The organism is Collinsella sp. CLA-ER-H11, from assembly GCF_040092445.1.
Taxonomy (GTDB): domain Bacteria; phylum Actinomycetota; class Coriobacteriia; order Coriobacteriales; family Coriobacteriaceae; genus Collinsella.
This window is the reverse complement of sequence record NZ_JBBNLN010000014.1, coordinates 1-41,795: the sequence shown is the minus strand read 5'-3', so window position 1 is coordinate 41,795 and position 41,795 is coordinate 1. Positions and strand designations below refer to the sequence as shown.

32 protein-coding genes are annotated in these 41,795 nt (G+C 58.8%); 28 read left to right on the top strand and 4 right to left on the bottom strand.

Features of this window, described 5'->3' with window-relative positions:
- The first annotated feature begins 253 nt into the window (after nt 1-253).
- Genes coaE through uvrB form a run of 3 tightly spaced genes read left to right on the top strand, consistent with a single transcriptional unit; the run spans nt 254 to nt 3,761 of the window.
- Nucleotides 254-895 carry a dephospho-CoA kinase gene (coaE, locus tag AAAX35_RS08670; protein WP_055286973.1) on the top strand — a complete coding sequence of 214 codons (642 nt, stop codon included), beginning with the start codon at nt 254-256 and terminating at the stop codon, nt 893-895.
- Nucleotides 888-1,469, top strand: coding sequence for a lytic transglycosylase domain-containing protein (locus AAAX35_RS08665; protein WP_117766030.1), 582 nt, complete (start codon nt 888-890; stop codon nt 1,467-1,469). Before coaE ends, AAAX35_RS08665 begins: the two co-directional genes overlap by 8 nt.
- Nucleotides 1,470-1,520: 51 nt before the next feature.
- Nucleotides 1,521-3,761 carry an excinuclease ABC subunit UvrB gene (uvrB, locus tag AAAX35_RS08660; protein WP_138112002.1) on the top strand — a complete coding sequence of 747 codons (2,241 nt, stop codon included), beginning with the start codon at nt 1,521-1,523 and terminating at the stop codon, nt 3,759-3,761.
- 65 nt (nt 3,762-3,826) lie between these two features.
- On the opposite strand, the gene AAAX35_RS08655 is transcribed toward uvrB, so the two are convergent.
- The 4 genes from AAAX35_RS08655 to AAAX35_RS08640 form a co-directional block, all read right to left on the bottom strand.
- Complete coding sequence (locus AAAX35_RS08655) at nt 3,827-5,467, bottom strand: FAD-dependent protein (protein ID WP_138112005.1); 1,641 nt, start codon at nt 5,465-5,467, stop codon at nt 3,827-3,829.
- Between the two features lie 80 nt (nt 5,468-5,547).
- Nucleotides 5,548-6,819: an NAD(P)/FAD-dependent oxidoreductase gene (locus AAAX35_RS08650; RefSeq protein WP_349117339.1), complete on the bottom strand. Its 1,272-nt coding sequence runs from the start codon at nt 6,817-6,819 to the stop codon at nt 5,548-5,550.
- On the bottom strand, nt 6,820-7,650 hold the full coding sequence (locus AAAX35_RS08645; RefSeq protein WP_022094864.1) for an Mrp/NBP35 family ATP-binding protein: 831 nt from the start codon (nt 7,648-7,650) through the stop codon (nt 6,820-6,822).
- Nucleotides 7,651-7,795: 145 nt separating this feature from the next.
- On the bottom strand, nt 7,796-9,949 hold the full coding sequence (locus AAAX35_RS08640) for an LTA synthase family protein (RefSeq protein WP_271761410.1): 2,154 nt from the start codon (nt 9,947-9,949) through the stop codon (nt 7,796-7,798).
- Between the two features lie 193 nt (nt 9,950-10,142).
- On the opposite strand from AAAX35_RS08640, the gene uvrA reads away from it, so the two are divergent.
- From uvrA to AAAX35_RS08515, 25 genes are all read left to right on the top strand, one after another.
- Nucleotides 10,143-13,022 (top strand): excinuclease ABC subunit UvrA, encoded by a 2,880-nt coding sequence (uvrA, locus tag AAAX35_RS08635; protein ID WP_138112013.1) that lies wholly within the window; start codon nt 10,143-10,145, stop codon nt 13,020-13,022.
- 132 nt (nt 13,023-13,154) lie between these two features.
- Nucleotides 13,155-13,655: a Cys-tRNA(Pro) deacylase gene (ybaK, locus tag AAAX35_RS08630; protein ID WP_349117338.1), complete on the top strand. Its 501-nt coding sequence runs from the start codon at nt 13,155-13,157 to the stop codon at nt 13,653-13,655.
- Between the two features lie 105 nt (nt 13,656-13,760).
- Nucleotides 13,761-15,341, top strand: a complete 1,581-nt coding sequence (gene murJ / locus AAAX35_RS08625; RefSeq protein ID WP_138112016.1) for a murein biosynthesis integral membrane protein MurJ — start codon at nt 13,761-13,763, stop codon at nt 15,339-15,341.
- A 6-nt stretch (nt 15,342-15,347) separates the two neighbouring features.
- Nucleotides 15,348-17,288 (top strand): excinuclease ABC subunit UvrC, encoded by a 1,941-nt coding sequence (gene uvrC / locus AAAX35_RS08620; protein WP_349117337.1) that lies wholly within the window; start codon nt 15,348-15,350, stop codon nt 17,286-17,288.
- A 365-nt stretch (nt 17,289-17,653) separates the two neighbouring features.
- Nucleotides 17,654-19,267 (top strand): ABC transporter substrate-binding protein, encoded by a 1,614-nt coding sequence (locus AAAX35_RS08615; protein WP_349117336.1) that lies wholly within the window; start codon nt 17,654-17,656, stop codon nt 19,265-19,267.
- A 157-nt stretch (nt 19,268-19,424) separates the two neighbouring features.
- On the top strand, nt 19,425-20,381 hold the full coding sequence (locus tag AAAX35_RS08610; protein WP_022094871.1) for an ABC transporter permease: 957 nt from the start codon (nt 19,425-19,427) through the stop codon (nt 20,379-20,381).
- A gap of 3 nt (nt 20,382-20,384) precedes the next feature.
- Entirely contained in the window at nt 20,385-22,400 is a 2,016-nt protein-coding gene (locus AAAX35_RS08605; RefSeq protein ID WP_022094872.1) for a dipeptide/oligopeptide/nickel ABC transporter permease/ATP-binding protein, read from the top strand.
- Nucleotides 22,401-23,228, top strand: a complete 828-nt coding sequence (locus AAAX35_RS08600; protein WP_117848735.1) for an ATP-binding cassette domain-containing protein — start codon at nt 22,401-22,403, stop codon at nt 23,226-23,228. It begins immediately after the preceding gene.
- Between the two features lie 80 nt (nt 23,229-23,308).
- Nucleotides 23,309-24,286 carry an acetylxylan esterase gene (locus tag AAAX35_RS08595; RefSeq protein WP_138339845.1) on the top strand — a complete coding sequence of 326 codons (978 nt, stop codon included), beginning with the start codon at nt 23,309-23,311 and terminating at the stop codon, nt 24,284-24,286.
- Nucleotides 24,279-25,130: an acetylxylan esterase gene (locus AAAX35_RS08590; protein ID WP_195239179.1), complete on the top strand. Its 852-nt coding sequence runs from the start codon at nt 24,279-24,281 to the stop codon at nt 25,128-25,130. The genes AAAX35_RS08595 and AAAX35_RS08590 overlap by 8 nt, the downstream gene beginning before the upstream one ends.
- Before the next feature lie 68 nt (nt 25,131-25,198).
- Nucleotides 25,199-26,119 (top strand): dihydrodipicolinate synthase family protein, encoded by a 921-nt coding sequence (locus AAAX35_RS08585; protein ID WP_117746686.1) that lies wholly within the window; start codon nt 25,199-25,201, stop codon nt 26,117-26,119.
- Between the two features lie 171 nt (nt 26,120-26,290).
- Nucleotides 26,291-27,256: an ROK family protein gene (locus AAAX35_RS08580; protein WP_270226818.1), complete on the top strand. Its 966-nt coding sequence runs from the start codon at nt 26,291-26,293 to the stop codon at nt 27,254-27,256.
- 141 nt (nt 27,257-27,397) lie between these two features.
- Nucleotides 27,398-28,084: an N-acetylmannosamine-6-phosphate 2-epimerase gene (locus AAAX35_RS08575; RefSeq protein WP_006236154.1), complete on the top strand. Its 687-nt coding sequence runs from the start codon at nt 27,398-27,400 to the stop codon at nt 28,082-28,084.
- 98 nt (nt 28,085-28,182) lie between these two features.
- Nucleotides 28,183-29,103 (top strand): RNase adapter RapZ, encoded by a 921-nt coding sequence (rapZ, locus tag AAAX35_RS08570; protein WP_022094878.1) that lies wholly within the window; start codon nt 28,183-28,185, stop codon nt 29,101-29,103.
- 6 nt (nt 29,104-29,109) lie between these two features.
- Complete coding sequence (gene whiA, locus AAAX35_RS08565) at nt 29,110-30,039, top strand: DNA-binding protein WhiA (RefSeq protein ID WP_349117335.1); 930 nt, start codon at nt 29,110-29,112, stop codon at nt 30,037-30,039.
- 193 nt (nt 30,040-30,232) lie between these two features.
- Nucleotides 30,233-31,258, top strand: a complete 1,026-nt coding sequence (gap, locus tag AAAX35_RS08560; protein WP_055310510.1) for a type I glyceraldehyde-3-phosphate dehydrogenase — start codon at nt 30,233-30,235, stop codon at nt 31,256-31,258.
- A gap of 140 nt (nt 31,259-31,398) precedes the next feature.
- Nucleotides 31,399-32,589 carry a phosphoglycerate kinase gene (locus AAAX35_RS08555; RefSeq protein ID WP_099431437.1) on the top strand — a complete coding sequence of 397 codons (1,191 nt, stop codon included), beginning with the start codon at nt 31,399-31,401 and terminating at the stop codon, nt 32,587-32,589.
- Nucleotides 32,582-33,349 (top strand): triose-phosphate isomerase, encoded by a 768-nt coding sequence (tpiA, locus tag AAAX35_RS08550; protein ID WP_022094882.1) that lies wholly within the window; start codon nt 32,582-32,584, stop codon nt 33,347-33,349. The genes AAAX35_RS08555 and tpiA overlap by 8 nt, the downstream gene beginning before the upstream one ends.
- Before the next feature lie 5 nt (nt 33,350-33,354).
- Nucleotides 33,355-34,908: a 2,3-bisphosphoglycerate-independent phosphoglycerate mutase gene (gene gpmI / locus AAAX35_RS08545; protein WP_349117334.1), complete on the top strand. Its 1,554-nt coding sequence runs from the start codon at nt 33,355-33,357 to the stop codon at nt 34,906-34,908.
- Nucleotides 34,909-35,073: 165 nt separating this feature from the next.
- Complete coding sequence (secG, locus tag AAAX35_RS08540) at nt 35,074-35,328, top strand: preprotein translocase subunit SecG (RefSeq protein WP_006236144.1); 255 nt, start codon at nt 35,074-35,076, stop codon at nt 35,326-35,328.
- A 291-nt stretch (nt 35,329-35,619) separates the two neighbouring features.
- Nucleotides 35,620-37,296: an ABC transporter substrate-binding protein gene (locus tag AAAX35_RS08535; protein ID WP_349117333.1), complete on the top strand. Its 1,677-nt coding sequence runs from the start codon at nt 35,620-35,622 to the stop codon at nt 37,294-37,296.
- Between the two features lie 156 nt (nt 37,297-37,452).
- Complete coding sequence (locus AAAX35_RS08530) at nt 37,453-38,490, top strand: ABC transporter permease (RefSeq protein ID WP_349117332.1); 1,038 nt, start codon at nt 37,453-37,455, stop codon at nt 38,488-38,490.
- 14 nt (nt 38,491-38,504) lie between these two features.
- Nucleotides 38,505-39,440 (top strand): ABC transporter permease, encoded by a 936-nt coding sequence (locus tag AAAX35_RS08525; RefSeq protein ID WP_349117331.1) that lies wholly within the window; start codon nt 38,505-38,507, stop codon nt 39,438-39,440.
- Between the two features lie 2 nt (nt 39,441-39,442).
- The gene (locus AAAX35_RS08520) at nt 39,443-40,534 is read left to right on the top strand and encodes an ABC transporter ATP-binding protein (RefSeq protein WP_055310514.1); all 1,092 of its coding nucleotides are present in this window, start codon (nt 39,443-39,445) and stop codon (nt 40,532-40,534) included.
- On the top strand, nt 40,535-41,563 hold the full coding sequence (locus tag AAAX35_RS08515) for a dipeptide ABC transporter ATP-binding protein (RefSeq protein WP_006236139.1): 1,029 nt from the start codon (nt 40,535-40,537) through the stop codon (nt 41,561-41,563).
- Nucleotides 41,564-41,795: the final 232 nt, after the last annotated feature.

Genomic DNA, 41,795 nt, shown 5'->3' with positions numbered 1-41,795 from the left:
AAGCCCCATCGCGCCGAGAGTACTGCGGGGTCAGCCCGTGGGAGGCCAGGGCGCCGCTGACCGGTGGACGGCACCGAGCCGTACGCTTGAACTGAGAAGGGGGAGGCCTCGCGGCCTCCCCCTTTTTGCGTTGTATACACGTTGTGCTTTGGGACCTACCTCCCCCGTATGCGCTCTTACTCTTTGGCTGTATTTTGAGTCCTTCTAGTGTATTTGAGCGATAATTACTCGCATTGGCGTTAGGGAGGGCTTGATGTTTACCGTATTTGTCTTGGGCAATATTGCTTCGGGTAAGTCGACGGCCTGCCGCTATTTCGAATCTCGTGGCGCTATGCTTATCGATCTGGATGAGCTTGCAAAATCTCTGTATGTGCCGGGCTCTGATATCGTCAATACTCTCGCGGATGAATTCGGTTGGGACATTTTGGATGAGGAAGGCGGCATTCGCCGCAGTATCCTCGCTTCTCGAGCTTTCGCTTCTCCTGATTCGGTCGCACGGCTCAATGGCATCGTGCATCCTGTTCTGATTGAACAGCTTTCGCTTAGGATTCTCGATCCGGTTTGTTGTACGGTTTCATCTCCTCGTTATCCCTTTGCGGTGGTCGAGGTTTCTGCTCCGACTGGTTTTGAGGATGCATTTGGCTTGGCTGATGAAATTCTGGTCATCAGCGCCCCTTTGTCAGTTCGTCGCGAGCGCGCTATTCAACGTGGCATGGAGCCATCCGATTTCGATGCTCGTTCTGCTTGCCAGCCCGATGAGTCTGCGCTGTGCAATCTCGCTACAACGGTGATTGATAATGCCGCAGGCGATAATTCGCTCTTTGAGCAGCTTGACTCATGGCTTGCATGCCACGGGTTTATAGATACTCCGGATAAGGAGGAGGCCGATGCCTAAGGCACGTTTCTTTACGTGGTATCGCGTGGCGCCACTTGCCGTTGTGTTCGTCTTCGGCCTTATTTCGCTCGTCTACTCGTGTGCCCCTGCCGCTTTCTTTAAGCCGCTGTATCCGATTGACTACGAGGCGTATGTAAAGCAATCCAGTATTTCGCATAATCTGGATCCGTATCTGGTGTGCGCTGTCATTAAGTCGGAATCGAACTGGGATCCCGAGGCCGAGTCGAATCAGGGTGCTCAGGGATTGATGCAGCTGATGCCCGAGACTGCCCAGGATATGATTGCCAAGGGCCTTGTCGATGGTGGGGAGTATTCGGCCGACAACCTTAACGATCCAGCTACGAATATCGAGTTTGGCTGCGCATACCTCTCGTATCTTCTCGCCTATTTCAACGGGTCGACGGATAGTGCCATCGCCGCCTATAACGCCGGTATGGGCAATGTCGACGGATGGGCGCAGCAGAACACGTCACTCCATAATGCGATTACCTTCCCTGAAACTCAGGCTTATCTGATTCGCGTCAATAATGCCTGGGTTCGATATAAGACTCTCTATCCCGATCGGTTCGTATAGGACTAAGCCCACCGCCTGCGTATACTGCAGATGTATGAGTTAGGAGTATCCATGGCGGAATTTGAAGTAGAACGCGTTGGTGGTGAACTTAAGCGCTTTGGCGTTGAGGGCGCTGAGGTGCCGTTTGAAGTCGTTTCCCCCTATGAGCCTGCCGGTTCCCAGCCCAAGGCCATTGAGTCACTTGTGCGGGGCGTGAGGGACGGAGACCGCTATCAGGTTTTGCTGGGTGTGACTGGTTCGGGTAAGACTTTTACGATGGCCAAAACCATTGAGGCCTTGGGTAAGCCGACCCTTGTCATGGCTCCGAATAAAACGCTCGCCGCTCAGCTTGCGAGCGAGCTCAAAGAGTTCTTTCCCAATAACGCTGTGGTCTACTTCGTCTCGTACTACGATTACTATCAGCCCGAGGCGTATGTGCCGCAAAGCGATACATATATCGAGAAAGACTCCTCGATTAACGAAGAGGTCGAGATGCTGCGCCATCAGGCGACCGCGTCACTGCTCTCTCGACGTGATGTGATCGTTGTCGCATCGGTCTCGTGTATCTATGGCATTGGCTCTCCTGAGGACTATGCGGGTCTGGCTCCAAACGTCGACAAGAAGGTGCCGCTCGAGCGCGATGACTTTATCCATGCGCTTATCGACATTCAATATGATCGCAATGACTATGACCTGGCGCGTGGCACGTTCCGCGTGCGCGGCGATGTTGTCGACGTGTATCCGCCTTATGCCGAGCATCCGTTGCGGTTTGAGTTCTTTGGCGATGAGGTCGAGCTGATTGCCGAGATCGATGAGGTCACCGGTGAGATGCTTCGTGAGTATGAGGCCATTCCCGTATGGCCGGCATCGCACTACGTGACCGAGAAGCCGAAGGTCAAGGCGGCTCTGAAATCGATCAGCGAAGAGTGCGAGAAGCGCGTGGCGGAGCTCAAGGCGACCGACAAGTTGCTCGAGGCGCAGCGTCTGCAGCAGCGCACCGATTATGATCTTGAGATGCTCGAGACGATGGGCTTTTGCAACGGCATCGAGAACTACTCGCGTCATCTGGATGGTCGCAAGCCGGGCGAGCCGCCGTTTACCCTAATCGATTACTTTCCCAAAGATATGCTCTGCATCATCGATGAGAGCCATGTGACGGTGCCGCAGATTCGCGGTATGCACGAAGGTGACCGCTCGCGTAAGGTGACACTGGTGGAACACGGTTTTCGCCTGCCCTCGGCGCTCGATAACCGCCCGCTTCGTTTCGATGAGTTTGAGGCAAGGATACCCCAGTTCATCTACGTTTCGGCAACACCGGGCGACTATGAGCTGCGGGTGAGCCAGAACGACGTTGAGCAGATTATTCGTCCGACCGGTCTGCTCGATCCCAAGATCGATGTGCGTCCAGTACGCGGCCAGATTGACGATCTTGAGGACGAGATTCGCGAGCGCGTTGCCCGCAAGGAGCGCGTGCTGGTGACCACGTTGACCAAGCGCATGGCCGAGGACCTGACCGACCATCTACTTGATGCGGGCATTAAGGTCAATTACATGCACTCTGATACGGCGACAATGGACCGTGTCGAGATCCTGCGAACGCTGCGCGAGGGCAAGATCGATGTTCTCGTTGGCATCAACCTGCTTCGCGAGGGCTTGGATCTCCCCGAGGTCTCACTGGTGGCAATTCTCGATGCCGATAAGGAAGGCTTCTTGCGCAACCGCCGCTCACTGATTCAGACGATTGGCCGTGCGGCCCGTAACGCCGATGGCGAAGTCATCATGTATGCGGACGTTGTGACCGATTCGATGAAAGAGGCCATCGAGGAGACGCAGCGCCGCCGCGAGATTCAGATGGCATATAACGAAGAGCATGGCATTGTGCCCAAGACGGTGCGCAAGGCCATCAACGACATCTCAAGTTTTATTGCCGAGGCCGAAAAAACCGTGGGTTCCAAGGGGCGCTCGAAGGGCGACTCTCTTGGTCATGGTGCATTCTATACGCCCGATGAGTCGGGCGAGGGCGGCGTGCCGGAAACGGTGGCACCCGAGCAGACACTTGCGGAGCAGTTGGAAGAACTGCCGCATGACGAGCTTGTGCGGATCGTCGAAACCATGGAAGAGGATATGCGCAACGCTTCTGCCGCCATGGACTTTGAGGAGGCGGCGCGCCTGCGCGATGCCGTCGTTCAGATTCGGGCGATGCTCGAGGGTGCGTCTGAGGACGAGACGATCGAGCGCTTACGTTCGCAGGCCCGCAAGGGTTCCACGTTCGCATCGGGCAGAAAACGCCAGGGTGCACGGTTTAAGAAATAGCGAACAGGCCCCGAGTTCCCTGTCGAGCTCGGGGCCTATGTCTTTTGCGCGCTGGAATTCGTGCGTTAGAGGTCTGCGATCAGGGCTTCAGCACAACGGATGCCGTCGGTGGCCGCGCTCATGATGCCGCCAGCATATCCAGCTCCCTCACCACAAGGGTAGAGGCCCGGGGTCGACACGGCATGGCACGTTCGGTCTCGGGTGACAGTGGCAGGTGAGCTCGAACGAGTCTCCACGCCGGTAAGAACGGCATCGGGGCGGTCGTAGCCTCGTAGCTTTTTTCCGAGTAGGGGAAGTCCCAGGCGGAGCGACTCGACGATATGCTGCGGCAGGGCTTCGTCAATTGCCGTCCAGGTCACACCGAGCGGATAGGTGGGCTTTACCTTTCCGGGCGCCTTGCTGGCGCGTCCTGCGAGGAAATCTCCGACGAGTTGTGCCGGTGCGTTCCAGTTGGAACCGCCTAGGCGATAGGCGGCCGCCTCGCAGGCGCGCTGGAGCTCGATGCCGGCGAGCGGGTCATCGTTGGGAAGGTCCTCAGGCGTGACGTTAACGAGCAGGGCGGCGTTTGCGTTGCGTCCGTCGCGGGCATTGAGGCTGGCGCCGTTGACGCACAGGTGGCCCTGCTCGGAAGAGGCGGCGACAACCTGCCCGCCGGGGCACATGCAAAACGAGAACACGCTGCGGCCGTTGGGAAGATGGGCGACGAGCTTGTAGGGGGCTGCTCCGAGGGCAGGATGTCCTGCCAAGGCTCCATATTGGGCTCGGTCGATGTCGCGCTGCGGATGCTCGATGCGAACGCCCATGGCAAAGGTCTTTTGTGCGAGGGCCACGTTGTGGTCCTTAAGGAGCTCAAAAATATCGCGAGCAGAATGCCCGCAGGCGAGGATGAGGTGCTTTGTCTCGATTGGCTCGTAAGCGGCGTCTTGGGACGATTGGACATCAATACCGGTGATGGCGCCAGACGCGTCGATGTGAATGTCGACGAGCTTTGTTCGATAACGGACGATACCTCCGAGCTGCTCGATGCGCTGGGATATAGCGGTGACAACCGTGGGAAGGATGTCGGAGCCAATGTGCGGCTTGGCATCCCACAGAATATCGCGGGGCGCACCCGCCTCGACGAAGGTTTCGAGGATAAGGCGATGGGCGGGATTTTTTGTTCCCGTATTGAGCTTGCCGTCCGAGAAGGTCCCCGCGCCGCCCAGACCAAACTGGATATTACTCTCGGGGTCGAGGATGCGCTCCTTTAGAAAGAGGTCGATCGCATGCGAGCGGCGAAATGCCGGGTCGCCGCGCTCGATGAGCAAGGGCTTAAGACCTGCTTCGGCGAGCGTTAGCGCGGCGAAAAGGCCAGCGCATCCGGCGCCGACAACGACAGGGCGTTCTTGAGGTGCGTCGGAGACGGGGGTGGGGAATGAAGACCCATCGTCTTTTATCGCGCGTACGCGCGAGCGGTCACGCTCGGAAACGCTGTCGACCGCTTCTCGCTCGAGGTGGGGACTGGTCAGCTCAACACGAAAGCTCAGGATAAAATGGACGTCTCGTTTTTTGCGAGCGTCGATTGACTTGCGGTGGAGCTCGATGGACTTGATCTCGGAGTCTTTGCAACGTAGGACGCGCTTGGCGACTCGCTTGCCAACAATGAGGCAGGCATTTTCATCGCCGGCTTCATCGAGCGACGCGTTGACTTGGGTGATTTCAATCATCGAGGTCTCCTTAGAGGCAAGAAAGAGGCCGTCCGGTATCCCAGACGGCCCGAATGCGTTTTTGATTATAGACTGCGCGGCTACAGGCTGCTTGCAGCGCGAATGCCCGAGAGCCATGCCCACGCAAGGTTAAAGCCTCCGCAATCGGCGTCGATGTCGAGCGCTTCGCCGCAGACGTAAAGCGGGGTGTCGACAACGCTGCGCGCGCGTAGACTGGGTGTTGAGATGCTCTCGACAGATACGCCACCACGCGTGACCTGCGCCGAGCGCTCCTCGGCGGTTCCTTCGACGAGCAACTTAAAATGCTTGAGGATCGAGACCAGGTGGATGACATCGTTGGAGCCTGGATGGCACTGCTCGAACGCTGTGCAGACGACGCGGGAGAGTTGCGGGGCGAGCATGCCGTCGAGCCAACGGGGATCGCGGGGCGAAAAGCCGCCGAGCAGCTTAACGCGCCGGTTAAGCATATCGAGCAACTCGTCTTTAGAGAGGTCGGGGAAAACGTCGAGCAGGATCGTATCGCCGCGCTGGATACGACGGGAGAGGTTGAAGACAGCGACGCCCGAGATCCCGAAGGTTCGAAACAGGACTTCACCGTCTTCGTGCCAGAGCTCATTATGATTGCGGGCGAGCGTCAAGCGGGCGCGGACGTGCAGACCGTCCAACGTCTTGAGTGCCGCCCGATCGCCGACGACCGTTGCCGATACGGGGCAGAGGATGGGGCGCAGCGAAGTGAGGGGGAGGCTAAACGTACCGGCGATACAGGTGGGGTTGCCACCCGTGGCGATAATTACGGCATGTGCCTCCAGGGCCTCGTTCTTGCGAGGGACATCGGCGAGCGCTTTCCGAAGCGAGCGGAGCTCCGATTTTCGGTTGTCATGCTTTTTTGCCTTGAGTGCCCGCGCTGGACGGTCTATTTGGAGTGTCCAGCCTTCGGAAGCTTTGTGCGCCGAGGCAACGTTGGCTCCGCAGATTAAGGTGATACCTAGGCGGTCGCAAACGTTGAGAAGCGCGTCGCGCACCGATTCTGCGCGAAGGGAGCGCGGGTATAGCCGGCCTTCCTCGGAGGTTGTCATGATGCCCAGCGAGGAGAAGAAACCCATAAGCTCTTGTTCGGGTTGGGGGCCCATGACAGATTCGACGAATGCGGGGTGGTTATACCGCTGAGGATCAATCGATTCGTTGGAGAGGTTGCAGCGGCCGTTACCGGTCGCAAGGAGCTTAAGGCCGCAGGCGACATCGCGCTCAACGATGCAGACGCTTTTGCCAGCACGTGCAGCCGTAATGGCGGCGGCGAGGCCTGAAGCCCCGCCGCCGATTACCAGGACGTCATAGAAGGCGCTCGTGTTCACTTAGGCCTCGTCGGTCTCGTGCGGGGTAATAGCCTCGACGGCAGAGACTGCCTTGGGCAACATGCCATCGGGCAGTGCGGTCTCGACCTCGCCCTTATCGCAGGCCTCGGCGAGTGCCGGATTGATGGGAAGCTGGCCCAAGATGTCGAGGTTATAGCGTTCTGCGACCTCGGGGAGCTTGCTCTTGCCAAAGACCTCGATCTTCTTGCCGCAGTCGGGACACTCAATATAGCTCATGTTCTCGACAATGCCCAGAATGGGGACGTTCATCTTCTCGGCCATGTTGACCGCCTTGGCGACGATCATCGAGACCAGATCCTGCGGGCTCGTGACGATGACGATGCCGTCGACGGGCAACGACTGGAAGACGGTGAGCGCGACATCGCCTGTTCCCGGAGGCATGTCGACCAGCAGGTAGTCGATGGGGCCCCACGAGGTCTCGCTCCAGAACTGCCTAATGGCGCCTGCGATGACCGGACCGCGCCAAAGGACGGGGTCGGTCTCGTTTTGGAGCAGCAGGTTGGAGCTCATGACCTTGACGCCGTGCTCGGAGATTTCGGGCAGCATAAGGTTGCCGAGGGCATGGACGTGGCGTCCGCTCATACCGAACATCTTGGGGATGGAGGGACCGGTGATGTCGGCATCGAGGACGCCGACCTTGTGGCCGTGACGGGCAAGCTCGGTGGCGATGGCACCGGTGACAAACGACTTGCCGACACCGCCCTTGCCGGAAAGCACGGCGATGACGCGTTTGACCTCGGACAGCGTGTTCTCCTCAAATTGCGACGGCGACGTTTGTCCGCCGGCGGCCTGTGCGTGCTCGCAACCCATGTATGACTCCTTTGTATATGTTGGGGCCGGGGCCCCGTGGTGTGACACGAGCGTCATTGTACCCTCGTTTGCGAGCGGGAATCATTTGCGATGCATTTGGGCCGAGCGTGCTTGCAATACGATGGGTCCAAACGAATGGGCGGGCTTACTGAACTTTGCTGGCGAACTCGAGGTATTGCATGCGCTGCAGCTTGTCGATCGTCGAGGCGTATGGGCTATCTTCAGATTCCAAGTCGTAGCGCAGCCCGTCGGCACCAAGGTAGCCGGCGACATTGATGGTGGGCACATCTGACCTTGTTGCAAGCAGAGCCTTTTGATAGTCGGTGAGCGGGGCGCCGATCTTATTAAGGGTAATGGCTGCAATCTCGTTTGCCCCGACGGTGTCGTAGACGTTGAGCTCGGTATTGCCGGCGATTTCATAGTTAGCCCAGACAAAATATGTCGACTGATAGATACGGAAAGCGTGGCTTGCCGTATCTTCCTGAGGGTACAGCTCGTCGTTGAGGGTCGTTGCGGCGCTCGGCTGATGGTCGCCAAAAAAGACAAGGACAACCGGTCTGCCGATATTGCGGAGCTCGTTGATAAAGTACTCGAGGTCCCGGTCAGATGCGTTGATGCAGGTAAGATAGGTGTTGAGCGCGCTATTGGCGCCCTCGCTGGCTCCCTCGACCCAATAGTTTGTCAGCTCCTCGGCGGGAACGGTGCCATAGTCGTAGCCGCCGTGATTTTGCATCGTGACGTCAAAGATGAACTGCGGGGCTTCGTCGGTTCTAAGCAGGTCGAGTATCTTGTCGTAGGTGGCGTAGTCGCATACGCCGGCATGGTAACAGGGCGCACCTTCGAAATCGCCGATTGAAAGAAAGTCTCCAAAGCCCAGCTGCTGATAGATTTTATCTCGATGGTAGTTGACGGGGTTTTGCGGGTGCATAGCGGTAGCGGTATACCCAAGCTCCTTAAGGTCCTTTGCCAGGCTGTTGACGCCATTCATCTGATATAGCTGATAGGGGATTTTGCCTAATCCGACAAAGGCCGTTGTCGCTCCGGTCAAAAATTCGAATTCGGAGTTCGCCGTTCCGCCACCGGCGACCGAAGCGAGCATGGTGCCGCGAACAAGTGTGTCGGGAAGTGAGTTGTAGAATGCGGGGCCGGTGTACCCGGCCGCCTGGAGCTGCTCAAAGCACGAAAGGTCGCTAAAACTCTCGTTCATGACGGCAACAATCGTCGGCTTGATTTCATTGAACTGGGCAACGGCCGCCGCGCGCTGCTCGCTCGAGCCATACGTGCTGTCGTAGGTGGCGGCGAGCTCCTGCTCGATGCTCTGCGCCTCATCGGGCGTATAGTCTTCGGGCTTCTCAATGGGCAACTCGTTGACCATTTCGGTGAACGAAGTGATAAAACCCTGAGACGCATACGTGGTGATGGGCTGCCAACGGTCAAATCCAAAATTCAGCGCCTGCTCCAAGTCGATGCTGGAAAAGCCCGAGAGCCCCACAACGGTCACTAGCAGAAAAGCGCAGAGGTTAGCGGCGATTGCGGGGAACACATGGGTGGGTGTACGGAGCTTTCTCGGTCGGATAAGCGAAAGAAGCCCCAGGGAAATCTCCAGCAGGGCTAGAGAGGTTACGATTCCGGCGGTAAAGGTAAACTCGTATCCCTCGCTCACTTCCATTGCGGTGCCAAGGGCCAAGATATCGCTTGGCAGGATGGCCTCACCTTTAAACGTTATGACGAAGTGCTCGGCAATGCCAAGGATGCAACAGGCGACGGGCACGAGGGCCATGACGCCTCCATGACGCTGTCCCAGCAAATAAAGGGAGAGCAGAACCGTCGCGAGCAGCCCGACGGAAAACCCGAATGAGTTGGCGGGAATGCGATAGAACGTTTCGTTACAGGCAATTTCGAGTGAAACGAACGAGAGCGCTGAAACAGCGGCGATGACAAGGATGTCACGGCAAATACAGGCAACCGTTCCCGTCGCAAGATCGGTTTGGTCGATAAGCCCCGAAACCAAGGGTTCGACAAGAAGTATGACGGCGGCAGCACCGAGCGCCGAATAAGAAAGGAGCCATAGGGAACTGTCCTCATTTACGAGCAATTGATTCGTAACCCATGCAGCTACCACGCCGAGCGGGATGAGGAGCGTCGCGCACCAAAAGACGCGGGCAATGGGCGGCTTTTCATTGTGTTTGATTGAAAAATACACGCGCACGACGACGGCGGCCACGATAAGGACGGCGATGAATATGGGCAGATTGGCCATGTCGCTCGAAGTGATTTCAAGGGGGATATCTTCGGTCATGGACGTTCCTCTGTTACAGCAAATTAAGTTCAGTATTAGATTACTGTAACCTTTCCACGGCATTTCGAGAAACAAAGCGCCCGATACGCAAAGCTAAAGGTCTGCGAATCTTGTATTACGAACATCTGTGCGCGTCGAGTGCGCTAAACTCATCGGCAGTATGATTCGATGCAATAGGAGGCAAGGAGCTTCCATGTCTGATTCTTCTATCGTTATTCGCGGCGCTCGTGAGCACAACCTCCGTGATATCGATGTTTCCATTCCGCGTGACCAACTCGTGGTCATTACCGGTCTTTCTGGCTCGGGCAAGAGTTCGCTGGCATTTGACACTATCTATGCCGAGGGCCAGCGTCGATACGTCGAGAGTCTTTCGAGCTATGCGCGCCAGTTCTTGGGCCAGATGGACAAACCCGACTTGGATTCAATCGACGGCCTTTCGCCGGCGGTGTCGATCGACCAAAAGACGACGTCTAAAAACCCTCGCTCGACGGTTGGCACCGTAACCGAGATTTATGACTATCTGCGCCTGCTGTTCGCCCGTGTGGGCACCCCGCACTGTCCCGAATGCGGCCGCGTCATTGAGCGCCAGACGACCGACCAGGTTGCCGACAAAGTCTTGGCGGCGGGGGAGGGTCGCCGCGCGTTTGTGCTGGCACCGGTGGTGCGCGGGCGAAAAGGCGAGTACACCAAACTGTTTGAGGACCTTCGCGCCGAGGGCTTTAGCCGCGTGCGTGTCGACGGCGAAGTGCGCTCGCTCGACGATCCGATCGATCTGGACAAGAAGTTCAAGCACGATATCGAGGTCGTGGTCGATCGCATCGTGATCCGTGAGAATTCTCTGGGCCGTATCGCCGAGTCTGTTGAGCAGGCGACCGCGCTGGCTCACGGCAATGTAAACGTGTACATGCTGCCCGATCGTGATGCTCCCGAGGGGACCGAGGGCGAGCTGCTGGAGTATTCGTTGGCCTTGGCGTGCCCGGAGCATGGACACTCCATTGACGATCTTCAGCCGCGTGATTTTTCGTTTAACGCTCCCTATGGCGCATGTCCTGAGTGCGATGGCCTGGGCTTTAAGAAAACCGTTGATGCCGAGGCGCTGATCGAGGACCCCTCGAAGTCCATTGCCGACGGAGTCTTTGGTAGCCTGTTTGGCAATTCGAACTACTACCCGCAGATTTTTGCTGCGGTCTGTAAACACTTTAAGGTGGGCACCGATACGCCGTGGGAGGACTTGCCCCCTCGCGTACGTCGTGCATTCTTGGATGGCCTGGGCGATACGAAGATCTCGGTTGACTACCAAAAGCTCGACGGACGTCGTAGCCAGTGGGATACCAAGTTTTCGGGCGTTCGCAACATCCTGTACGAACGCTATACCGAGACGACGAACGAGAACACCAAGGCGCGCTTGGAGAAGTACATTCGCGAGGAACCGTGCTCGAGCTGCCACGGCGCTCGTTTGCGCCCTGAGATGCTCGCCGTCACCGTGGGCGGCAAGTCCATTTACGAGGTTTGTTGCCTGTCGTGCCGTGAGTCGCTCGAGTTTTTTGAGGGCCTGGAGCTCACCGAGCGCCAACAGTTTATCGGCGGGCGCATCGTCAAGGAAATCCTGGAGCGCTTGCGTTTTCTGGTCGATGTTGGACTCGACTATCTGACGCTCGATCGTGCCTCGGCGACGCTTTCTGGTGGCGAGGCGCAGCGTATTCGCCTGGCAACGCAGATCGGCGCGGGTCTCATGGGCGTGCTCTATATTCTGGATGAGCCCTCGATCGGTCTTCATCAGCGTGACAACGAGCGCCTGATCAAGACGCTCGAGCGCCTGCGCGATATCGGCAATACCGTTATCGTCGTCGAACACGACGAGGATACAATCCGTGCCGCCGACTACGTGATCGACATGGGGCCCGGCGCCGGCGTCAACGGCGGACACGTAGTCGCGGCGGGAACGCCTGCCGATATTATGGCTTGTCCTGAGTCGATGACGGGCGCTTATCTGACCGGCAAACGAATGATCCGGGTGCCTGATGAACGGCGCAAGCCCGGTCGCGGCTGCCTTAAAATTACGGGCGCTCGAGCCAACAACCTCAAAAACGTTACCGCCAAGATCGAGTTTGGTACGCTTACGGTTGTTACCGGCGTGTCGGGATCGGGCAAGAGCTCCCTGGTTACCGACACCATTGCGCCTGCCCTTACGAATGCCATTCACCGTTCGACGCGCCCTGTGGGTCCGTATAAGAAAATCGAGGGCATCGAGTGTATCGATAAGGTTATCGATATCGACCAGTCGCCGATTGGCCGCACGCCGCGTTCCAACCCTGCTACCTATATCGGCCTGTGGGATGATCTTCGCGCGCTGTTTGCGAGTACGCCGGAGTCGAAGGCGCGCGGCTACTCGCCGGGTCGTTTCTCCTTTAATGTGAGTGGCGGGCGCTGTGAAGCGTGCAAGGGCGACGGACAGATCAAGATCGAGATGCACTTCCTTCCCGATATCTACGTTCCCTGCGAAGTTTGCGGCGGTAAACGCTACAACCGCGAGACACTCGAGGTCACCTACCGTGGCAAGACCATCTCGGACGTACTTGACATGAGCGTCACCGAGGCACTGGCTTTCTTTGGGAATATCCCGCAGATTAAGCGCAAGCTTCAGACGCTGTACGATGTAGGCTTGGGCTACGTGAGCCTGGGCCAGCCCGCCACGACGCTTTCGGGTGGCGAGGCGCAGCGTGTGAAACTCGCCAAGGAGCTTCATCGACGCCAGACGGGCAAGACGTTCTATATTTTGGACGAGCCGACGACCGGCCTTCATTTTGAGGACGTCCGCCAGCTGCTCGATGTGCTGCAGCGCTTGGTCGATGCGGGCAACACGGTGCTGGTGATTGAACACAACCTTGATGTCATCAAGGTTGCCGACCGCCTGATCGATATGGGTCCCGAGGGCGGTAACGGCGGCGGAACCGTCGTGGTTTCGGGCACACCGGAGCAGGTTGCGGACTGTCCGCAGAGTTATACGGGCAAGTTTTTGGCGCCGTTGCTCAGGCGTGACCGGGAGCGTCAAGCTCAACTTGATGCTCAATAAGTAGGCGATTCAGTTTATGGGCGCCATCGACTCCTTGTGATTCGATGGCGCTTGCTGTGCCGAAGTGACGTATGCAGCCGAATTGGACATATACTTAATCCTTGCGTCCGAATGCGAGGGAAAGGATATGTCATGGCAAAGGCTGTAAAGACGCCAAAAACCAATGCGATGCGCGAGCTGGAAAGCGCCGGCATTTCCTATGTTCTACATACGTACGAAGACGATGGTGATGAGTCGGTGGGCCTGGGGGTCGCGATTTCGGAGCAGCTTGGCGAGGAGCCCGGTCAAGGATTTAAGACTTTGGTCTGCGTGACACCGTCCAACGACTATGTCGTGTGCTGTATCCCTGTTGCCGATGAGCTCGATCTAAAGTCCGCCGCGCGTGCCGCGGGGGAGAAGTCCTTGGCCATGATGCATGTGAAGGATTTGCTTGCGGCGACTGGCTACGTTCGCGGCGGCTGCAGCCCGGTCGGTATGAAAAAACGCTACCGGATGCTCATTGATGAGACATGTGTCCTTTGGGATACCATTTTTATTTCGGGAGGCAAGCGTGGTTATCAGCTCGAGCTTGCACCCGATGATTTAATTGCATTTTGCGGGGCGACGGTTGCCGCGATTACGAGAGAGGACTGAGCGATGCCGCAGGAAGAATTGAAGCGCGGAGCTCATTTTGCAAAAGAATCTGCGCCTCAGACACCCTCATCCGAAGCTTCTTCGTCGCGAGATGACACTGACGACATGGGCTCGTCGGACTACTCCACGGTTGGTCGTTCCGCCGGGCTTATGACCATCCTGACCATCGTGTCTCGCGTCACCGGTTTTATCCGCACGTGGGCAATGGCGGCCGCTATCGGCATGTCGCTACTCTCGTCCTCCTATCAGGTCGCCAACAACCTGCCCAATATGCTCTACGAACTCGTGATGGGCGGCATGCTCGTGACGGCGTTTTTGCCCGTGTACATGGGCGTGAGGCGTGAGCAGGGTCGCGAGGCCTCGAACGAGTACGTGGGCAACCTGCTCGGCATTCTGCTTTTGGTGCTGGGTGGCATTTCGTTGCTGGGGACCGTGTTCGCCCCGGGCTTTATCTGGACGCAATCGTTCCTTTCGGGTGACGGCGGCAGCATGGATACCGCTGCGTTCATGTTCCGTTTCTTTGCCATCCAGATTCTGTTTTATGGTTTGGGCTCGGTGTTCTCGGGCGTTCTCAACGCACACCGCGACTACTTCTGGTCGACGTTTGCCCCGGTCCTCAACAATGTGATCGTCATTGCGAGCTTTATGGGTTTTGCGCCCGTGTCCGCACAGTTTGGCGAACGTGCCGGCATCATCTTGATTGCGGCCGGTACGACCCTCGGTGTCTTTGTTCAGATGGCATGTCAGATTCCCGCGCTTGGCAAGCACGGCGTGCATCCCCATATCCATATCGACTTTAAGGACCCCGCGCTGCGCCAGACGATTGCGCTCGGTATCCCGACGCTGCTCGCCACGGTGTGCATGTTTGTCTCGACTTCTATCACCAACGCTGCCGCGCTGGTGGTCCAGCCCGAGACGGGTCCTTCCGTCATCGCCTATGCGCGCCTGTGGTACACGCTGCCCTACGCGCTGATTGCCGCCTCGCTTTCGACGGCGCTCTATACCGAGCTCTCTCATGACGCACAGGAGAAGGATTACGACAGCGTTCGCACGGGCATTTCGCGTGGCGTCGCCCAGATGCTGTTCTTCCTGATTCCGTTCGCACTGTACCTGATTGTCTTCGCACGTCCGCTCAATATGATCTACTGTGCTGGCAAGTTCGATGAATCCGGCGTGGCGCTGGTGTCCGAGTACCTTGCCTACCTGGCGCTCTCGCTGCCGCTCTACGGCGTGGTCGTGTTGATGCAGAAGAGCTTCTCTGCCTTGCTCGACATGAAGCCCTATAGCCGCTATTGCCTGTATTCCGCCATCGGCCAGGCCGGCTCGGTTCTGCTGTTTGGCGTTGTGCTGGGCTTCGGTATGCCGGCAATCGCGCTTTCGTATGTCGTCGACTACGTGATCTTGGTCGGCTGTTCGCTGTGGTGGCTGCGTCGTCGCCTGCGTGGCCTTCAGGTCAAATCTATCCTACATGGCGGTTTCTTTGGCCTTTTGCTCGGTGGCCTAGGTGCTGCCGCAGGCGCCGGCGTCATGTGGGCGCTTGAACACTTTGTCGGGGCACTTGGCGGCTCGATTCTGATTACTCTTGGCTACGTTTGCGTTGCGGGTGTCGCCTCGCTTGTTGTTACCTTTGGCCTTGCCGTCGTCCTTAAGATGCCCGAGGTCTCGGCGCTGCTTCGTCGCAAGTAGGTGCGCGTGGCCGGTCACGACAACATACCAACGCTTGCCGAGCAGGTTTCGCGCGTTCCCACACAGCCCGGATGCTACCTTTGGAAGGATGCCAAGGGCGATGTCATCTACGTGGGCAAGGCGAAAAACCTGCGCGCCCGCATGCGTCAATACGTGACACTGCAGGATGAGCGTCAAAAGATCCCGCTGATGATGCAGCTGGTGGCGAGCTTTGACTACATCGTTGTCGAAACCGAGCATGAGGCGCTTGTACTCGAGCGCAACCTGATCGGCCAGTACCATCCGTACTTTAACGTCGACCTCAAGGATGACAAGAGCTACCCCTTTATCGCCATTACAAAGGGCGACCTGTATCCCGCGATCAAATACACGCGTGAGCGTCATAAGCCGGGAACGCGCTATTTTGGACCCTATACCGATAGCCGTGCGGCACGTGAGACGATAGATACGCTGCGCAAGGTTATCCCCATCTGCTCTGCATCCTGTGCGGAGTGGCGTCGTTGTCGCCGTACCATCGAGTCCCACAAGGGCGAGGAAGACATCGTCAATATGATTTGCGCACAAAACGGGCGTCCCTGCTTTGACTACCATGTCGGGCGCGGCCCGGGTGCGTGTGTCGGCGCGATTTCCCCGGCAGACTATGCCAAGAACGTCAAGCGTGTCGAGCGCTTTTTGTCGGGCCATCGCAAGGATGTCGTCGATGAGCTGACCTCCGAGATGACGGATGCCGCCGAGGCGCTCGACTTTGAGCGCGCGGCACGCGTCAAACGTCGTTTGGAGGTCATCAGGGGTCTGGACGATCGTCAGCAAGTCGTTTTTCCCTCCAGTGTCGATATCGATGTCATCGGGTTCTATCGCGAGGAGACCATCTCCGCCGCTTGCGTCTTCGTCGTTCGCGAGGGCCGAACAGTTCGCACCTGCGAGTTCATTCTCGACAAGGGTCTTGATGTTGACGAGGAAGAGCTCCAGTCGGGCTTTCTTAAGCGCTATTACGACGAGACGGCTGATATTCCAGCTGAGGTCAACCTTTCCGTCGAGCTTGAGGATGCGGAGGCGCTGGGGGAGTGGCTTGCGGGCAAGCGTGAGCGTTCCTGCCATCTCCATAGGCCGCAGCGTGGCGAAAAGCACCGTCTGCTCGATATGGCATCCAAAAATGCGCGCCATGCCCTCATGCGCTACATGATGCGAACGGGGTACGCTGACGACCGCACCAATCAAGCGCTCCTGGAGCTCGAAAGTGCGTTGGCGCTGCCATCGCCGCCGTTGCGTATCGAGTGCTTCGATATCTCTACACTGCATGGCACCTTTACGGTCGCCTCGATGGTGGTGTTTACCAACGGGCGCGCCGACAAGAGCCAGTACCGTCGTTTTAAAATTCAGGCCGAATTGGACGAGGCAAACGACTTCGTGTCGATGTCCGAGGTTTTGGGACGACGCTATGCTCCCGAGCGCATGGCCGACGAGCGCTTTGGATCGCGCCCCGATTTGCTCGTTGTCGATGGCGGTAAGCCGCAATTGACCGCTGCGATCAAGCAACTTGAGGCTCTTGGGCTCGATATACCAGTTTGTGGCTTGGCAAAGGCCGATGAGGAGGTTTTCGTGCCTTGGGACGAGACTCCAGTCGTGCTTCCGACCGGGTCCGCGTCGCTCTATCTAATCAAACAGGTGCGCGATGAATCGCACCGTTTTGCCATCACGTTCCATCGCGAATTGCGCGATAAAGCCATGACGGTTTCGGTACTCGATGACGTTCCAGGCGTGGGACCCACCAGAAAACGTGCCCTTATGCGCCATTTTGGCTCGATGAAGCGTTTGCGCGCGGCGAGCGAGCAAGAGATCGCGGAAGTTCGAGGCGTTCCGGCCGATGTCGCCAAAGCGGTCCACGAGGCACTTGTTGCATGGAATGCCGAACGCGCCCAGGCATCGGCCAACCGTTCCGAAAACTAAACGTGCTTCTAAACAACTGATATACATGATTGGCCGATTTTCAATCATTTATTTCGCGGCGATTACCTGTCGATTTCGGGTTTTATTAACGCTAAAACGTTTGACTAGCCATGGTGAACAACCCTGCTATCCTGCGGGTTGACGATGACTGATATCTCACCTCGTCGATACATACTGTCTGGCGAATCGTTTGTCAATGAATTCGGTGAACGGTAGTAAATACCGTTCAAGCGTATGTATGTATCGGTCGCCGAGCGCGGCACCTCAGTTGGGTTCGTCGGTAGGTAAGGTATATATCGTCCGCAAGTTGCGCGGGGGCAAGTCTAGGTGCTCCCGGGTAAGATTCTCTATTGATAGGAGAAGACATGGCCATCATCAACAAGGGTATGTCCAGGCGTTCGTTCCTCGGCCTCACCGGCAGCGTCGCTGCTGTCGCAGGGCTTGGTCTCACCGGCTGCGGTGGCAGCTCCAACGACGAGGGTTCCGCTTCCGGTTCCGCCGATTCCGCCAACCGTGGCGGCGGTGTGATTACCGCTGGTTCCGCTTACGCTCCGTCCAGCTTCGATCCCGCCAGCACCGGCTCCGCTGTGGGCCTGGGTGCTAACTGGCACGTCGTCGAGGGTCTCTACGGCATCGATTACCACGACTACAGCACCTTCAACGAGCTTGCCACCGACGATCCCAAGTCCGTGGACGACACTACCTTCGAGGTCACCATCCGCAAGGGCGCCAAGTTCTCCGATGGTACCGAGGTCACTGCTGACGACGTCGTCGCTTCCTACACCGCTTGCGCTGCTTCCGCTACCTATGCTCCGTTCTTCCAGCCCTTCGAGTCCATCGAGGCCAAGGATGCCAGCACTGTAACGGTCAAGACCAAGGTCCCCAACTTCTCCCTGCTCAAGGATCGTCTGGCCATCATCCGTGTTACCCCGGCTACTCAGTCCGAGGAGGATCGCGCCAAGCAGCCGATCGGTTCCGGCCCCTGGATGTACGACTCTATCTCCGATACCGAGATCACCCTGGTTCCCAACCCCGAGTACAACGGTGAGTATGCTGCCGAGGATAAGAAGATCCAGTACAGCATCCTGACCGACCCCACCGCTCGCGTTACCGCCCAGCAGGAAGGCTCCACGCTCGTTATGGAGCTCGTCACCGCTGACGCCGTCGACCAGCTCGAGAGCGCTGGCTGCAAGATCGACAACGTCCAGGGCTTCGGCACCCGCTTCATCATGTTCAACGTCGCCAAGGAGCCTTGGAACAACGTCAAGGTCCGTCAGGCCGTCATGTACGCGCTCGACACCGAGAAGATGATCACCAACACCTTCGCCGGCCTTGCCACCGCTGCCAGCTGCTACCTGCCCAAGAGCTTCACCAACTATCATGAGGCTTCCACGGTGTACAAGACCGACGCCAAGAAGGCCAAGAAGCTCATCGAGGAGTCCGGCATCACCCCGGGTGCCATCACCCTGCGCACCACCGACAACGAGCAGATTAAGGGCATGGCCGCCCAGGTCAAGAACGACCTCGACGCTCTCGGCTTCGATGTGACCATCCAGACCGATACCTCGCCGGCCACCTACGCTGCCATCGACGGCGGCGAGGCCTACGATATCCTCCTTGCCCCTGGCGATCCTTCCTGCTTCGGCGCCGACCCCGACCTGCTGCTCAACTGGTGGTACGGCGACAACGTCTGGATGCAGACCCGTTGCCCGTGGAAGGAGTCCGCTGAGTGGCAGAAGCTCCACAGTCTCATGGACGAGGCTCTTGCCGCCGAGGGCGACGAGCAGCAGAAGAAGTGGAACGAGTGCTTCGACATCATTGCCGACAACGCCGTTCTGTACCCCGTTGTCCACGTCAAGACCGTCTCCGCTTCCTGGGACGATCCGTCCACTGCGCCCAACGGCGAGGCCCTCGATGGCTTCAAGGGCATCGGCACGACGAGCATGTCCTTCAGGGGCGTTGCGACCGTCAAGGCGTAAGACTCGCTTGAGTCTGTATGCAGGATGTCGGTCATTGGGGCCGTATCCTCATAGTTGAAACAAAGACCCGGGCGGCCTCGATGTCGCTCGGGTCTTGTAATGAGTATCCATACTCATATACCAGTTGGTCCTACCGACAAAAGAAAGGGGAGAGAACGTGAACAACTTTCTACGTTTGATTGGAAGGCGTCTCGTGGCGCTGCCGATCATGGCATTGGGCGTCACCGTCCTGGTGTTCTTCCTTATGTCGTTCTCCAAGACCGACCCCGCCTATACGGCGTTGGGTGACGGTGCCTCGCCCGAGGCGGTTGCCGAGTACCATGAGAAGTATGGTCTGGACGACCCCTGGCCCGTGCGCTACGTGCGCTACATGGGCGATCTGATCCATGGTGACATGGGCACCTATGGTGCTGCTCGCAACTCCGTTGCCAAGCGCATCTCCACGGCCCTGCCCGTCACGATGCAGCTGACCTTCATCGGTCTTGCCATCGGCGCGGTCGTCTCGTTTTTGCTCGGCGTCATCGCGGCACTGTATCGCGATAAATGGCCGGACCAAGTGATCCGCGTCTTTTCCATCGCCGGCTTGGCAACCCCGTCGTTCTGGCTTGCCGTTCTGTTGATTCTGCTGTTCTCTTCCTACCTTAAGGTGCTCCCGGCATCCGGTGCTCTGCCTCACTTCACCACCAACCCGGCTGGCTATCTGGGACGTATGATCATGCCCGCTATCGCTCTGGCATTCCCGCTGACGGGCCAGATGACTCGTATCGTGCGTACGGCCATGGTTGAGGAGCTCGACAAGGACTACGTCCGCATGGCCCGTGGCGCCGGCGTTCCCGAGAAGGTCGTCGTCGGCATCAACGTTTTGCGCAACGCGCTGATCACCCCGGTCACCACCCTCGGTCTTAAGATCGGTTACCTTATGGGCGGCGCCGTCGTCATCGAGGTCATCTTCAACCTCCCCGGCATGGGTACTGCGATTCTGCAGGGCGTTCAGGGCAACGAGGCGAACCTGGTTCAGGGCGTCGTCATCGTCGTTGCTCTTGCCTTCATCATCATCAACATCGTGGTTGACATGCTCTACCTGCTCATCAACCCGCGCATCAGGACGGTGTAGATTATGGTAAAGATTCGAGAGAAGCAAACCGAGCAGCTCGAGAAGGCTGCCTCCAAGGGGCTCAAGCTCGGTGGCTGGAAGAAGATGACGCTGTCTTCTAAGATTGCCGCCGTCGTGCTGGTGTTGGTCGCCCTGACCGCGATTCTGGCGCCCCTTCTTGCCCCCTATAGCCCGGTCGAGATTTTCACTGCTCGCCAGGCTCCCGGCAATGGATTTATCTTCGGTACCGACGATAAGGGCCGCGACATCCTGTCGCGTATGCTTTACGGTGGCCGTTACTCGCTGATCATCGGCTTCGGTGCTACTGCCATGGCTCTGGTCTGCGGCTCGGTCGTGGGCGCCCTCGCGGCGGTTTCGCGCAAGTCCGTTTCCGAGGCGATCATGCGCATCCTGGACATCATCATGTCCATCCCGGGCATCGCCCTCGCTGCCGTCTTCGTCTCCATCCTGGGCAATTCCGTGCCGTCGATCATCTTCGCCATTGGCTTTATGTACACTCCGCAGATTGCCCGTATCGTGCGCGCCAACATCGTGTCCGAGTACGGCGAGGACTATGTCCGCGCGGTCATCGTTTCCGGCGCCAAGGCTCCGTGGATTTTGATCAAGCATGTTCTGCGTAACTGCATCGCCCCGATCATGGTCTTCACCGTTACCCTGGTCGCCGACGCCATCATCTTCGAGGCCTCGCTGACCTTTATCGGCGCTGGTATCCAGGAGCCCACCGCTACCTGGGGCAACATCCTCGCCGACGCCCGCGGTGGCGTGCTCGCTGGCCGTTGGTGGCAGGCGCTGTTCCCGGGTCTGGCTATCATGATCACCTGCCTGGCGCTCAACATCCTCTCCGAGGGCATTACCGACGCCATGGCCGCTGCTCCCTCCGCCGCCCTGGATCCGACCGATTCCTCCAAGCGCCGCGAGGCCGACCTGCTGGTCTCCGACCCCGTTCGCGCTTACAAGGAGCAGGCTCAGTCCCTGTCCGCCCGTCTTGGCGCCCTGCGCGATGTCGAGCTCAAGCGTAACGACCGCCATGTGCCCGATGAATCCGTTGAGCCGATCCTTTCGGTCCGTGATTTCTGCATCCAGTTTGAGCACCACGGTGATATCAACGTCGTCGATCATGTCAACTTTGATGTCCGTCCTGGCCAGACCATGGGCCTGGTCGGTGAGTCCGGCTGCGGTAAGTCCATCACCACGCTGGCCATCATGGGCCTGACCGACGATGACGAGCATCTTTCCGGTGAGGTTCTCTGGGAGGGCCGCGACCTGCTCAAGATGAGCAAGAAGGAGTGGTTCGGCCTGCGTGGTACCGATATCGCTATGGTCTATCAGGACGCCCTGTCCTCGCTCAACCCCTCCATGCTCATCTCTGCCCAGATGAAGCAGCTCACCAAGCGCGGCGGAACCCGCAGCGCCGAGGAGCTCCTGGAGCTCGTCGGCCTCGATCCCAAGCGCACGCTCGAGAGCTATCCGCACGAGCTTTCCGGCGGCCAGCGTCAGCGTGTCCTGATCGCTATGGCCCTTACCCGCGACCCCAAGCTGGTCATCTGCGACGAGCCCACGACCGCTCTGGACGTTACCGTCCAGAAGCAGGTCATCAAGCTGCTCAACGATCTTCAGGCCAAGCTCGGCTTTGCCATGATCTTCGTTTCGCATGACCTGGCTCTGGTCGCCGAGGTCGCCCATAACATCACGGTTATGTACGCTGGCCAGGTTATCGAGCAGGCGCCCACCAAGGAGCTGCTCACTAACCCGATCCACGAGTACACCCGCGGTCTTCTGGGTTCCGTTCTGTCCATCGAGAGCGGTTCGGGCCGCCTGCACCAGGTGCCCGGTGCCGTTCCGAGCCCGCGCGATTTCCCCAAGGGCGATCGCTTCGCGCCCCGCTCGAGCCACCCGCGTATTGGCCTGGACACCCGTCCGGTCTTCAAGCGCGTGCCCGGCACCGAGCACTTCTATTCCGAGCTCCCCGACGAGGTGCTCAAGGCAAATGGTTTGACCCCTCACGCGGAGGTGATGTAGATGAGCGAGACCGCAGTAAACGGCGTCGAGCCGATCATCTTCCTTGATGACGTCCACGTCACCTTTAGGACCCGTACCGGCTCGATTCTGCACCCCAACCTGGTTCACGCCGTCCAGGGTGTAACGATTAAGCTCATGCCCGGTCAGACGATCGGCATCGTCGGCGAGTCCGGTTGCGGTAAGTCCACCACCGCTAACGTCATGTGCGGCCTGCAGGCCCCCACGAGCGGCAAGGTCTACTTTAAGGGCAAGGACGTTACCAAACGTACCGCCGAGGACCGTCGCCACATGGGTCGCGTCATCTCGGTCGTGTTCCAGAACCCGGCCACGGCGCTCAACCCCCGCATGGTCGTTCGCGAGCAGCTGCTCGACCCCATGCGCGTCCACAACCTGGGTACCGAGGCCGAGCAGGAGAAGCGCGTCAAGGAACTCTTGGAGCTCACCGGTCTGCCCAGCTCCGCTGCCGAGGTTCTTCCCGGCCAGCTTTCGGGCGGCCAGCGTCAGCGCGTCGCAATTGCCCGTGCCCTGTCGCTGAACCCCGATGCCATCATCGCCGACGAGCCCACCTCGGCTCTGGACGTTTCGGTCCGCGCACAGATTCTGAACCTGTTGACCGACCTTAAGAAGGAGCTCGGCCTGGCCATGGTGTTCATCAGCCATGACATCCAGACGGTCCGCTATATCTCTGACGACATCATCGTTATGAATGGCGGCAGGATCGTCGAGCAGGGCGAGGCCAAGCAGGTCTTCCAGCACCCCCAGGACCCCTACACCAAGATGCTGCTCGGCGCTGCGCCGTCGCTGCTGCATCCCAAGCTCGGCGAGTAGCCTCGCTTTCCCTCCCGTGCGCCCGGTTCCCTTGCCGGGCGCACCTCCGTTGCGATTTCGAAAGGTTGGGTTCACGAGCCATGCCAAGTGCTCAGGAGCTACAACATCAATTTGGTGAATACCGAGGCGCCATGCCCCGTCCATCAGATTTCGATCTCTTTTGGAAGGATCGCATGGCCGAGGCCGACGCCGTCGGGCTTGACTATGCGATCGAGACGGCATCGGTCGCCGATGCCGCGACCTGCCAGCTTTTCGACCTCTGGTATACCGGCATGTGTGGCGCGCGCCTGCATGCCAAGTACCTTAAACCCGTCTCGGACGAGCCCGTGCCATTGGTGCTTCAGTTCCATGGGTATCCGGGTGCAAGCCGCAGCTGGTTTGAGCAGGCGTCGTTTGCGGGCATGGGCATGGCACTCATCGCCCTCGACTGCCCCGGCCAAGGAGGTCCCTCCGAGGACATTGGTGGATTTGAGGGCACAACGGTCGCGGGCCATATCGTCGCCGGTATCGACGGCGACCCGGCCAACCTCTACTATGTCCGCTTGCACCAAGATATTCGCATCCTGTGCCGCATTGTTCGCGAGCTCGAGGGCATCGATCTTGCCCGTGTGTTTGTGAACGGCGCGTCTCAGGGCGGCGGTTTGGGCATTGCGACCTGTGCACTTAACAGCGAGCTTATCAATCGCGCCGCCATCCTCTATCCCTTCCTGTCAGATTTTCGCCTGGTCTGGGATTTGGATGCCGATGACATTGCCTACGAGGGCCTGCGCTATTGGTCTCGCTGGTTTGACGAGGACTCGACTCGTATTGACGAAGCCTATGCCAAGCTGGCGTACTTCGATTCCAAGAACTTTGCCCCTATGGTCAAATGCCCCGTGCTGTTTGGCACCGGCACAGCCGATATCGTCTGTCCGCCAGCGACGCAGTTTGCGGTCTATAACAACCTGACCTGCGAAAAGCGTCATGAGTTCTTTGAAGGCTTTGGCCACGAGGAGATTCAGGATTTTGACGATTTGATCATTCCGTTTTTCTGCAAGGGAGGGGAGGCTCATGTCTAAGTGCGAGAGCAATGTTGACGAGCTGATTGTCCCCGGGCTTGTGGGAATTCCTGGAACGGTTTCGTCAAGGCTCGCAGAATATCGGGACTGGCGCGGTGATGTCCAAGCAGATGTTTCTGATTTAGAGACATGCGCTTCGAATCTTGAGATTCAAGGCCTGGCCATTACGGCGATTGACTTTGTTAACCCCTGCGCCCGTTACTCGGAGGTCTCCTTTGAGCTCGGTGACGATGCGATTCACGCTCGTTTGATCGAGCCTGTCGGTCGTGCCCGAGTATCTGAGCGCGTGCCGCTGTGCCTGATGTTCCACGACATCGATCGGCCTGTGCGCGGCTGGCATCACATGACGAGATTTGCCGCCATGGGGTATGCCGTCCTCGCGCTGGATGACGATGTTGCTGGTGCGGACGACCTGCAGCGGGGGATTTCTTCGCCCGCTTTTGTCGAGCGCGTCCGTTGGGGCTGCGCGCTGGCGAAGGTGGCGCGCAATCTTGATGGCATGGACCCCGACCGCATCTTTGCATGGGGCGAGGGTCTTGGCGGCGGAGTCGCGCTGGCGGTTTCTGCTCTGGACGAGCGGGGCCTCGCCTGCACGGCGGTTGCCAATCCGCTTCCTGGCGGCCTCGAGGCGCTGTCGTCTCGGGTGCGCGGATCGGTGCTCATGGGCACATCGCTTATGGATACCGTGAGCGATCCCAAGGATCAGTTTGCCGTATTCAACGGTCTTGAGTGTGACCGGAGGCATATCATCTATGCCAAATACGCTCACGAGCGCATCAATGCGTTCGAAAACGAAGTCGTCGACTTTTTTAACCAAACGTTCTACTCGTGTTCTTTGGCCTAGACGGCCTGGACACTGCCAACAAGAGTGGGCGGCATAGGGCTGCCCACCAGACAACTAAGGAGATTCTCGTGGCAACTCAGAAATTCACCGGCGTTATCCCTCCCGTCGTTGTTCCCGATACCGAAGATCACCAGCTCGATGTTGTCTCCTTTGAGCGCAGCATCAACCGCATGATCGACGCCGGCGTCGATGGCCTGTTCTTCTTGGGATCCTCGGGCGAGGTCGTCTTCTCCACCGACGAGCGCCGTCGCCAGATTATCGCCGAGGCCGTCCGTATCGTCGACCACCGTGTGCCTGTTCTGGTCGGCATCATCGATACCGAGACCGAGCGCATGATCGAGCACGGCAAGGTCGCCCAGGAGCTGGGCGCCGATGCCCTCGTCGCCACCTGCCCGTTCTATGCCCTGCAGGGCATGACCGAGGTTGAGGAGCACTTCCGCATCCTGCATGAGGAACTCGACCTGCCCATCTTCGCCTACGACATCCCCGTGTGCGTCCACACCAAGCTCCCCTGGAAGCTCCTTGCCAAGCTCGGCGCCGAGGGCGTTCTGGCCGGCGTCAAGGATTCCTCGGGTGATGACATCTCGTTCCGCTACCTCGTTCAGGAGAACGAGAAGAACGGCCATCCGATGAGCATCCTCACCGGTCACGAGGTTGTTGTCGACGGCGCTTACCTCGGTGGCGCCGACGGTTCCGTCCCGGGTCTCGCCAACGTTGAGCCCGAGGGCTACGTGCGTCAGTGGAAGGCCGCTCAGGCTGGTGACTGGGCTACCGTCAAGGCCGAGCAGGATCGCCTCAATGAGATTTCGCACATCTGGGATGTCACCTCGGGCGTCCAGGGCTATGCCGGTGGCGTCGGCGCCTTCAAGACCGCTATGAACCTCATGGGCATCTTCGACAGCCCGACCATGCCGCGCCCGGTGAAGGCCATGACCGGCGAGAACGTCGAGGCGATTAAGAAGGTCCTCCAGGACAACGGTCTCCTGTAAAGCTTCCCCGGGCACCCGATCTTGGGGCTCAAGCGGTCGAGCGTGACCCATTGGGTCAACGCCCGACCGCTTTCACCCCAACCTCGGGCACCCGGGAAACCTTTACCAAGCTGCGGCGATAACGCAGCCTTCATTTCCTGTAGTTGTTTTTTATCTCCTAAGGAGAGCGACATGGAGAACAAGTACATTTGCTCCGTTGATATCGGCGGCACCAAGATTGCGACCGCCATTATGGAGTACCCGGCTGACGGTAGCGTGCCTCATCCCGTTTTTGAGGCCGAGGTTCCCACCGAGGCCCAAGAGGGCGGCGAGGCCGTCTTCCAGCGTATCGAGGCGTCCATCAAGGCTGCTCTCGAGGCGAATCCCGATGTCGAGGTCCTTGGCGTCGGTATCGGTGCCGCCGGCGTCGTCGATCCCAAGACGGGCGCCATCGCGTATGCCAACGAGATCATGCCCGGCTGGTCCGGCGTTCAGTTGGGGCCGCGTCTGCGCGAGGACCTCGGTCTTCCCGTTGCCGTTGTAGGCGACGTGCAGGCTCATGCTCTGGGCGAGGCCCACTGGGGCGTCGGCAAGGGCAAGTTCTCCGTCTTGTGTCTTGGCATCGGTACGGGCATCGGCGGCGCATATGTCGAGAACGGCCGCGTGATGCAGGGCTTCCATGGTGCTGCCGGCCATATGGGCCACATCGAGTGCTCGGCTGCCGCCGGCATTCCCTGCGCCTGCGGGCGTTCCGGCCATCTGGAGTCGGTTGCTTCGGGCACTTCCATTGGTCGAATGTACGATGAGCGTTTTGGCCGCGTCGACCCCAGCCGTCCTTCGGTCGGTCGCGATGTGAACGACCTGTGCCGTGCGGGCGACGCAAAGGCGACCGAGGTCATCCATGACGCCGGCTTTGCGCTGGGTGCCAGCTTGGGCTCGCTCGCTAACATCCTGGACCCCGAGGTCATCGTGCTTTCGGGCGGCGTGATTCACCAAGGTCCCGATTGGCGTTCACAGACGTGGAAGGATTCGGTGCACGAAGGCTATGCCAGCCAGGCGCTCGATCCGCTTCAGGACACGCCGATCCTCATCGGTTCTCTTGAGGGCGATGCTCCGCTCATCGGTGCCGCCGAACACCTTCTTGCGTCGTTGAAATAAACATAGCTACCAAGTGCGCCTTCTGAGGTGCCGCAGATTGACGTGAAAGAGGAGCGAAGCGTACTTCGGTACGCGAGCGACGGTTTGAACGTCAAGGTGCGGTGTCTCAGAAGGCTGTTTTTGAGAAAGGTTGAGTCGAACATGACCGTTGATCCTTTGATCCAGTCCCTGAAGGGCAAGCTCGTCGTGAGCGTTCAGGCGTATATGGGCGAGCCGCTTCGTACGCCCGAGACCATGGCTCAAATGTCTCGTGCTTGCGAGCTCGGCGGCGCCGCCGCCATTCGCTGTCAGGGCCTTGCCGACATTGCCGCCATTAAGGGTCGCTGTGAGGTCCCCGTTATCGGCCTGTGGAAGGATGGGCACGAGGGCGTTTACATCACGCCGACGCTGCGTCACGCTCGCGCCTGCGTTGCTGCGGGTGCCGATATCGTGGCGATCGACGCCACCGATCGTCCGCGTCCCGACGGCAAGTCGGTCGAGGATACCTTCCGCCCGCTGCACGAGGAGGGTGTGCTCCTGATGGCGGATTGTGCCACCATCGAGGACATTCGCCGTGCGGTTGATATGGGCTTCGACCTTGTATCTACCACGCTTTCTCACGGTGTCGCTGCCATCGACTGCACCATGGCCGATGGCCCCGATCTGCCGCTCCTGCGTCAGGCGACCGAGGAATTCCCCGGTCTTCCCATCATCTGCGAGGGCCGCGTGCACACGCCCGAGGAGGCTCGCGCCGCGATCGATGCTGGCGCCTGGGCCGTTGTCGTCGGCACCGCCATCACGCACCCCACGAGTATTACAAGTTGGTTCAAGGCTGCGCTTGAGGCGTAAGACAGGCCTCGTATCCGCTCGGGGCGGTATACTCAATAAAGGCAATTGATCGCGCGGGATCCGCTGGCCGGGTCCCGCGCTTGTTTTAGGAGGCGCACATGCAAAAGGGAGATGCCATGGATGCGGCGGAGCGCTCGGAGCGCATCCCCGATATCGTCATCATCACCGGAATGTCTGGATCGGGCCGAACGCAGGCCATGCATGTGTTCGAGGACATGGGCTACTTTTGCATCGACAACTTGCCTCCGCGTCTGATCGCCCAGCTTGCCGAACTCGTCGGCATCAATACGGGCGTGGGCAGGCATCTTGCCGTCACCTGCGACCTGCGCAGCCAGGGCTTGTTCGATGAGCTGCTCGATGCCGTTGCCGCACTCGAGGAGCGCGAGATGAGCTGTGACATCGTGTTTCTCGAGGCCTCTGACGAGGTACTGATCCGTCGTTATAGCGAAAACCGCCGCCGCCATCCCATTGCCAAGCCGGGAGAGACTACGGCCGATGCGATTCAGCGCGAGCGCCTGCAGCTGCAGGGCGTTCGCGACCGAGCCGATATGATTATCGACACGAGCCGTCTGCGCACCTCTGCGCTGCGCAACAAGCTGCGTATGGCATTTTCCGAGTTGTCCGACCAGCAGCTCATGGACGTTCACGTGTTCTCGTTTGGCTTTAAGCACGGTATGCCCGTCGAGGCGGACATTATGATCGACGTCCGCTTCCTGCCCAATCCGTTCTACGATCCCGAGATGCGCACCATGACCGGCCTCGATAAGAAAGTCTCCGACTTTGTTCTGGACCATCCCAAGACCCAGGAGTTCTGGAAGGCCTGGACGCAGCTGCTCGATACGGTCATGCCCGGCTATATCGCGGAGGGCAAGCCGCAGCTTTCTATCGCCATCGGTTGCACGGGCGGTCAACACCGCAGCGTTGCCATCGCCGAGGCCACGGCACGTTATTTGGAAGGTGCCCAATATCACGTGAGCATTTCCCACCGCGACCTGTCGCGCGCCAACACGAAAGCATAGGCCTGCATGTCGTTTACCGCCGAGGTGCGTGACGAGCTCGCGCGCTGCGAACCCGAATGTGAATACTGCGACTTGTCGACGCTTGCCGCCCTGACGCGTGTGAGCGGTACACTTTCGCTGGCCGGCTCCGGGCGGTATCGTTTGACGGTCGCGACCGAGACGGGCGCTGTCGCGCGCACGATGATCACACTGACGCATCGCATCCTTAAGCTCAAAACGGAATTCACCGTTCGTAAATCGGTCTTGCATAAGGTCCGTAACTATCTCATTACCCTGCCCGATCAGTCCGACCTGGACAAGGCTCTGGTGCTGCTGGGCATTCTCGACCGCAGGGGAGGGCTCGTCGCTGGTGTTCCCCGGCACATCGTTGCCCGTCCCTGCTGCAGGCTTGCCTACATTCGCGGCGCGCTCATCGCCGGCGGTTTCGTGGCCGATCCCCGCGGCGACTTTCATTTGGAGATCGCGGTGCAGGGCGAGCAGTATGCACGGGGCCTTTGCGATCTATTGGAGCAGATTGGGGTCCATGCGCGCGTTAACGCGCGGCGCGGGTCCTTTGCTGTCTACATTAAGAGTGCCGAGGAGATTGAGCATCTTTTAAAGCTGATTGGTGCCAAGCGCAGCGTTGCCGAGATCGAGGAGGCGCGCGCGGTCAAGTTGGTTAAGAACGATGTGAACCGTCGCGTGAATGCCGAGCTGGCCAATCAGACCAGAAGTGCGGGTGCCGCCCAGCATCAGCTTGCGTTGATCGATGAGCTCGAACAGCGAGGTTTGCGCGACACGCTTCCGGACGCCTTGGCGGTCTTTTGCGACCTGCGCGAGCGCTATCCCGATCTGTCGCTGCGCGATCTGGGCGAGATGGCCGACCCTCCCTTGTCGAAGTCGGCCCTCTACCATCGTGTTTTGAGGCTTGAAAAGCTCATTGAAGCAAACAGGTAGTTGAGCGAAACTGCTACTATACGGATTTAACTGCTGTTTTACTCTTTAAAACGTTTTAACGTAAATTTGATTTTCAATTTCGAGCATTCTCGTGAAATTCAAGTCAAAAAAAAGGTATATTAGGCGAGTGGTTAGTTTGTGGGCCTCAACGGCGGGCGCTGTAGCTCGCGGGGGCCTTACGAAAGGAGACACAATGGCAGTAAAGGTTGCTATTAACGGCTTCGGTCGCATCGGTCGTCTGGCTTTCCGTCAGATGTTCGGTCATGAGGGCTCCGAGATCGTCGCTATCAACGACCTCACCTCTCCCGATATGCTCGCTTACCTGCTGAAGTACGACTCCACGCAGGGCAACTACGCTCGCGATCACGAGGTCGTTGCTGGCGAGGATTCCATCACCGTTGACGGCAAGGAGATCAAGATCTACAAGGAGGCCGACGCTAACAACCTGCCTTGGGGCGACCTTGACGTCGACGTCGTTCTCGAGTGCACCGGCTTCTACACCAGCAAGGCTAAGGCTCAGGCCCACATCAACGCTGGCGCCAAGAAGGTCGTCATCTCCGCTCCGGCCGGCAGCGATCTGCCCACCATCGTGTACAACGTCAACCATGAGACGCTGACCGCTGAGGACAACATCATCTCCGCTGCTTCCTGCACCACCAACTGCCTCGCCCCGATGGCCAAGGGTCTGAACGACTTCGCTCCCATCGTGTCCGGCATCATGACCACCATCCACGCCTTCACCGGCGACCAGATGCCGCTCGACGGCCCGCAGCGCAAGGGCAACTTCCGTCGCTCCCGCGCCTGCTCCGAGAACATCGTCCCGAACACCACGGGCGCTGCCAAGGCCATCGGCCTGGTTCTCCCCGAGCTCAACGGCAAGCTCATCGGTGCCGCCCAGCGCGTCCCGACGCCGACCGGCTCGCTGACCAACCTCTACGCCGTCGTTGACAAGAAGGTCACCGTCGACGAGGTCAACGCTGCCATGAAGGCCTACGCCGAGACCATCTCCGAGACCTTCGCCTACAACGAGGACCAGATCGTCTCCCGCGACATCGTCGGCGAGACCCACGGCTCCATCTTCGACGCCACTCAGACCATGTGCTCTGACCTCGGCAACGGCCAGACCCTCGTTCAGGTCACCTCTTGGTACGACAACGAGAACTCCTACACCTCTCAGATGGTCCGCACCATCAAGTACTTCGAGAAGTTCGTTGCTTAATTTAGCTTTTAGCGAATAGCTCGTTGAGCGTCTAAAGAAGGGCGCGGCCTTATAGGGCTTACACCCTAGGGTCGCGCCCTTTTTATAAGAAATCGTCTGCCGTAATGGGAGGCAGACACGTACGAAAGGTAGAAGCAAACATGGCCTTTACCAAGAAGACCGTCCGCGACATCGATGTCGACGGAAAGCGCGTTCTCGTCCGCGTTGACTTTAACGTGCCTATCAAGGATGGCGTCGTTGGCGACACCACCCGTATCAAGGCTGCCCTGCCCACCATCAACTACCTCGTTGAGCACAATGCTCGCGTCATCCTCATGAGCCACCTCGGTCGTCCCGAGGGCACCGGCTTCCAGCCCGAGCTGTCCCTCGAGCCCGTCGCCAAGAAGCTCGCTGAGCTCTCTGGTCTCGACGTTGCCTTTGTCGCCGACACCTACGGCGAGAAGGCTGCTGAGGCTGTCGCCGCCGTCGAGCCGGGTAAGGTCCTCGTTCTCGAGAACGTCCGTTTTGACAAGCGTGAGAAGAAGAACGATCCCGAGATCGCCAAGAAGCTCGCTTCCTATGGTGACGTCTTCGTTCTCGATGCCTTCGGCACCGCTCACCGCGCCCAGGGTTCCGTCGTGGGCCCCGCCGCTTACCTGCCTGCCGTCGCCGGCTTCTTGCTCGAGAAGGAGGTCGACACGCTGACCGGCATCTTCGCCGAGCCCGAGCGCCCCTTCGTCGCCATCGTCGGCGGTTCCAAGGTTTCCTCCAAGATCGGCGTTCTCGATCACCTCATCGACTCCGCTGACACCCTGATCATCGGTGGCGGCATGGCCTACACCTTCTTCTTGGCTCAGGGCCTGACCGTCGGTCAGTCCCTCAAGGAAGAGGACTGGGTCGAGCGCGCTGGCGAGATGCTCAAGAAGGCCGAGGAGAAGGGCGTCAAGATCCTGCTCCCCATCGATAACCGCGTTGCCGATCACTTTGGCGAGGACGCTGTCCCCGAGGTTGTCGCTTCCGACGCTATCCCCGACGATCGTGAGGGTATGGACATCGGCCCCAAGACCGAGGAGCTCTACGCCGAGGCCGTCAAGGGCGCCAAGACCGTGTTCTGGAATGGCCCCATGGGCGTCTTCGAGTTCGACAACTTCGCTCACGGCACCCAGGCTATTGCTGAGGCTGTCGCCGAGGCCGACTGCACCTCGATCATCGGCGGTGGCGACTCTGTCGCAGCTGTCAACAAGTTCAACCTGGCCGACAAGATGAGCTGGATCTCCACCGGTGGTGGCGCTTCCATGGAGCTCGTCGAGGGTAAGGCCCTGCCCGGAGTGGAGGCGCTTCTCGATGCCTAATCGCACCCTTCTTATCGCTGGTAACTGGAAGATGAACAACGACGTCGCCGAGGCTGCCAAGCTCGCCGACGAGCTGGCTCAGGCTCTGCCCGAGGTTCCGGCTGGCGTCGAGGTGCTCGTCTGCCCTCCGACCATCGACATCACCACGGTTCATGACCGCATTCAGGCTGCCCCCATCGCCCTCGGTGCACAGAACGTGTACTGGGAGGCCAAGGGTGCCTTCACCGGTGAGTCCTCTTGCGACATGCTCAAGTCCGCTGGCTGCACCTACTGCATCATCGGTCACTCCGAGCGTCGCGACTACTTCCACGAGACCGACGAGGACCAGAACAAGAAGGCCAAGGCTCTCGTTGCCGCCGGCCTTGTTCCCGTCTTCTGCTGCGGCGAGTCCCTCGAGGTCCGCGAGGCCGGCACCTATGTCGAGCACGTCGTGAACCAGGTTAAGGCTGGCCTTGCTGGTCTTGAGATCACCTGCCCCAAGCAGGTCGTCGTCGCCTACGAGCCCATCTGGGCCATCGGCACCGGCAAGACCGCTACCGCCGAGGACGCTCAGGAGGTCTGCGGTGCTATCCGTGAGACCCTCAAAGAGATGTTCGGCGAGGAGCTCGCTAACGGCATCCGCGTGCTGTATGGCGGTTCCGCCAAGCCCGGCAACATCGCCGAGCTCGTCGCCAAGCCCGACGTTGACGGCGCCCTCGTGGGCGGCGCTTCGCTCAAGGCTGCCGACTTCGCCTCTATGGTCGTCAAGGCAGGCGAGTAGGACATATGGCACAACGTCATCTTCCTGCACTCCTGATTATCATGGATGGCTGCGGCCTTGCTCCGGCCGATGGCGAGAACGCCGTCGCCGCTGCCAAGACGCCCTTCCTTGATGGCCTGTACGAGAAGTACCCCCACACCACGCTCGGTGCTTCGGGCGAGGACGTGGGCCTTCCCGACGGCCAGATGGGTAACTCCGAGGTGGGGCACCTCAACATCGGTGCCGGCCGCATCGTGTTCCAGGAGCTTTCGCGCATCAACAATGCCATCAAGGACGGCTCCATCGCCAAGAACGAGGTTTTCGTCAAGGCTATGGACGATGTCAAGGCTGACGGCAAGACCCTTCACCTTATGGGCCTTATGAGCCCTGGCGGTGTTCATTCCCATATGAACCACGTCGAGGCTCTGGTCAAGATGGCTGCCCAGCATGGCGTCAAGACCGTTCGTGTCCACGCCTTTATGGACGGCCGCGACGTCGACCCGCAGTCCGGTGCTGGCTACATGAGCGAGTTCTGCGCCTTCCTGGCTAAGATCTCCGAGGAGACCGGTTGCGACGCTCGCGTCGCCACCGTTTCGGGCCGCTATTGGGCCATGGACCGCGACAACCGTTGGGAGCGCATCCAGCGTGCCTACGACGTCATGGTCAATGCGTCCGATGCCGATGTCGACCCCGTTGCCGGCATCAAGGCCTACTACGAGAAGGATCCGCGCGGCGACGAGTTCGTCGAGCCCTTCGCTGCCCACAATGAGGGCATCCACGAGGGCGACGCGGCCATCTTCTTCAACTTCCGTCCCGACCGCGCCCGTCAGATGACCCGCGTGTTCACGGACAAGGAGTTCGACGGCTTTGAGCGCGAGCAGATCAAGCTCTCGCACTTTGTGACGATGACCGAGTACGATCCGACGTTTGACGTCGAGGTCGCCTTCCCCAAGACGTTCCCGGAGAACGTCCTAGCCGACGTCATCGCCGCCAATGGCCTGAAGCAGCTGCACACTGCCGAGACCGAGAAGTACGCCCACGTGACGTTCTTCCTCAACGGCGGCATCGAGGAGCCCAAGGAGGGCGAGGAGCGCGTGCTCGTCGCTTCCCCCAAGGTCGCTACCTACGATCTGCAGCCCGAGATGAGCGCTCCCGAGGTTACCGAGAAGCTTGTCGCCGCCATCAACGAGGACCGCGCTGATTTCTATATCGTGAACTTCGCGAACTGCGACATGGTTGGTCACACCGGTGTCTTCGACGCTGCCGTTAAGGCCGTCGAGGCTGTTGACGATGCCCTGTCCAAGGTTGTCCCGGCGATTCTCGCCAAGGGCGGCTTTGCGTTGATTACCGCCGACCACGGCAACGCCGATCACATGTTTGACGTTGCTTCCGACGGTTCCAAGCATCCGTTTACGGCGCACACCACCAACCGCGTGCCGTTCATCATCGTTGATGAGAAGGCACAGCTCACCGGTATCGAGGACGGTCGTCTTTCCGATATCGCTCCGACTATGCTCACCATGGCTGGTCTGGAGCCTTCCGCCGAGATGACGGGCCGCGTGCTCGCCACCGAGGCCTAAGAGAAAACAAATACCGTTTTCTAGCAAGGGGGTTGTCCACAATCGGACAATCCCCTTTTTTGGTATTTCTGCCATTTCCGCCCCGTCCCCGAGTGGCAGGTAGGGGAGAACGGGGGATTGTGGTACAGTACTGGAGTTCGAATTGTTCTATTAAGGAGCTTATCTATGGGTCCGTTCCAGATTCTTCTGTTTGTCGTTTGGGCTGTTTCTGCCGTGGCGCTGACGATTCTCGTCCTGATGCATTCCGGTAAGGGTACCGGCGTTTCGGATATGATTGCCAGTTCGCTGTATAACTCCAGCTCAGCCACAGGCGTTATGGAGCAGAACCTTGACCGCCTGACCGTCATCATGGCTGTCGTATTTGCCGTGTGTGTCGTTCTGTGCATGTTCTTCTTCCCGCAGGGCATCGTGGGCTACTAAGCTCGAGCCACATAAATACTTGAAAAGGGTTCCGCAAGTGCGGGACCCTTTTTGTTTACATATTTGTAACAGAGTCAAAATATCCTCATATACTTCGCCCAACTAAAGAAAATCTCGACCGTTAACCGGAATTAGCCCCAAATCGTGCATAAAATGCGCTACTGTATTGCAATACGTTGGCCCGCTTTGTATAACCAGCCAAAACGGCGGACCGCGTTTGAATGGTTCGATTGGGCTGTCTTGACGTTGCCCGACCGAACTTACTTTGTCCTATCTCATAAGGAGGATGGCATGGCTGATTCTATGTTCCACCAGCCCGTTATGGGTCGTCGCGCCTTTGTCGGCGGTACCCTTGCTGCGAGCTCCATGGCTTTTCTTGCCGCATGCGGCAAGAAGGGCGGCGACGCTTCCGGTTCTGAGTCCGGTTCGACGCTGAACTTCTACATCAACAACCCGGTCTGCATCGACCCCTATAACGTCCAGGAGGACCAGGGCACTCAGGTCGAGTACCAGCTCTTTGACGCTCTGACCTCTTATGACGCCGAGAAGGGCGAGATCGTTCCGCTGGCTTGCGAGTCCTTTGAGGCCAACGACGACGCCACCGAGTTTACCTTCAAGATCAAGAAGGCCAAGTTCCACAACGGTGACGACGTTACCTCCAAGTCCTTCAAGCTCGGTTGGGAGCGTCTGGTCAACACCAAGTCGGCCATCGCTACCGAGTACGGCCCTTCCGAGGTCTCCTATCACCTTTCCATGGTCGAGGGCTATGACGACCTGCTTGCCGGTAACGCTACCGAGCTCAGCGGTGTTACTTGCCCCGACGATGAGACCCTCGTCGTCAAGCTGTCTTCCGCTTACGCCGACTTCCCCTTCATCGCCTCTCACCCGGCTCTGGCCCCGGTTCCCGAGTGCGCCGAGTCCGATGTCAAGAGCTTCTACCTTGCACCGGTCGGTAACGGCCCGTTCATGATGGACGGCAAGTGGGAGGATGGTCAGGAGATCAACCTCAAGAAGTTCGACGATTACTATGGCGACAAGGCCAAGATCGATGGCATCCACTTCCAGGTCATCAAGGACATGGAGACCGCTTACAAGGAGTTCCAGGCCGGTAACCTCGATGTCTGCGACGTTCCCGTTGCTCAGATCGACGCTGCCAAGAAGGATCGCGGCGTGTCCAAGGACGGCTACACCATGGGTGACGGCGAGCGCATGCTGCTCGGCGCCGAGCCTTCCACCTACTACCTGACCTGCAACAACACGGCCGAGCCGTTCAACAACGCCGACCTGCGCAGGGGTATCTCCCTGGCCATCAACCGTGAGGCCATCTGCAAGACCATCTTCAAGGGTACCCGTACCCCTGCCGACGGCATTGTTCCTCCGGGCATCGATGGCTACAAAGAGGGCGCATGGGAGTTCTGCGCCTACGACGTCGACAAGGCTAACGAGTACCTCGACAAGGTTGCTCCCGCTGGCGCTAACGGCGATCGTGGCATTAACGTGACTCTGTCCTACAACCAGGACGGTGGCCACAAGGAGATCATGGAGTCCATCATCGGCGACCTCGCCAAGGTTGGCGTTACCGCTGTCTCCGATACCCCCGAGTGGTCTGCCCTGCTCGAGCAGTATCAGAACTTTAACTATCAGTTCGGTCGTCTGGGTTGGATTGCCGACTACCCGATCATGGACAACTTCCTGTATCCGCTGTTCCACTCCGACTCCCTCGGTGGCGACAACCGCTCTGGTTACAACAACCCCGAGTTCGACGCCAAGGTCGACGAGGCCCGTACCACGGTTGACGACGAAGAGCGCGTCGCTAAGATGCAGGAGGCCGATGCAATGGTCGCTGCCGACTGCCCGGTCATCCCGGTGATGTTCTACACGCACACCATCGCCGGCTCTGATCGCATCAAGCACCTCTATGTCGATCCGCAGAAGCACGCCGATCTGCGTACCGCTGAGCTCGCCTAAGAGTTTGCAGCTTCCGTGAGGGTCAAGTATTTACGTAGACCTCATGGGAAACATACAGTTCTCCCTAACCTGGGGTAAACTGGCTGATGGTAATTTTGGGATGCCGGTCTGGCGATCGGCATCCCATTTAGGTTAATCCCTAGATAGGGGAGTGGTATGGGTAAGTACATCGTTAAACGTGTGCTTCAGTTCATCCCGGTGTTTTTGGGCGTTACGCTGATTTTGTTCGCCCTCCAGAATATCGTGCCGGGAGATCCGATCAAGCTGATCGGTGGAGACAAGGCTCTGTCCCCCGAGGTGGAGCTTCAGCTTCGCGTCCGCTATCACCTGGTCCAGTCGGACGAGGACGGCAACGCGATCCTTGACGAGAACGGCGACCCCGTTCAAACGTCACTCGTGGACCGTTACTTGTATTACATGAACGGCCTGCTTCATGGCGATCTGGGCAATTCGTATCAGCGCAAGCTGCCGGTTACGGAAATCTTTGCCCAGAAGTATCCGTATACGGTCAAACTTGCCGCGTGCGCCATCGTGCTCGAGGCAATCATGGGTATCGGTGCGGGTATCATTTCGGCGGTAAAGCGTTATTCCTTCTGGGATATTTTGGTAACGCTCACCACGTCGATCCTCGTTGCCGTCCCGGCCTTCTGGCTCGGTATGTTGCTGCAACTGTTCTTTGGCGTCATTCTCAAGGACGCCACGGGCGGTGCATTCTCCATGCCGATCTCGGGTGCTGGCGGTGCCAGCTCTCAGTATCAGGATTGGATGCACTATGTGCTTCCGACCATTACGCTGGCTTCGGTTTCGACCGCTTATGCTGCCCGCATTATGCGCTCGCAGCTGCTTGACGTCATGAACCAGGATTACATCCGTACGGCAAAAGCCAAGGGTCTCTCCAATCGCGCGATCATCATCAAGCATGCGCTTAAGAATGCACTCATCCCCGTCGTTACCTATATTGGTGTCGACTTTGGCGGCATGCTTTCGGGCGCCATCCTGACCGAGACGGTCTTCAACTGGCCCGGTATCGGCCATGAGGTCTATCGCGCCATTAGCATGCGTGACTGGCCCATCGTTATGGGCGGCGTTACGCTCATCGTCGTCGTCGTCATGGTGATCAACCTGCTCGTCGACATTAGCTATGCATTCCTCGACCCGCGCATCCGCCTTGGCGGTCCGTCGGATAAGGCCTAAGGGAGGTACGTCTCATGCAGGAAACTGATCCTCAGTCTCAGGAGCAGGCTACCGCCACCAATGCCGCATCTGCTCCCGCCAAGTCCCGCACGCTGTGGGGCGACGCTTTTAAGCGTCTTCGTAAGAACAAGCTCGCCGTTATCGGTGTCTGCTGGATCATCATCGTCGTTGTGGTTGCCCTGACCGCAGATCTGTGGGCTAAGCCCTGGCTCGGTTCGCCAACGGCTTCCGACTCAACCACCATGGCCCAGACGTCGCTGATGGCTCCGTGTGCAGAGCACCCGTTTGGCACCGACGCCCTTGGTCGTGACATTCTCGTCCGCGTTATCTACGGTGCACGTGTTTCGCTTTCCGTCGGTATTATGGCCACTGCGATCTCCACGGTGATTGGTCTGGTCATGGGTGCCCTAGCCGGTTTCTACGGCGGCATCTGGGATACGATCATCATGCGCTGCGCGGATATCTTCCTGGCATTCCCGTACGTGCTTTTCGTTGTCGCCATGATCGCCGTTATCGGCCGTGGTCTTCAGAACGTCTTTTTTGCCATCGGCATTCTCGGCTGGCCTTCGATTGCGCGCGTCTTCCGCTCTGCAATCTTGACGGTCAAGGAAAACGATTATGTTGACGCTGCGCGCGCGATGGGTGCATCTGATGCTCGTATCGTCGTGCGTCACATCTTCCCGAACTCCGTCGCCTCCATTGTGGTCTACGCGACCATGAACATTGGTGGCGCCATTCTGACCGAGTCCGCTCTGTCCTTCCTCGGCATGGGCGTTATTCCGCCTACGCCTTCGTGGGGCTCCATGATTCAGGACGGTCAGCAGTATCTTCTGACTGCTCCCTGGATGATGATCATGCCCGGTCTGGCAATTCTCTCGACGGTGCTCGCCTTCACCCTGCTGGGTGACGGTCTGCGCGACGCCCTCGACGTCAAGATGAAGGACGCATAAGGATGAAGAAGAACAAGAACTATGTGGACCTGAAGGACCAGCCGGTTCCCGAGGGCCAGCATCTGCTCGAGGTCGATGACCTTAAGATGTATTTCCACACCGAGGATGGCGTTGTTCGCGCTGTCGACGGTGTCTCCTACACGCTCGATCGCGGCGAGACCCTGGGCGTCGTCGGTGAGTCCGGCTCCGGTAAGTCCGTGACCGCCATGACCATCATGGGTCTTATCTCGATGCCTCCGGGAAAGATCGAGGGCGGCGACGTTCGCTATCGCGGTCGTTCTATCCTCGAGATGACCGAGGAAGAGATGCAGCACATTCGCGGTAACGACATCGCGATGATCTTCCAGGATCCTATGACCTCCTTGAACCCGGTCTATAAGATCGGCAAGCAGGTGGGCGAGGGTCTTCGTCTGCACCGCGGCTACTCCAAGCAGGAGGCGCTCAAGCGTGCCACCGAGCTTTTGGACCTCGTTGGTATTCCCGAGCCCGAGAAGCGCGTCAATGAGTATCCGCACCAGTTCTCTGGCGGTATGCGTCAGCGCGTCATGATTGCCATGGCTCTTGCCTGCGATCCCGATATTTTGATTGCCGACGAGCCCACGACTGCCCTGGACGTTACCATTCAGGCTCAGATTATTGAGCTTATGCAGGAAATGCAGGAGAAGAACGGCAACGCCATCATCATGATCACCCATGACCTGGGCGTTGTCGCTGATATGGCCGACAAGATCATGGTTATGTACGCCGGCCGTCCCGTCGAGTTCGGTACTGCTGAGGAAATCTTCTACGAGAGCCGCCACCCCTACACCTGGGGCCTTATCCGCTCCATCCCGGAGCAGGCCATCGATGAGAAGAAGCCGCTTACGCCGATTCATGGCAACCCGCCTTCGCTCATGAACCTGCCCGAGGGCTGCGTGTTCTCTCCTCGCTGCCCCTATGCGACGGATAAGTGCCGCAAGCAGCGCCCCGAGCGTTTTGTTACCGAGTCTGGTCACTATTCTGCGTGCCACTACGCTGGCGACCCCGAGTTCCTCAAGAACGCTCCTGTGACGTCCCGTACGCGCAAGGATTCCAAGAAGGGAGGCGAGGCGTAAATGGCAGACAATAACGAGCGCACTCCGCTGCTGAAGGTCGAGCACCTCTCTAAGGAGTTCCCCGCTGAGTCCGGCATGTTCGCCAAGCGCTTCTCCAAGCGTGTCGTCTCTGCTGTAAATGACATCTCTTTTGAGATTTATCCTGGCGAGACCTTCGGTCTGGTTGGCGAGTCTGGTTGCGGTAAGTCCACCACGGGCCGTACTATCATGCGCCTGACCAAGCCGACCGCCGGTAAGGTGTTCTTCCAGGGTAAAGATGTTGCCGAGATGAGCAAGCATGAGATCAAGGACATGCGTCGCGAGATGCAGTTTATCTTCCAAGATCCTTATGCTTCGCTCAACCCTCGTATGACCATCGGTGAGATCGTCTCCGAGCCCATGACCATTCACGGCGTGGGCACCAAGGAGGAACGCATTGAGCGCGTCCGCGAGCTTCTCGACGTTGTCGGACTGAACCCCGAGCACATCAACCGCTATCCTCATGAGTTCTCCGGCGGTCAGCGTCAGCGTGTCGGTATTGCCCGCGCTTTTGCGCTGAAGCCCAAGCTGATTATCTGCGACGAGCCAGTTTCTGCTCTGGATGTGTCCATTCAGGCCCAGGTTCTGAACCTGCTCAAGGAACTGCAGGACAAGTTCGGTACCGCGTATCTGTTTATCGCTCACGACCTGTCCGTCGTGCAGCACATTTCCGATCGCGTTGCCGTTATGTATCTGGGTAAGATGGTTGAGGTTTCGGACTGGAAGACGCTCTACAGCGAGCCTCACCATCCGTACACGCAGTCGCTGCTGTCTGCCGTGCCGGTTCCCGATCCTGATATCCAGAAGACCCGCAAGCGCATCATCCTCGCTGGCGATCCGCCGTCGCCGCTGGATCCGCCGACCGGTTGCCGTTTCCACACTCGCTGCCCGATCGCTCAGGGTATCTGCTCTGAGAAGCTTCCCGAGTTTAAGGAAGTCGCACCGGGCCACTGCTGCGCCTGCCACTTCGCGGAGCCGTTCCCGATCAAGGAATCGCACATCGACCTGTAGCCGGTTGTTATCGTCCGGGCCCGCCCTGAAGTTATTTTTCAGAACGTCCTCGGACATGCAAGAAACCCCCGCTGCGCACTTCGTGCGGCGGGGGTTTCTTGCGTCCTGACGCTCCTATTTGGCAAGGTGTTTTTTAGAATCCATTTTGCGCTCGGCCTCGAAGGCCTGCCTGTCCCAATCGAGCGGAAGTCCGGCCTCGACCCATGCCTCGTAGGCCCTCCTTATGGGCTTG

Bases quoted from the DNA above. Each gene is read 5' to 3' on its own strand.
- AAAX35_RS08645 (WP_022094864.1), bottom strand. From the start codon at position 7,650: ATGGGTTGCGAGCACGCACAGGCCGCCGGCGGACAAACGTCGCCGTCG.
- AAAX35_RS08605 (WP_022094872.1), top strand. From the start codon at position 20,385: ATGGTAAAGATTCGAGAGAAGCAAACCGAGCAGCTCGAGAAGGCTGCC.
- tpiA (WP_022094882.1), top strand. From the start codon at position 32,582: ATGCCTAATCGCACCCTTCTTATCGCTGGTAACTGGAAGATGAACAAC.
- AAAX35_RS08590 (WP_195239179.1), top strand. From the start codon at position 24,279: ATGTCTAAGTGCGAGAGCAATGTTGACGAGCTGATTGTCCCCGGGCTT.
- AAAX35_RS08655 (WP_138112005.1), bottom strand. From the start codon at position 5,467: ATGATTGAAATCACCCAAGTCAACGCGTCGCTCGATGAAGCCGGCGAT.
- uvrA (WP_138112013.1), top strand. From the start codon at position 10,143: ATGTCTGATTCTTCTATCGTTATTCGCGGCGCTCGTGAGCACAACCTC.
- gpmI (WP_349117334.1), top strand. From the start codon at position 33,355: ATGGCACAACGTCATCTTCCTGCACTCCTGATTATCATGGATGGCTGC.
- AAAX35_RS08555 (WP_099431437.1), top strand. From the start codon at position 31,399: ATGGCCTTTACCAAGAAGACCGTCCGCGACATCGATGTCGACGGAAAG.
- gap (WP_055310510.1), top strand. From the start codon at position 30,233: ATGGCAGTAAAGGTTGCTATTAACGGCTTCGGTCGCATCGGTCGTCTG.
- murJ (WP_138112016.1), top strand. From the start codon at position 13,761: ATGGGCTCGTCGGACTACTCCACGGTTGGTCGTTCCGCCGGGCTTATG.
- coaE (WP_055286973.1), top strand. From the start codon at position 254: ATGTTTACCGTATTTGTCTTGGGCAATATTGCTTCGGGTAAGTCGACG.
- AAAX35_RS08640 (WP_271761410.1), bottom strand. From the start codon at position 9,949: ATGACCGAAGATATCCCCCTTGAAATCACTTCGAGCGACATGGCCAAT.
- ybaK (WP_349117338.1), top strand. From the start codon at position 13,155: ATGGCAAAGGCTGTAAAGACGCCAAAAACCAATGCGATGCGCGAGCTG.
- AAAX35_RS08520 (WP_055310514.1), top strand. From the start codon at position 39,443: ATGAAGAAGAACAAGAACTATGTGGACCTGAAGGACCAGCCGGTTCCC.
- secG (WP_006236144.1), top strand. From the start codon at position 35,074: ATGGGTCCGTTCCAGATTCTTCTGTTTGTCGTTTGGGCTGTTTCTGCC.
- uvrB (WP_138112002.1), top strand. From the start codon at position 1,521: ATGGCGGAATTTGAAGTAGAACGCGTTGGTGGTGAACTTAAGCGCTTT.
- AAAX35_RS08600 (WP_117848735.1), top strand. From the start codon at position 22,401: ATGAGCGAGACCGCAGTAAACGGCGTCGAGCCGATCATCTTCCTTGAT.
- AAAX35_RS08525 (WP_349117331.1), top strand. From the start codon at position 38,505: ATGCAGGAAACTGATCCTCAGTCTCAGGAGCAGGCTACCGCCACCAAT.
- AAAX35_RS08580 (WP_270226818.1), top strand. From the start codon at position 26,291: ATGGAGAACAAGTACATTTGCTCCGTTGATATCGGCGGCACCAAGATT.
- AAAX35_RS08515 (WP_006236139.1), top strand. From the start codon at position 40,535: ATGGCAGACAATAACGAGCGCACTCCGCTGCTGAAGGTCGAGCACCTC.
- AAAX35_RS08575 (WP_006236154.1), top strand. From the start codon at position 27,398: ATGACCGTTGATCCTTTGATCCAGTCCCTGAAGGGCAAGCTCGTCGTG.
- AAAX35_RS08595 (WP_138339845.1), top strand. From the start codon at position 23,309: ATGCCAAGTGCTCAGGAGCTACAACATCAATTTGGTGAATACCGAGGC.
- whiA (WP_349117335.1), top strand. From the start codon at position 29,110: ATGTCGTTTACCGCCGAGGTGCGTGACGAGCTCGCGCGCTGCGAACCC.
- AAAX35_RS08615 (WP_349117336.1), top strand. From the start codon at position 17,654: ATGGCCATCATCAACAAGGGTATGTCCAGGCGTTCGTTCCTCGGCCTC.
- AAAX35_RS08535 (WP_349117333.1), top strand. From the start codon at position 35,620: ATGGCTGATTCTATGTTCCACCAGCCCGTTATGGGTCGTCGCGCCTTT.
- AAAX35_RS08530 (WP_349117332.1), top strand. From the start codon at position 37,453: ATGGGTAAGTACATCGTTAAACGTGTGCTTCAGTTCATCCCGGTGTTT.
- AAAX35_RS08665 (WP_117766030.1), top strand. From the start codon at position 888: ATGCCTAAGGCACGTTTCTTTACGTGGTATCGCGTGGCGCCACTTGCC.
- rapZ (WP_022094878.1), top strand. From the start codon at position 28,183: ATGCAAAAGGGAGATGCCATGGATGCGGCGGAGCGCTCGGAGCGCATC.